This window comes from Priestia abyssalis (assembly GCF_002019595.1).
GTDB classification, from domain to species: Bacteria; Bacillota; Bacilli; order Bacillales; family Bacillaceae_H; genus Bacillus_BA; species Bacillus_BA abyssalis.
This window is the reverse complement of record NZ_KV917369.1, coordinates 158458-216128: the sequence shown is the minus strand read 5'-3', so window position 1 is coordinate 216128 and position 57671 is coordinate 158458. Positions and strand designations below refer to the sequence as shown.

The window sequence follows — 57671 nt, the reverse complement described above, 5'->3', positions numbered from 1 at the left end:
CTTTTAATAGCTGTACCGATCTGATAAGCAACGGCTTCTAACAAGGCCAATTCCCCATCTATAAAATGGGTTTTATTCGGGGAAGCTACATTCAATAAACCGAACTTCTCTTCCCCTGCCCGAAGCGGCACTGTGGCATGATAGGTGATGTCTCTCGTGTCTCCCCATTTTCCTGCAATGGCATCTTCCAAGCGTTTACACTCAATGATATTGGCCGCTCGATTCAATCGTCCGTCATTGTAGCGATCTAAACACCAGCAACTTCCTTGGCACATCGGTTTTTTTTCATTTATACATAACGCCTCAGGCAGCTGATAGTCTGCTGCCAGCTGATATTGCCCGCTTTCATCAATCAAGAAAATCCAGCCGGATTCGAGCCCCGTTACATGGAGAAGCTCTTTTAATACGTCATAAAGCATTGAGTATAAATCATTTGATGAATTCAATGTTTCCGAAATCGCCTTTAAGGTTCGCAACTCAGCCATTCTTTGTTCATCTTTCAGCATTTTCATCCCCCGGTCACAAATACTTTTATTCCGCATTAACACTCCCATTGATGGAAATTTCCTTTATTTTCATTATAGCAAACAGTCTTATTAAGTACTGTCGGATTATCGCCTCATACAGACTCCATCTAAAGCCGCAGAAACTTATTTTTTACTGAAAGGACCCGTCACTGAATCCTTAATTTTATTGGATTCTCATGACGGGCCCTTTGAAGAAGATGACTTAAAGGCATACTTTTCATACCTTTGAGTCATCCTCTAAAAATTTTAATCAAACATTTGTTTAAAAAGACGAGCCGCTCGTAATCACTTGCAATAAGGCTATCTAATTAAACATTTGTTTAGTAAATAAAAATGCCAGCTAACTTGTATCTTATCACGCTTTTGAAGCAGCTTCCGCCAGCTCATTCACTCGCTTCATTAAATCTTTTTCAATTGCTTCCAACTTATCAGCGCTTTGCTTTTGACTATTTGCTTTTACACCAAAGTAAAACTTTACTTTCGGCTCTGTTCCAGAAGGACGCAAGCAGAACCATGATCCATCTTCTAAAAAGTACTTTAACACATTGGATGTTGGTAAAAGAATCTCTACTTTTTCCTTTGTTTCCAAATTGATTCGTTCACTCGTTTTATAGTCTTCCTGTAACACAATCTTTTGGTTCCCGACTACGGCTGGAGGATTTTGACGGAAAGAAGATAAGATATATTGGATCTGCTCTGCTCCTTCTTTTCCTTTCAACGTTAAAGATTTCAATCCCTCACGGTAATAACCATACGTTTCAAAAATTTGGTGAAGAGCTTGATAAAGCGTCATCCCTTGTTTTTTATAGTAAGCGCATACCTCTACAGCCAATAAAACGGCTTGTACAGCATCTTTATCACGGGCAAAGTCACCGATTAAATAGCCGTAGCTTTCCTCATAGCCGAACTGGAATACATATTCACCGGTTTGTTCATACTCTTTAATTTTTTCACCGATAAATTTGAAGCCCGTCAACGTATCTATAGTCTTGACTCCAAACGAATCAGCAATGGCTCGGCCAATTTCTGATGTGACAATGGTTTTTAACATAACTCCGTTTGTCGGCAATGCCCCTTTTTCTTTTCGCTGTGACAATAAATAATGCAGCAGAATCGCTCCGGTTTGGTTTCCTGTAAGAAGTACATATTCCCCGCTTTCATCCTTTACCGCTACCCCTAAACGGTCCGCATCCGGATCTGTGGCGATTAAAATGTCAGCATCAATCTTCTTGCCTTCTTTAATCGCATATTCAAATGCCGTTGCTTCTTCAGGGTTAGGTGACTTCACAGTGGAAAAATCGGCGTCTGGAAGTTCTTGTTCTTTGACCACGACTACATTCTTATATCCTAAAGATTGCAATGCTTTTCGTACCGATTTATTCGCTGTGCCATGAAGCGGTGTAAATACAATTTTCAACTCATCGCCGATTTCTTGTGCAAGAGAAGGATTGACCGAGATGGTAAGAAGCTTTTCATTATATGCTTCATCAATTTCGCGGCCAATGATTTTAATCAACCCCTTTTTCTTTAAGGATTGTTCATCGTCCACATGAATCGTAAGCTCATTTTCAATTTTATTGACTTCTTTCACTAGTTCATCAGCGGGACCTGGAGGGAGCTGCCCTCCATCTGAACCATACACCTTGAATCCATTGTATTCAGGAGGATTGTGGCTCGCTGTAATGACAATACCTCCAACTGCATTCAAATGGCGCACAGCATAAGAAAGCTCGGGAGTGGGACGAAGCTCGTCAAATACATATGCTTGAACCCCTTGCGAAGCTAAAGCCTTCGCTGATTCCATCGCAAACTCCGGTGATTTATGTCTTGAATCGTAGGCAATGACGACGCCGCGTTTTTTCGCTTCTTCACCAAATGATTCGATGTAGTTCGCAAACCCTCTTGCAGCTTTACGAACCGTATATAAATTCATGCGATTCGTACCAACCCCGATTTCACCGCGCATACCTCCTGTACCGAATTCCAACTCTTTATAAAAACAGTCTTCCAACTGCTTTTCGTCATTTTTCATTTCTATCAATAAATTACGCATTTCTTGATCTAGATTTTCCTCTTGTTCCCAAAGTTCGTACTTTTTCATCCAACTCATACAAAAATCCCTCCGACAGAAGATAAGTTTAAAGAAGAGGGGGTAGCCCAAAAGGGAATTTCTCCCCTTTTGGGTCACCCCCTCACAAAACGTTATAACATGCTTTCTTCAAAACCATTTCTACAAAAAAACACATCTTCCTGCTTTTAATTATCTTTAATACTCATTCATAAGAATGATTTATCCTGCTTATAAGCAACAAATTGGAGATGGATAAAAGCATCCATCTCCAATTCTTTACGTAAACTTATATGCCAAACTGATTTTATCATAACACATCAAGCTCGTTAACTTACCTTTTCTGTCGTCTCTTCTTCCACCGTTACAACCGCGTCATGCAAGTGTTTTTCCAACTCTTTTTTATACATCATTTTTTGTTCAAAAGACCATTTTAAATCATTGGCCATATAATCCACCACTTCATCTTTCCACGCCTTCACCCAGTTAATATCAAAAAAGAGGGCCCCTGTTCGGCGAATGAAAAAATCGATAGGTTTAGTTACCATTTCTTCTTTCATCGCATAAGCGATCTGCAAAAATACGTATAACGGCAATCCGCTTTCTTTTGCTTCTGTCACATATGCTTTTGAATACTCATATACTCGCTCTATATTGGAACCATAGCGTTTTGTCAGCTTTAATGCTTCTTCTCTGGATAAGCCAAGATGTGTACCGATTTTTGCTTTTTCTTCGATAAACGCAGGAAGATTTTTAGCCCCTCCTATATGCCCTCCAGAAATCGGCATCGTTTTTGTTTGACAAGCCGAAAAACTCTTCCCTGACTCTTGTTTAAATTGTTTAGCGACGAGATCCAATACGATTTCCGCCATTTTACGGTAGCCTGTGAGTTTACCTCCCGCAATCGTAATCAGGCCGGATTCTGACGTCCAAATCTCATCTTTGCGCGAAATTTCGGAAGGGTCTTTTCCATCTTCATGAATAAGCGGACGCAACCCTGTCCAGCTGGATTCTATGTCTTTTACTCCAATATTTACAGATGGGAACATATAGTTGATAGCATCAATTACGTATTGGCGGTCCGCTGTTGTCATACGAGGGTGTGCAATGTCCTCTCTATAAACCGTATCTGTTGTGCCCACATATGTTTTTCCATCTCTTGGAATGGCAAATACCATTCTCCCATCTGCTGTATCAAAATATATTGCTTGTTTTAAAGGAAAACGTTTTTGATCAATAACAAGGTGGATTCCTTTTGTTAATTGCAGGGATTTACCTGTTTTGGAACCGTCTTTTTCACGAAGCGTATCGACCCAAGGTCCTGCTGCATTCACAATTTTTTTGGCATACACTTTATACGTTTTTTTGGAAATCTGATCAACAAGGACGGCTCCTATTACTTTACCGCTCTCATAAATGAATTCTTCCACTTTTGTATAATTCAACGCGTCAGCCCCGTGCTGTACGGCTTCCTTTATAACTTCAATGGTTAAACGGGCATCATCGGTTTTATATTCCACATAATAGCCGCCGCCTTTTAATCCGGCTGACTTTACAAGCGGTTCTCTTTTCAATGTTTCATTTGCACTTAACATAGATCTTCTTTCGCTTCTTTTTACACCTGCTAAATAGTCGTAGACCAATAAACCGATAGAGGTGGAAAACTTGCCGAATGTTCCCCCTTTATGCATGGGTAAAAGCATCCATTCAGGTGTTGTCACATGGGGGCCATTTTCATATACAATGGCGCGCTCCTTTCCAACTTCCGCTACCATTTTCACTTCAAATTGTTTTAAATAACGCAATCCTCCATGAACGAGCTTTGTCGAACGACTTGATGTTCCTGCCGCAAAATCCTGCATTTCCACTAACGCTGTTTTCATCCCCCTAGTTGTTGCATCCAGCGCAATCCCGCATCCTGTAATGCCTCCTCCGATAACAAGAAGATCATAAGTTTCTTTTTCCATTTGTTTTAAAATATTTGTACGTTTTTCACTCGAAAATGTCATAGCCATTATAAATCCCTCCATTGATCGTTCAATATTTAACGTCTGAAAGCTTGTGCAAACGCTTCCTTTAAACCAAACGAAAAAGAGACCACAAACATCCTTATATCTTTTAATCGATATAAGGGGTTTGTGGTCTCTCCGTTTCTCCAGCCAAATTATTAACTTGATTAAATTATAACATACATCAGTTGAAAATAGTAGAAAAAATTTAGAGAATGACTCAAAAGGTATGCTTTTCATACCTTTTGAGTCATTCTCCTGAAAGGACCCGTCATGAAAATCCAGTAAAATCAAGGATTCAGCGACGAGTCCTTTCAGTAAAAAATCATTGTTTCAGCTTGTTTAAAACTTATGGGACAGCCACTACTCACCCAAAAGATTCCTTTGTTTCATACTGCATGAACAGAAGATAATCTTCCCGAATCGAAATTTCTTTTATTTAAAGGTAATAGCCGCCTTAATGGCTTTTTTCCAACCATTATACAAATCTTCACGTTTTTCTTCTTCCATACTTGGATTAAAGGATGTATCAATATTCCATTGTGCAGCAATTTCTTGCCGGTCTTTCCAGTAGCCCACCGCTAGTCCTGCCAAATATGCCGCGCCTAAAGCCGTTGTTTCATTGATCACCGGACGTTCAACCGGCACATTTAACAGGTCGCTTTGGAATTGCATTAAAAAATTGTTCTTCACTGCCCCGCCGTCTACTCGAAGTTTTTTCAAGGTAATGCCAGAATCAGCTTCCATCGCTCCAACCACATCTCTAGCCTGGTAAGCAAGAGCTTCCAAAGTCGCTCGAATAAAGTGTTCTTTTGTTGTCCCACGAGTCAGACCGAAAACGGCTCCCCTTACATCACTGTCCCAATAAGGAGTTCCTAAACCGACAAACGCAGGAACAACATATACACCTTCCGTTGACTCCGCCTTTTCTGCATATCTCTCACTCTCTTTTGCATCTTTAACCATGCGCAACCCGTCGCGAAGCCATTGAATGGCAGAACCGGCAACGAAGATACTTCCTTCTAACGCATATTCCACTTTTCCGTCAATTCCCCAAGCAATGGTTGTTAGTAAGCCATGGTCAGATGAAACAGCCTTTTCTCCTGTATTCATGAGCATAAAGCAACCGGTTCCATAAGTATTTTTAGCCATTCCCTTTTCGTAGCAAGCTTGCCCGAATAATGCTGCTTGCTGATCCCCTGCTGCTCCTGCAATCGGAATAGACTCTCCGAAGAAGTGATAATCAATTGTATGAGCATACACTTCCGACGATGGCTTCACTTCAGGAAGCATGGCTTTAGGAATCTCTAAGATTTCCAGCAGTTCATCATCCCATGTTAATTCATTAATGTTAAACATTAATGTTCTTGATGCATTGGAGTAGTCCGTTACATGGACTTTTCCACCGGAAAGCTTCCAAATCAGCCACGTATCAATCGTCCCGAACAACAATTCTCCTTTTTCGGCTCTTTCTCTTGCCCCGTTTACATGATCTAAAATCCATTTTACTTTTGTTCCCGAAAAGTAAGCATCAATTAATAAACCCGTTTTTTGACGGAATACATCACTGTATCCTTTCACTTTTAACTCTTCACAAATACCAGCCGTTTGGCGGGATTGCCATACAATGGCGTTATATATTGGGCGCCCCGTCTCTTTCTCCCACACTACCGTTGTCTCACGTTGATTGGTAATGCCAATTCCGGCAATTTGTTTTGGAGAAACACCGGACTCCGATAAACATGACGCAATCACAGCTAAAATGGAACTCCAAATCTCATTTGGATTATGCTCGACCCATCCCGGCTTAGGAAAGTGTTGGGCGAATTCCTTTTGAGCGCTGTACACCACTTCACCTTTTTGATTAAAAAGAATGGCACGGGAGCTTGTTGTCCCTTGATCTAACGATAAAATATATTTTTCCATAATCAACCCTCCACTTGCATACGAATAAATAAGAAAATCCACAATCCTTTCCCAAAAATGGAAGAAATGATTGTGGATCTCCGGTTCTCCGTCACATGGTATTAACTTACTTGCTAGTTTACTAGAAGGTGAAACCGCTGTCAACTACAGCATGTTTACCTAATAGTTCTTCCATAAGTCTCTCTTTGAAGTTGTAACAGCCGTCGCTCCCGCCCTCAATGCTTCCGCTACATCTTGCTCGCTCCGGATTAAACCGCCTGCTAATACAGGAATGTCAGTTTTCTGATAAACCTCTTGAATAAGGGAAGGAATAATGCCCGGAAGGATTTCAATATAATCAGGCTTTATTTTTTGAAGTAAATGGTAACTTTTTTCCAGGGCCGTACTATCTAATAAGAACACGCGCTGAATCGCATATACACCCTTTTGTTTCGCCTTCATAATGACACTGGAGCGCGTTGAAATAATGCCTGCCGGCTTTAATTCCTGACATAAAAACTCAACCGCATACTCATCATGCTTTAAACCTTGAATCAAATCCACATGTAAAAGCAGCTCCTTGTTCACCCTTTTCACTGCATTCATGATTCCCTTTAGCTGACCAAGATGGCTATCTAAAAGAACACCGTATTTATAATCGCTTTCCAAAAATTTCTCAAGCTGCTTCATATCTCTCACCGCAGGCAAAATCTGCTGTCCATCAAAAGCCATCTCACTCACTCCATTTAAAAATTAATATACTGACAGTGTAATCAAAACGAGCATAATTATCCATGTCGTTTCATGAATTATATGGCTTAAACCCGACAAGTTCAATCTCCGCTACGTTAATTTATTTCATATTTTCTGTTATTTCACCTCGAATAAACTTAAAAAATTCTTGGCATAAACAAATAGACAGGGGCGCTTTTTGCCCCTGTCTATTTGTTTATGTCGATTTTTTATATTGAATGCTATATATATCATGACGGCGATCCTTCAATTGGCGAACCGTTCCTGATTGACGCTGCCTCCGTAAAATCTCTAAATCTACATCGCCGATGACGACCATCTCGATGTTATCATTGCACTCTCCCACGATCCCATCACGGGCAAATTCAAAATCGGAAGGAGCAAAAATGGCTGACTTTGCATACTGGATATCCATGTTTTCTACTTGAGGCAAGTTACCGACCGTTCCCGCAATCACTGTGTAAATTTGATTTTCTACGGCCCTTGCCTGCGCACAATAACGAACTCTCAAATAGCCTTGGCGATCTTCCGTACAAAACGGTGTAAAAATAATATTCGCCCCTCTTTCAGTGGCGATGCGGGCTAATTCCGGGAACTCGATATCATAGCAAATTTGAATGGCAATTTTTCCGCAGTCTGTATCAAAGACTTCTACTTTATCTCCGCGGCTGATCCCCCACCATTTCCTCTCATTTGGTGTAATATGCACTTTATATTGCTTCTCAATCGTTCCGTCACGGCGAAATAAATAAGCAATATTGTAGATGCCGTCTTCTTCTTCCACAAAGTGAGATCCGCCAATGATGTTCACATTGTATTTGACCGCAAGACTTGTAAACAATTCAATGTATTGTTCCGTAAATCCCGCCACTTTTTGTACAGCCTTGCTCGGAATCTTTTCATTTAGAAACGACATAAGCTGTGTGGTAAATATTTCTGGAAATACACAAAAATCTGATCCTGCATCATATGCAACATCTGTGTAATACTCCACTTGTGTAGCGAACTCTTCAAATGAATTAATTTGTTTCATCATATACTGGACAACGCAAATGCGAACAGGAAAAGCGGTTCTAAAGTGGCGTTTGGATGTGGGTACATAATCAACATTGTTCCACTCCATTAATGTTGCGTATTTATTAGAAGCTGCATCATCCGGCAAATACCCTCTATTGATTCGCATTAAAGTAAAGCCGTTCCGAAGCTGGAATGTTAAAACAGGATCGTAAATTTTATGCTTCATCACCTGCTGAACATATTGCCGCGGCGAGAATTCTTCGGCATATTTGTGATAATTGGGAATTCTTCCTCCAATGATGATGCTTTTTAAATTCATCTCGCGTGCCAACTCTTCTCGTGCTTCATATAGACGGCGGCCTATCTTCATACCTCTATAAGCAGGATGAACCATCACTTCTATACCATATAAATTGTAGCCATCAGGATTATGATTAGTGATATACCCTTCATCCGTAATGTCATCCCATGTATGCTGGTCATCATATTCATCGAAGTTGACAATTAAGCTGGAGCAAGAACCGATGATTTTCCCCTCATATTCCACACAAATTTGACCTTCTGAAAAAATAGCCAAATGGCTCTCAAGCTGCTCTTTCTCCCATGGAATCATTCCGGGAAAGCAAATTTTCTGTAATTCAATAATTTCATCTATGTCTGCATGTTTAATATTACGAAGAATTATTTTCTTTTCGAATTTCGATAAGTCAATCGTTGACACGTCTATAGCAACCCCTTTTAGTCTATCTTTTTTTCTTTTTCCCTAAACTCTTTACAGTTAAACCTAATTATGACAAGAGCGTACATTTTATTTTTGCTGCTTTTTCTCATATTAAGCAGCACTCGACCTTCATAATGGAAAGACCGCCTGCGAAATCCTGGTTGTATCCGATTTCGCAGACGGCCTTTTTCTATCTCTTCGTTCCAAAATATTCATTAGCTTTTTCAATGACAGCTGTTGGCAAGTAGCTAATATAAATGCGGTCAAGGTTTAAATCCACTACGCCTCCACCGATGTCTACCGCTCCTATTTTTGTATCTACATTGTATACTTTGTAAACCGCCCCTGGCTGCAACATCGTGGTAGTCACTTCATATTTGCCGGTTGCATTTTTCTTCAACAAGGTCATCGGTTTCTTTATCTCCACAAAACCAATTTGACCTTTTGACAACTCTTTCCCTTCAAAACAAACCCCTTTACATGCTGGAGGGTTTGCAACAGGCGGTGTCTTAGGTGCAAAATATTGTTCTACTTTTTGAATGATTTCTTTTGGTAAATAATCGACTTTAATGCGAGCCAGATTATGATCTATCACGCCTCCACCGATGTCTACCGCTCCTATTTTTGTATCGACATTGTATACCTTGTACACAGCTCCCGGCTGTAATGTCGTGCTGGTCACTTCATATTTTCCGCTTTCGTTTTTCTTCAAGAGTGTCATTGGCTTTTTAATCGTCACAAAACCGAGCTGCCCTTTCGATAATTCTCTTCCTTCAAAACAGATTCCTTTACAGACATGGGGGGCTGAAACACTTTTCGCTGCATAACCGTGTTTATTGGCAACCGTTTCAAAAGCCTGAGATTTAAATTGCCCGATGATGACTTTCGTTTGCAGTTCAACTTGACTGAATAACCATCTTACGTCCTCATCATACATTCGAACGCACCCTGAACTCACATATTTCCCAATGGAACTCGGGTTGCTGTTCCCATGAATGGCGTATGTTGTTCCATATGTACCTCGTGCATTTAAACCGAGCCATCTATCTCCAAGCGGATTGCGCGGATCTCCTCCTGGTATACCTCCTTTATAATAAGGACGGTTTTTAATTTTATTTACTATATTAAAAGTTCCTTCAGGAGTATAACTATCTTTTCTTCCTGTTGCTACACTAAATGTTTTGACTAGTTTTCCATTCTCAAAGAATGCCAATTTATTTGTTGACTTGTTGATAATAATCAACTGGTTCTTGCTTGCTGCAAATGCCGCCGGGGTTGTACAAAAAATCATCAAGACTGCTAAGATTAGACCAAACACTAGCTTTCTCACTTTTTATCCCCCTTTTTCTCTGTACATAGAGGAATTATAAAGGAGGATAATTGGTAATAAAAGGCTTTAGACTAAACAAGTCAAAAAATTACAAATATTATAATTACTTTCGACAGCTGCGTTCAAAAGATGCTCTTTCCAACTTGTACAACTGTTGAATATTTTACATTCTAAATATTGTCCTCTATAATTTTCCTAGAGAGTTTACAGATTGTGAGGGAGTTTAGGTGGAGTCTAACAAACGTCAAATTGAGTCATGGCTATTCTTTTCTTGGATTGTCTCCTTTATCGCTACAATGGGGAGTTTATTTTTTTCTGAAATTCTGCAGTACATACCTTGTGAATTATGCTGGTTTCAACGGATTTTCATGTACCCGCTTGTCATCATTCTTGGAATTTCTTACGCAAAAAAAGATTATGAAGTATATAAATACACTTTACCTTTATCAGTGATTGGAAGCATGATTTCCTTATACCACTATTCCATCCAAAAAATATCATTCATCGGAGACCGTTCCATCTCGTGTGGGGTCGTTCCTTGTACAGGAGAATATATCAATTGGTTAGGGTTCATAACCATTCCATTCTTAGCGTTTACAGCATTCATCCTCATCCTTGTTTGTCATGTCATGATCTTTAAAAACATTCGCAAAGGAGCGTAAAAGTTAATGAAGAAACTTATCATCTTTGCTGCCATTATCGTCGTGTTATTTGGAGCACTGGCTTTTGTAACAATCTATCAAAATAAAGAAGAAGCAGAGGGCAATCCATATAATAAAGAACAGCTTCGCCCCGAAACCATTAAACAGCTGGATGACCCTAATTATAAAAATCAAATTTTACCTGAGGAACTTAACAAAATAATTGAAGAAAAACAGGACGCGACCATTTACTTTTATAGTCCTACTTGCCCTCATTGCCGTGTAACATCTCCTGTTGTTGTGCCGTTGTCAAAAGACATGAACATCGACTTAAAAATGTTTAATTTATTAGAGTTTGAAGATGGATGGACACAGTATAATATTGAGTCCACTCCGACCATTGTCCGTTATAAAAACGGAAAAGAAGTCGATCGAATTGTAGGTTCACAAGAAGAAGACGTATTTAAAAAATGGTTTAATGAAACTAAATAAGAAAAGGGAATGCCCCAAAACGATAAATCGTTTTGGGGCATTCCCTCAATTGACTCGAGCGGAGAAAATCATGAAGCAAAATCTCATCCTCTCACCGAGTGCAGGTTTTCTTTAAGAACAAATTGAACTCGTTTACTTTTTAATTAACAGCAAAAGAATAACCAGCAAGATTACCATAATACATATTGATTTGACATTTTTCTTTTGAAAATTGATCAATCGTTAACGGAAATGAAAACCCGTATTTGTCTAAAGTTTCAACATTACGATTGAACAATGTGCGATGATGCTGCTGAATGTCACGGTAACGAACATTTTCAATGACGGTTATTAGTGCCTGCAAGCTGCTGATGACTTGCAAAGCTTCCTTCAGTAACCCGTTATAACTTGCATTCAACGCATTATCAGGATTTAACAATTGAAGCTTTTCTATTTTTATTAACTCTTGCGAGGAGAAGTACCGAGGAATAATCTCATATAAAATTTGATTTTTCAGGTCTTCTATGTATGTCTCTATTTCAGGAGTAGCTGCACGTTCAATCCTCAATGTGGACCCACCTTTTTTATTTGTTCACCAAAATTTCACGTATGTATAGCATAACATACACTGTAAATTAAATGGTAAGGTATTTGTTCCTTGACCTTCCAATATAAGGAACAACACTGTACCGCCATTCAATCTTTATAATATGCTTTTAAACAATGTAGATGGATAGGTGATAATAATGTTAATATCTAGAAAAGGCGACTGGTTTGAAGCGATTATAACTAGCGGACAAACCGGAAAAACTATTGAAACTTTTTTGAAAGATGAATGGAAGATGCCTAAAAAGCTTCTTCATCAATTTCGAATGAACAAACAGGTAAAACTTAATAATGAAGTAGTTGGCTGGAACCAGCTGCTCCATGCCAATGACCGGCTTCAAGCACAATTTTACTTTCCGGAAGAACAAACATTTCCTCCTTTTTACACGGAACTCGATTTATTATATGAAGATGAACATTTTCTGATCACTAATAAACCGGCTGGAATTGATACACATCCCAACGAGCAAGGGGATAAGAAAACCCTTTCCAATATGGTGGCATTTCACTTTTTAACAGAAGGATTACAGACGGCACCGAGGCATATCCATCGTTTAGACCGTGACACGTCAGGAGCCATTCTGTTTGCTAAACACCCTCTTGTTGCGGCCATTTTAGATAAAATGCTGGAAAAAAGAGAAATTAAACGAACCTATATTGCCCTTGTAAATGGAATCGTCAAACAAAACAAAGGTACCATTAATCAACCGATTGGACGTGACCGGCACCATGCCACCAGAAGACGTGTCTCTCCATCCGGCCAACATGCCGTCACACATTATCGTGTATTGCATCGAAACCACAAATTTCAGCAAACATTAGTGGAGCTATCCCTGGAAACAGGTCGCACACACCAAATTCGTGTACATATGAGCCATCTGGGTCATCCTCTTATTGGCGATACCCTTTATGGTGGACTGCCCGCTTCTATTGGACAGCAGGTTCTCCATGCAGTACGTTTACAGCTGCAACATCCATTTACACAAGAAAAAATCGAAGCATTAGCCCCGCTGCCTCCTGGTATCTTTAAACATTACGAATCGGTTATTTTAAAACAATATAATATCTAAACACCAACACAGAGGCGTAAAAGACACTGCTCTTTTATGCTTCTATGTTTTTATCCTCTTCTTATTTCATATACAAATATAACTTAACTTCACACTCCTTACTCTACATTCATCTCGAATCCACTTGTAAAATATAAGAATTTTCCGTAAATTCATTTTTACCCACCGAAAAATTATTATACTAAAAAATTATACAAAACTATTAACTTTTTAGGAGATAGTGTGTATAATACGTCTATAAAATACAATTGTTTTTCCATGGGGGACATCATGAAAAAGATCGGACTTTTACCTCGAATCATATTAGCCATCATCTTCGGTATTCTAATCGGCAGCATCGCTCCTGATTGGACTGTTCGTATATTAGCAACTTTTAATGGGATTTTTGGCAACTTCTTAGGGTTTGCCATTCCTTTAATCATTGTTGGATTTATCGCACCAGGTATTGGTGAAATTGGCAAAGGGGCCGGAAAGCTTCTTGGACTTACAACGCTTTTGGCTTACGCCTCAACGATCGCAGCAGGCTTGCTTGCTTTCTTTGCTGCACGCAGCCTTTATCCTATCCTTTTAAAAAGTGGTGCTTCAGAAGCCTTTGAAAATCCTGAAGAAGCACTTTTAGCACCATTTTTTAAACTAGAAATCCCTCCTATTATGGGAGTCATGACAGCTTTAGTATTAGCTTTCGCTCTAGGTCTTGGAATGGCTTCTTTAAAAGGGAACGCATTAAAAAATGTGATGACCGAGTTCCGCAGCATCGTGGAGATGATTATTTCACGTGTTATCATTCCACTATTACCGGTTCACATTTTAGGGATTTTTGCAAATATGACACAAGGCGGACAAGTTCAAACCATTATGGCCGTTTTTGCCAAAGTATTTGTCATGATCATTGTGCTTCATTTCGTCATGCTGACAATTCAATATACAGTTAACGGAACATTGGCACGTAAAAATCCATTGGCCCTGTTGAAAGGCATGATGCCCGCCTATTTCACAGCTCTAGGTACTCAATCATCCGCCTCTACTATTCCAGTTACACTGGAACATGCTAAAAAAGCGGGTGTTCGTGAAAAAGTAGCTGATTTTTCCATTCCTTTATTAGCAACCATCCATTTATCAGGAAGTATGATTACACTTATTTCTTGTTCTATGGCCGTTATGCTTCTAAACGGACAACAAGCGTCTTTCGCTGCGATGATGCCATTTATTTTAATGCTTGGCGTGACAATGGTTGCAGCTCCGGGTGTACCGGGCGGTGCTGTCATGGCTGCATTGGGACTTTTGGAAACAATGCTCGGATTTGATCAAACAATGCTTTCATTGATGATTGCTCTATACTTGGCTCAAGACAGCTTCGGTACCGCTTGCAACGTAACAGGAGATGGCGCCATTGCTGGTATCGTAGATAAACTGACAGCTAAGAAAAATATTCAACATGTACCAGCTTCCAAAGCCAGCTAATGAAGAAAGAGGATCCCAAAAAGGATCCTCTTTCTTTATTAGAAATCAAAGTTATCAGGGTCTGGCCCAACACGGCGATCTTCATTTAAAGCGTCAATTTTATTCATATCTTCTCGTGTTAATTCAAAGTCAAAGATATCGGCGTTTTCAATAATGCGATGCTCTTTTATTGACTTTGGAATAGTTACTACTTCATTTTGCAGATCCCATCGCAAAATGACTTGTGCTACAGACTTATTATACTTCTCTGCAATCTCTTTTAACGTTTCATTATTTAATAATTCACCTTGCATCAATGGTGACCAGGCTTCTAACTGAATATTGTTCTTTTGACAAAACTCGTGCAGTTCTTTTTGAGCCAGGCGAGGATGATATTCAACCTGATTCACCATCGGTTTAATCTCTGCATCTTTCATCAAATCTTCTAAATGATGAATTTGGAAATTACTTACCCCGATAGCGCGTACACGTCCATCTTTGTACAATTTTTCAAGTACCTTCCATGTTTCTTTATACTTGCCCTCTACAGGCCAGTGAATTAAATATAAATCTAAATAATCCAGCCCAAGCTTGGTCATACTTCTTTCAAATGCTTCTAATGCAGCATCTGCTCTTTGAGCGGCGTTCCATACTTTCGTTGTAATGAAAAGCTCTTCACGAGGAACACCGGATTCTTTAATCGCCTGCCCAACGCCTTCTTCATTTCGATAAATCGCAGCAGTATCAATACTACGATATCCATTTTTAATAGCGGCTTTTACAGAATCAATCACTTCCTGCCCTTCTTCTACTTTGTAAACACCTAAACCGAACCACGGCATTTTTACACCATTATGTAATGTAGTACAATCTTGCAAATTTTTAACCATCCTTATTTCCTCCCTATCATGATAAGTAAGTCACTTTATTTTCTCATAAATTTCTCTATAGGTGAAATCGTTTGCATTCCTGCTAAAAAATTACTTTTTTGGGTTAAATACACCTTTCCCCCTCTCTATCTAAAAAAGCAGCTCATTGGCTGCTTTTTTCTTTTACATCTGGCTCAATGTGAACAAAGGTTGATCGAACCTTATGCAAATCTTCCATCATCTCTTCAATTTGATCGGCAATGAAATGACTTTTTATTACACTCAAAGAAGGATCTACTTTTACCGTAACATCCAATAAAATGTGATTGCCTTGCATCCGTGCTTTTAAGTCCCTTACACTTTTGACACCGGGCACCGATTCGATGACTTGTTTATATTCCAATAACTTTTCTTCATCAAAACCATCCGTCAATAAATGAGAAGCTTCTTTAAAAATATCGATTGCCGTTTTCATAATGATAAGACCGACAAAAAAAGCAGCAAGAGGATCCAGCCATGGCAGGCCAAACTGCGCCCCGACAATTCCAACTATTGCCCCTATACTCACTAAAGCGTCAGACAAGTTATCTTTAGCGACCGCTTTTAAAGCTTGGCTATTCAGCTGCTTGGCCAACCGCTGATTATATAAATAAACAATGAGCATAATAATGGCAGCCGCTAAAGCAGCCCAAGCAGCCAGTAAGTCCGGGGTTTGCTCTTTTGCAGCAAAAATCGAGTGCACAGCTTCATATAAAACTTGCATCCCAATCAGCAGCATAATGAAAGAGGCCATTAAAGAAGCAACATTTTCTGCACGTGAATGTCCATAAGGATGATTTTCATCTCGAGGTTTTTTAGAGATTTTTAATCCGATTAAAACGGTGATAGATGCGATGATATCGGTAAAATTATTCAAGCCGTCTGCCCGCAAAGCTTCTGAGTTTGCAAAAGCCCCTGTCAACAATTTAAATAAAGACAAAACTATGTAAGCAGCAATGCTGATCCAAGCTCCTCTTTCCGCAAGTTCATACCCTTTCTCACTCATATTTTCCGTTCACCTTTCTTATTGGCTCTATAAGTAAAACTAGTGTATCAAACCTGCTTCGGGTGGGTCTACAGCAACATAGTTGAACGTTCGAACGTATATAGCAAGCATAAAAATATTTAGCCCTATGCAAAATGAGTTTCCCTTGTCAAACTCACTGAACATTCCCATTAATAAAGAATTTCAATTTCTCCCCATCCATTTATTGGACTTCTTCTCTCTATATTCAAGACACACATTGGTCCAAAGTTTAAGTTATTTGGATCAAAATACTCCGCAAACGAAAAGCTAAAAGCACTTTGAAGCCACCCATGGTTTGCTTTAAATCTGTCTTGCTCACGATATACCTTTATCATTTTTCCCCTCCTCTTTTCTTACTCTAATTATTGATATTTATTACAATCCCCCCTATAATAAATGTATTTTGTATAATAAGGGGGAATTCACTTGAAGATACGCGTCTCAGCTGTTCAATATCCATTAAAAACCATTCAAAATATAGATGAATTCAAACTTTATATTGAACACTACATTAAAACAGCGAAAGAGTTCAATTCGGAATATATCTTATTCCCCGAATTTTTAACAACACAGCTGCTTTCCATTGGGGATGAAGAAGGAAAAGCATTCCCGATTTCTTATTTGCCAAGATTCACGAACGACTATCAACAATTCTTTTCAAAAATGGCCGGGCAGTATCAAGTTTACATTATCGGCGGCACGCACATTACGGAGCGTGATGGGCATTTATACAATACCGCTCATCTTTTTCATCCGGATGGAAAAATGGATACACAAGATAAATTGCATATCACTCCTACAGAATTCTATGATTGGAACATTAAAGCGGGTGATAAATTCCAGATTTTCGAGGCAGGCAAACTGAAAATCGCCATTTTGACATGCTACGATATCGAATTTCCTGAACTATCAAGAATGGCAAGGGCTAAAGGAGCCGATATCATCTTTTGCCCTTCTTGCACCGACGACCGCCATGGCTTCCATCGTGTTCGCTACACAAGCCATGCAAGAGCCATCGAAAACCAAATCTATGTCGTGTTGACCGGAACAATCGGTTCATTGCCGACTGTCGATTTTATGAGAGCCAACTTTGGGCAAGCCGCCATTATTACACCAAACGATCTTGGATTTCCAATGGGCGGAATGTTAGATGAAGGAATGATTAATCAAGACATGATCATCACTGCCGACCTAGACTTCGAACTTTTACAAAAATCAAGGCAGAGCGGTTCTGTCTCCACATGGCAAGACAGACGCCTCAACTTTTACGAACGAGTATAATAAAGGAACCGAAAATACCATTTAAAAAAGTAGGCATCTTAATGGAGGTCGATTTCTCTTATTAAGATGCTTTTTTACATTCCAACAAAGTGTATACCTTTCTTCTTTTACCATGCCCATCAACTTCATTTCACTTTACCCCGCTTTTCAAAAACGATACACCTCGGCCATGAAACTTACGAATGCTTATGGTTTCAACAAACCCTGTTGACATTTTATCTTACGTCACTTGGAAGGTATCAGGTCTTCCGAAAGAACGCGTTATCAGCTCAGGTACTATTTTGGACACAGCTCGATTCCGTTACTTATTAAGCGACTATTTCAAAGTAGATTCTCGCAATGTCCATGCTTACATTATGGGTGAACTAGGAAGAAAGAAGATTCGCTCCTCTTTCTTCACTAAAACAATGAGGTGAACAACATGGGTTGGACTCAAGTATATGATTCAATGCAAAATATATGGTTTTCAGCGATAGTTGCTGTCATTCCGGTTCTATTTTCTTTTTAGGTTTAACTGTTTTTAAAATGAAAGCTTATGTGGCTGCTGGTTCTATTGTCATTATTTCCATGATTATTACCATTATGTTTTATAAAATGCCGGTTAATATGGTCATTGGTGCAGCGGGATATGGTGCCGTTTATGCCATCTGGCCCATACTGCTGATGTATTTCCATTTTTATCTCCTGCTTTAGGATGGATCGGAGTATTTTTAACAGGATCTGTTGTATCAAATAACGCTCTATTCGGAAGTTTGCAAACAACCACAGCAAGCCAAATCCAAGTATTGCCGATCATTCTGGTTGCAGCCAATACTGCCGGCGGTGTGATAGCTAAAATGCTCTCTCCTCAATCCATTGCTGTCGCTACAGGAGCAGTTGGTCTTGTCGGCAAAGAAGCGAATCTCTTCCGCTTCACGTTAAAATATAGTATTGGATTTTTAATCCTTGCAGGTGTCATTACAATCGTCCAGGCAATAGTATTTTAAAGAAGCTATCTCATAAGTCTCTAATGAAGCACCAAAACTGATTTTTAATGAAAGGCCCCGTCGTGAAAATCCAGTAAAACCAAGGATTTCGTGACGGGGCCTTTCATTAGAATGACCCAAAGGGCTGTATTTTGCCCTTTGGGTCATTCTTATAGTTCAATTTCCTCTGTTTGCTTTTGTTTACGGCGGCGCGGGAAGCGGAATCGCTTCACTTTACTGCCGAAATCATCAATGAATGTATAAACAACTGGTATTAATACTAGCGTAAAAATGGTTGAAAACAACAAACCAAAAATGATAACAACCGCCATAGGCGATTGAGCTTCAGCCCCTTCACCGATTCCCAATGCGAGTGGAATCATTCCCAATACCGTTGTTAAGGTCGTCATGAAGATAGGCCTCATACGACTTAATCCAGCGTCTACAATTGCCTCCATACGTTCCACACCTTTTTGGCGCTGCAGGTTAATATATTCGACCAGCACGATTGCGTTATTCACGACAATACCTGCCAGCATAATTAATCCAATAAACGCAGGGACACTTAATGGTTTTTGAGTCACGGCTAATCCGACCAGCACTCCTACTACAGTTGTTGGCAGTGAAAACATGACAACAAACGGATAAGCAAATGAATCAAATTGTACGGCCATCACCAAGTATACAAGGAAAACCGAAAGTACTAAGGCTAAAGCAAGACTCTGGAATGACTCAGCCATCTCCTCTCCTTGTCCGCCCATCGAAACGGTATATCCTTCCGGCATGGAAAGCTGATCGATTTTTCGCTGCAGCTCTTTATTGATCGAGCCAAGGTCACGATCGCGTATGTCACTTGTCACCGATACTTGACGCTGCTGGTTATCGCGATTAATTTCAGCCGGCCCCTGCACTTGTTTTAGTTCAGCAACCGCTGATAGTGGCACATCGATTCCATTATTCGAACGAATAACCATGTTTTCCAAATCACGAATTGTTTGACGGCGATCCTCCGGAAGCAATACCCGTACATCATATTCACTTCCTTCTTCACGATATCGAGTCGCAACTTGACCGTCAAACCCTAATTTAATTTCATTCATGACCTGTTGGTAAGAAAGTCCGTATTGGCTAAGGATGTCACGCTTAACTTCAATTTTAATCTCTGGACGTCCTTCTGCCACTGTACTATCAATATTATAGGTCCCTTTAACATCTTCAATAACCCACATGACTTGCTGAGCCAAGTCTTTTAATACATCAAGCTCGGGACCGCTGATTTTAATATCAACAGGCGAACCTGAACCTAGCCCCGGGTCCATTTCCCCTACTTTAAACTCTGCACCTGGAATATCTTGAACTTCTTTTTCCATTTTTTTAATGAAAGCAGACGTAGTCATATCCCTTTCTTCCGGCTTCACAAGCTGAATAATGTAGCCGGCTTGATTGGAAGCCGGTGATCCAAAACCGCTATTGCCTCCCCCGATGGTGACATAGTTGGTATCAATAATTTTTTTATACTTACTCAGACGCTTATCGACTTCCTCCACAATGGCCTGTGTTTCTTCAATTCTTGCTCCCTCACGTGTGACGATATCGATAGAAAGCTGTCCCTGGTCGGAAGGAGGAATAAAGGATGTCCCGATAAAAGGAACAAGCCCAAAGCTTGCTACAATCAATAACAAAGTACTTAACAATACCGTCTTCCGATGATTTAAAGCCCACTTTAAGAATTTACGGTATTTGTCTACTACCTTGCGGGTAAATGCGTGTAAACGGCCCGTTTTTTCTTCTTCAAGCTCTTGTTCAGCTGCGGTTTTGACCTGCCTTGTTAACATCTTTGACGAGAGCATCGGTACAAGGGTCAAAGCCGCGACTAATGAAGCCAATAATGAGAAACTGACCGTTAATGCGAGCGGCCTGAACAATTCTGCCGCCAGCCCTTCAACGAATACAATCGGTGCAAATACGACGACACTTGTCAATGTAGAAGCGATAACTGCCGGCGCCAATTCTTTCCCGCCTCGAATCGCCGCTTCTTTGAGCGGTACACCCTTTTGCCTTAAATCAAAAATGTGCTCAAGAATAACGATGGCACTGTCAACCATCATCCCGATTCCTAGGGCCAAGCCGCCCATCGATAAAATGTTCAGCGTTTCACCGGTAAAATACATAAGTGTAAATGTTGAGATAATCGCAATTGGAATCGTCATCCCAATAACAAGGGTAGCACGGATACTGCGTAAAAATAAGAGTAAGACAATAGTAGACAGCACCGCTCCCATAATCATGTTGTTAACAACGCTGCTGATCGATTGACGAATGAATGTTGATGTATCCATGATAATGGATAATTTTAATCCATCCTTTTTCAACTCTTCATTTGCCTTTTCAATCGCTTTATACATTTCGTCTGCGACCTTTACCGTGTTGCCGTCCGATTGCTTCAAAATGGAGAGAACAAGCGCCGGCTTTTGATCTACTTGTGAAAGGGTCAGCGTTTCTTTGTACGTATCATTGACTTTGGCTACATCATCTACAGAGATAGTACGTCCATCTTGCAATTGAATCGATGTATTTTTGATGTCATCTACCTCTGTAAATTCACCGTCAATACGAACTTGCAAGTCTTGTGTCCCTTTCTCAAGATTACCGGCAGAAGCCGCCTGGTTTTCAGCACGAAGAGCGTTGACGACTTGATCGGCAGAAAGTCCATAGCTATTTAAACTTGCCTGATCAATTTCTACGCGGATTTCACGTTGCTTCCCGCCTTGAGTCCCGACAGACGCAACCCCATCGACGCGCTCAAAAGCCGGTTCAATTCGATCTTCCACTACTTTTTGCAGTTTTTCCGGTGCGGCACCTGCAAAACCGATCCACATAACAGGGGTTTGCTGCGGATCGATTCGCAGTACCGATGGGCGATCAGCGTCTTCAGGAAGCATTCCTGCTACTTGGTCGATACGTTCGCGAATATCATTTAACGCATTATCGATATTCGTTCCCCAATCAAATTGCATCACCACGAGCGATGAACTCGGTGATGATACAGATTGAATACTATCGACGCCCTGTATCGATCCGACCACCGATTCAATCGGCTCACTAATCAGCTTTTCAACTTCTTGGGGAGAGGCACCTTGATAAGTCGTCGTAATAACGGCAACCGGCACCTCAATTTTCGGGTATAAATCAATTGCCAAGTTTTTTAATGAAACGATTCCCAGAACGATCAGCCCAAGGACAATCATGATTACACCGACCGGTCGTTTGACCGATGTATCAACGATTTTCACGTTACTTCTCCTCCTTCATGATTCGCGTTTGATCACCGTCTTTGAGGAGGCTTTGTCCTTTTACAACAACCTTTTCACCTTTTGAAATACTTCCGTTAATGGCCGTAAAATCGGTTTCCGCACGGATGATTTCCACTTCTTTTTGAACAGCTTTACCTTTTTTAATGACAAAAATATAAGCTTTATCGTCTTTTTCTACAACCGCTTCCGTTGGAACAAGGAAGCTGTCCGCCACCAATACTTCTTTTAGATTCAATTGTGCGACCATACCCGGTCGGATTTTACGATCCTCGTTCGGTAGTTCGATTTCTACTTTAAATAAACCCGATTGTTCTGAGGTTGGTGAAATGTAAGTCACATTACCACTCACATTTTTCTTCAATGCAGGAATTTCTACTTCCGCTGTTTCTCCCTCTTCCAACGTAAACATCTGCTCTGGCGTTACAAGTGCTTCTAAATGAACGACATCTGCAGAAACCAAACGTGCAAACGGAGACTGGCTGGATACAAATTCACCCGGTTCTGCCATTACATCTAGTACTTCACCTGCGACAGGTGCTTTAATAATCATGTCATCGATTTTCTTTTGAGCTTGTTCAACACCAATTTGAGCTTCCTGCACAGCTATGCTCGCCTCTTTTACTCCTACTGCAGCTATATTCTCATTTACTTTTGCATCTGCCACACTTTTCTTTGCTCTGTCAACCCCAACCTCTGCCTGATCAACTCCAACGTTCGCCTGTTCTATTCCAAGCTTTGCATTGTTAACTCCGGACTTCGCTTGAGTCACTCCAACTTTTGCTTGCTCAACATTTCCTTGCAAAACGGTCAAATTATCTTCTCGATTTGCCTGCTTTTCTGAAAGTTGGGCTTGTTGATAAGCTGTGCTTGCCTGTATTTCAGCAGTTTTAGCTTGATCCAATTGTTGTTGAGAAATTAATCCTTCTTTAAATAACCCTTCCATACGCTGAAGATTTCTTTTTGCATCATCCCACTGATTCTTTGCGTTTTGAAGATTGTATGAAGCCCCTTCTATTCCATCAAGTCGTCCGTTTTTCGCTTGATTCAAGCTTGCCTCTGCTTGGCGCAATTTACTTTCTGCCTGACGTACCCCATCTTGAGCGTCGGGAACCCCGGCTGCTGCCTGTTTCAGTGCAACCCTTGCCTGGTTTAATGATGCTTCCGCCTGGCGTACCCCATCTTGCGCTTGACTGGTTGCTCCTTTAGCTTGATTATATGTTTCTTGCGCACGCTTCTCCCCATTTTGTGCACGGCTTAAAGCGGTCTTTGCCTGTTTTAGGCTCAATTCGTAATCGCTCGTATCCAATTTGGCCAATACTTGCCCCTTTTTGACCGTATCCCCTTTCTTAACGGAGACGGATACTAACTCTCCTGCGTTTGTTGGCATTAATTCTACATCTTTTCCAGGTTTAATCGTCCCTGTAATGAGGGTACTGTCATTTAGGGAGCCGCCTGTAATGTCCGTTACAGCGACAGGAATTTCCGAAATGGTCTTTGCTGCTTCCTCTGTTTTATTACAGCCAGCCGTTATAAGCATTGCTCCAAGTATAACGGCTGCGACTTTTGTTGATTGACGTTTCACTTTCTTTTTCACCCTATAACGTCCTTTCATGCTTAATGAACTAAAATATGAATGTCCGGTCAGTCATGTTAATAAAGAAACAAGTCTTTCACTCGTTTCTTTATTGGATATAACCTTTTCCTAAAGCTTCAATAGATTGTTGAACCAAAAAGTAATTCGTTTTAGCTATCGCTACATTCAGGTTTAATTCGTCTAATTGCAGCTTCGCTTGTTCGTAATCATATTTAGCTATAACCCCTAGCTCATACTTTTTCTCAAGATTAGAAATATCTTTTTGAGCGTCTTCTAATTTTCTAGCCGCTTCTTCATAATTAAATTTTGATGTCTTGATGTTGTGATTCAACGAATCGATTTTCTTTGTTAGTTGTTCATACAGCTGGATAATTTGCTCTTCCGCTATTTTGACATTGTAATCTTCAGCTTGCTCATCGTATTTATCTGAGTCATCATCTTCATAAACTTCATCACGATTATATTTTGCCAACTCTAGCTTTTCATTTGCTTCCATCATTTTAAAAGTACCTTGAATAAGTGTTTCGTAATCCTTAACATTTATGTCCGTGTTATCTGTACTTTCATCTACAATCCCGTCTTCAATTGCATCCGTTTTCTCTTCTTCAGCAACTGTATTGGTGCTTTCGGCCTTCGCACCCTCTTCACTTACATCTGTCTTCTTCTCCACTCTTTCAATTGCATTGGCAATGGCCGCTGCAAGTACGGTTTCAGCATCTTCAATTGTTGTCTCGACACGCGTCAAAGCTAAATCCGGATTGTAATTGACATCAATATCAAATGTCAACGCAGCCAAATTGTAATAGTAATCTTTTTCTTTCTGTTCTAACTGCTTTTCTAAGTTAGTTTGGGCTCTCTTTGCCTGATCAATATCATCTTTTGAACCCATACCGTATTCGAAAAGACGTTCTGCTTTTTTTACGTTATCAGCAGCAGACTGAATTGATTTTTTCATAAAATTAATCTGGTCTTGCGAGCTTAATAGATTCATATACGCAGAGGTTAATTGCAAAGTCATACCTTCCTTCGCTCCCTCTGTTTGCAGCTGCAATGTCACTTGTCCTGATTTCAATGCCTCAATTGCTTTTTCAATTTCTTTCATGGCATCCTCGTATGACTCAATCGCATCATAGACACCAGCTCTTTCCCCACCTTGCAGTTTATCACGCATTTCTCTTAACTCATCTAAAGTTTCCTCTAAATCTTTGATATCCTTTTGTGTATCTCTCTTATCATCTTCTGTATCAAGTAGTTGATTTTTAGAGGATTCTAATTGATATTCCAATAAAATAAGACTTTTATCATTTTCCAACCCGCGCTTTAACACATCTTCCAGCGTTAAAACCTTTAAATCTTTATTCTGTGTTTCGTCTTTTTGCTGTTCAACTTCCGCTTCTTTTTCTATTGTGCTGGTTGAACTAGTTTCCGTTTCAAGCGCTTGCGCAGTTCCGACAAATGGCGTACTTGCAATCGCTGCAGCGCAAAAGAGTGTCATGACTTTTTTCACTGTCCAATTTTCCTCCTATTCGAGAAATAAATTCCATAAAAGTAAATATAACCATAGAAACATAGTAACATGAAATATTCATTTTGATTAACTATAAACCTTTAATTTTGTATTAATTTTTTGTGTCTTTTCGAACGGCGTATGAAATACGCCGTTCGAAAAGACACATGAGATAAACGATCGAATGGAATTTTACAAACAAAAATCTTATTTTATAAAACTATCTTTACATGGTAACAACCTCATATATATGAAAGATAGTTGCTCAAAAGACCTTTAAACAAATGTTTGTTTAGTAAAAATGAAAGAGGAGGCAAGCGCCTCCTCTTTCATCTTTACAATGCACATTCTTCAATTTCAAAACCGAGATCTTCAATAATTCCCCAATCAGCGGTCGGTTCCTGCCCTTGCGTTGTTAAATAGTCACCGACAAAAATGGAGTTGGCCGCAAATAAGCCTAGAGGCTGCAAGGAACGTAAATTCAATTCACGTCCGCCGGAAATGCGAATTTCCTTTGTCGGATTCACAAAACGCATCATCGCCAAAATTTTCAAGCATTTAAGAGGTGTCAATGCCTCCTGTCCTTCTAAAGGGGTGCCCTTAATGGAAACAAGAAAATTGCATGGAATGGAATCCGCGTTTAAACGATTAAGTTCAAAAGCGATATCTATCGCCTGTTCATCCGTTTCGCCCATTCCAAAAATGGCACCTGAACATGGTGAAATGCCTGCACCTTTCGCCTTCTCGACTGTCTCTACACGGTCATCATACGTATGGGTCGAACAGATATTTTCATAATTTTCAACATGGGTATTGAGGTTATGATTATAGCGGTGAACGCCGGCCTCGGCTAAACGTGTTGCCTGATCTTCATTTAAAAAACCTAGACAACAGCAAACTTTCAAATCGGTGTTTTCGCGAATCTCCTTTACCGCCCCAATCACATGCTCAACCTCTTTATCGGTAGGACGTCGTCCGGAAGCAACAATACAGTAAGTTCCCGCTTTGCGGCGTTTCGCTTCATATGCCCCTTCCACAATTTTTTCTTGCGTCAGCCATGCATAACGATCAATCGGCGCTTCTGATACGATTGATTGAGAACAGTAACCGCAATCCTCAGGACACAAACCCGATTTTGTATTGATAATCATGTTAAGCTTGACCTTTTTTCCGTAATAATGATGACGAATGATAAAAGCCGCATTCATCAATTCTAGAATATTTTCATCTTTCGCCTGTAAAATCGCTAACGCATTCTCACGGCTGATTGGATTCCCCTCAATGACTCCTTGAGCAATTTCTTTCCATGTTTTTTTCATTTGGATTAATTCCATTGTTCCATCCCTCGTTTTCTTATAATAGAATGAATAAAAGATGCATTTATATATTGATCGAAAGCCTGGAGCACCGCCTCCCTTGAAGGTTTTTCACCAAGATACGGTAAAGCTCCCCAAACTCTTACATTCCCATATGTTTCAATCATGTTTATATTCTCTTTGACTCTCTCGTTTTGCGAAGATTGATAACCTGAAAGAATTACCCCTGCTACTTGTAAGTCGTGCTGGCGTGCATACTCGATCGTTAAAACCGTATGATTTACCGTTCCTAAAGTTGGTCTCGCTACAATTAAAAGCGGCATCTGCATTGCTTGGGCTACATGAATGACCATACAGTCGGAAGCATATGGAACGGCCAGGCCGCCTGCTCCTTCTACAAGCATAAACTCATGTTGCCTCGCTAATGAAGTGAAATGGGTAAGGAGATCAGCCATTGCCACCTCTCTTCCGGCTCGTTGTAAAGCCAATGCAGGTGCCAGCGGTTCAGATACGGCATATGGGCAAATATCCGAAGCGTCGTCCAAAACGCCTGACAACACTTTTAGGCGCCATGCATCTCCATCCATATCATTTGCATGATGGCCGCTTTGGACAGGCTTATATACTCCGGCATCCACGCCTTTTTCTCTCAAAAAGCCAGCCAAGCCGCCTGTCACGAGCGTTTTTCCTACTTCCGTATCTGTGGCTGTGACAAATAACCCGTTCATTCTTCATTACCTTCCGTGATATCATATATGGCTTGACGTAAAATAGACAGCATCTCATCGAGTTCTTCAATAGTAGAAGCAAGCGGAGGCATAAATACAACCACATTTCCGAGGGGACGCAGCAGCATGCCGAGCTCTCTTGTCCGGCGGCAAACAAGAACCCCTACCCTCTCTTTCCACTCGAATGGCTCTTTCGTTTCCTTATCCTTGACCAGTTCGATGCCTGCCATAAATCCTTTTTGGCGAACATCTCCTACATGTTTCAACTCATAAAACTCTTTTAAACGTTTTTCGAGATAAATAGATTTACGTGCTACTTCGTCCACAAGCGATGTTTTTTCAAATAACTCCAGATTGGCTAAGGCGGCCGCACATCCGAGTGGATTCCCCGTGTAACTATGTCCGTGGAAAAACGTTTTTTGTTCTTCGTATTCTCCTAAAAACGCATTGTAGACCTCATCTGTCGTTACGGTAATGGCAACTGGGAGATACCCCCCTGTAATCCCTTTTCCGGCCGTCAAAATATCCGGCGTAACATCCTCATGCTCACAGGCAAACATTTTTCCGGTCCGCCCAAATCCCGTCGCTACTTCATCCGCAATCATAAGGACATCGTATTTGGTGCACAGATCCCTTACTCCCCTCAAATAACCTTCAGGCATAACGATAATTCCGCTCGCTCCTTGTACAATCGGCTCTACAATTAAAGCGGCTATTTCATGTCCCCGTGTATTCAATGTCTTCTCTAACTCTTCCAAATGCTTTTGGACAATTGTGTCGCGATCTTCGCCGTAAGGAGATCGATAAATAAATGGATAGGAGATTTTAATAGAAGGAAACAAAAGCGACCGATACGTTTCATGGAATAAATCAATGGCTCCAACCGATACCGCTCCGATTGTATCTCCATGATAGGCTTCCTTCATTGTTATAAAGTGCTGCTTTTCGGGCTTTCCTTTATGCTGCCAATATTGATAGGCCATTTTAATGGCGATTTCTACGGATGTAGCCCCTGCATCCGAATAAAACACCTTCTTTAACCCTTTTGGCATAAGCTTCACTAATTTTTCGGCTAATAACACAGATGGAACATTTGCCATCCCTAGAAGGGTAGAATGAGCCACAAGATTCAGCTGGTCACGAATGGCTTCGTTAATCTCTTCTACACAATGGCCATGTACATTCAGCCAAATCGATGAAACTCCATCCCAGTAGCTCTTTCCCTGCATATCAAATAGCTTTCGCCCTTTTCCATGTGTAATAATGACAGGGTTATCTTCTATGTATTGTTTCATTTGCGTAAATGGATGCCAAACATATTCTTTGTTTTTGGCCGCCATCTCTTCATATGTGAATTGTGTATATGGTTTTGTCGCCGTCATTTATCCTTCTCCCTCCATATTTGTTAACTAACTATAAATAAAAGTTAACAAATAGAAAGAGCGGTGTCAATTTAATTCCACAAAATTCCTGACATTCTTCTTTCTATACACAAAAACTCTAGTTTATTTTATCGTTTGATTTTGTGTTCCTTCTATACATAAGTTAGAGCATAGTTAGAAAACTATAGAAAAGGAGGCAGCAGCATGGCAAAAAGAAGACAGAAATTACTCGTACCGGAAGCACAAGAAGGAATGGAACAATTAAAAGGAAATGTGATGAAACGAGATGGCTACAGCGTCGTGGATGATAAGCCCAATGAGGTCAAATATGAGGTGGCAAAAGAATTGAACATCCCGTTGCAGCATGGGAGAAATGGGCATTTAACCTCGGAACAAGCCGGTAAAATCGGCGGACAAATCGGTGGTCGCATGGTTAAAGAGCTAATTAAGATGGCCCAACAATCTTTAAAAAAGCAGTAGGAACGATGGTTATATGTACTCTATTTTTTATGATTACCCTCTTTATCATTCCTTTGACAATTTCCGAGACATTTCCCGAGAAATATGTCGATTACGTTCTCTATATGTAAAAAACGTGTTTAGCCCGTAAATAATAAACAGGCCGCAAAAAGCTATTTTTCCTGAAAGAACCCGTCACTGAATCCTTGGTTTTACTGGATTTTTATAACGGGTCCGTTCAGGAGGATGTGCCAAAAGGATACAAAGTAACCCTTTTGGCACATCCTCTTTCTTGTAAAATCCATATCGTTACTTAATAAATCCTGCTATAAAATTAACTACTGTTTTAAAGAAAGCATGCTTATCCTGTTTCTCTTTTAAATCAACTTGCACCAAAACAGGATCATGGTCACTCGCACATCCATGCTCTTCTGTAAAATCGGAGTTAATATGGACTATATCCGCTTCCGTTCTTCCAACTAAATTATTTGATACTAAAATGTGGTCGAGTACTTGGGCATTTCCTTGATAATTATAGGTGTATTGTTCACTAGCAGGAAGCTGTTCAATCATATTTGTTAAACTCTTCCCTTTTAACACTTCAAGCGGCCCGGAGAATTGGAAGTCGTTTAAATCCCCCAACAACACAACATTTGCCTCTTTGTCTTTTCGTATTATCTCTTCAACAAAACCATTCACCACTTTAGCAATCTCTTTACGTTGCTTTTCACTCTCTAGTACAGGAGGCTGATTGGAACCAAAGAGGGTATCATCTCCTCCTTTTGAGTTAAAATGATTGGCAATTACCGTGATTTTTTGCCCCTTGAATTTGAACTCCGCGGCCAGCGGTTTACGAGAGTTTTCAAAAACAGGATTAGCCGGGTCGATTCGACCAGGATTATGGGACAATCCACGCTTCCCTATTTCAACTGGAGTAACGGCATCTCCCTTTGGCTTATCATCAACAAGCTGCACGCGTTTTGGATTATAAATGTAGCCAACACGAATGTTTCCTCCAGGCTGACCTCCATCTTGATTGTTTTCAGGAGCAATATCTGTAAAGGCATATTCAGGCCCTCCCGCCGCTTTAATGGCTTCAATTAATACCATGTAGCTTTCACTTGCATCTGTTATTCCATCATTTTTTGCCCCATTATTATCTTGCATTTCCACTAAGCCGACAATATCAGGGGTTTTTAATTTTTCAACAACGGCTTTCGCTAACTTTTCTGTTTTTTCTGCTCCAACTGATTTTGAAAAGTTTTCGACATTATATGACGCAATTGTTAATTGTTTTTTATCGAAATCGATTGCTGTCGCTTCTTGTGCAGCCTTACCTTCAATCACTTCAGGAAGAGCTTCTGTATTGAACAACTTATAATTCCCATAGCTGTAGTGTATAACCCCTTTGATGACATTATTGAATGAGTCCCCCACTTTTACTTGAGGCTCATCTTTTACAATGATGTCATCGATGATAACTCTCTCCGGGTTCGCATCATCTTCTTCAAGCAAAATCCCGCCGGCTGTTGTATACGTCGCATCAAGAGGCTGATTACCCGGAACAACTTTAATTTCCCCGTTTTTATCTGTAGGACCTACTACTTTTGCATTGGCTACTTGAACGTACATTCCCTCAATGCTTTCAAAAAAGTCAATGCCGTCTTCTTTTGGATCAAATTCATTGAAACCATCGTTATCAATAATCGTCGTCGGCAAAATATACTCACCTTCTCCGAGCACGATTGGAGAAGGGAGAGAATTGTCAGATGAAATTTTCTTTACTGTTGCATCTATCAATTCTGTGATAGTTAGTTCTCCGTCATAACCATGTTCTTTGACTTCCCCATCTACTGAAACTTTATCGCCGACTTGAACACCTGCATTTGATTTATATATATAAATACCTTCCGAAGTCTTCACCTCTTGGTCAGGCTGGTCGTCTTGAATATAAAAGCCTCTTGCCTCAACAGCTGTTACGATTCCTTGAATGTTTGTCACTTCCCGACCTGCGAATGGAGATGTATGAGACGCACCTTGAATATCACGGATGCGAAGAGTAGGTCCCGGAATTTCCCCATCACCCGGTGTATCCGTATCTCCCCCGTCTCCTGGCTGTTCAGAAGTTTGTCCAAAAGAGTTAATCGGTGTTGGCTCTTTTACTTCAAAGTCTGCTTTATTATTGTTTGTATCAATACTTGAATCTTTTCTTTGAGCACTCGTTGTATTACTTAATGAATCAGTAGGTGTATCTCCTTCAAACTCATTTGCTGAACCATACCCTACAAAATCTACAACATCCGTATCATTTTTACCTGTTACAGCCTCTTCATTACGAACAAGAGCCACCTTTCCGCTTGAACTGCTCATAGCAATTTTTCCTTCTGTATCAGGCGCAGGTAGCGGTTCGGCAGCAGCATTATCACCAGCTGCTTGCTGTACTAAATAATATGATTTCGGCTGAATTATGCCTTTCAGTTCTGTTTTATTCGTACTAAAAAGACCCTTTGAAGAAGCATACTGTACTGACCATCCATCCAACGAAACTGCTTGATCAGCAGGGTTATATAGTTCAATAAAGTCATTTTTTAATGTGGCCCCGCTGTTTCCCCCGCCACCGTATACTTCACTGATAACAATATGATCTGCCGTATTAGTTTCCGCTTTTACTGTCGAGGAAATAACAAGAGACGATAGGCTCCCGGTTAACAAAACAGAAGCAAATGATACACTCAATACTTTTTTCATTTTCATAAGCTTTTTGATTTCCACTCTCAAACTTCCTCTCTCTTTGTTTTAATATTAGTGAATGACATTTTACATTTCCAATATAGCAACGAGATATCAATCCTATATTTTATTCATGTTAAAATATTATTAATTTACAAAAACAAGAAGTTACCCATATAATTCCATTTATTCTTGCCATTTATGGGGGTACTTTATCAAAATAAATGAACATAAAAAAGGCCCTGCTTTCGCAGAGCCTTTCTCTTTATTTCGCCACCGTCATATTTGCTTCTTCCATTTTATCTTCTAGAGGAGGGTGGAACTCGTTTTCCATTTTTGATACGACAACAGTTGCTACACCGTTTCCGATTAAGTTCGTAATCGCACGGGCTTCTGACATGAAGCGGTCTACCCCAAGAATTAAAGCCATACCCTCAACCGGGATACTCGGGAACACGGCAAGTGTAGCTGCTAATGTAACGAAACCGGAACCTGTAACCCCTGCTGCACCTTTGGAAGTCAGCATTAAAACTCCAAGAAGTGTTAATTGTTCCATAAGAGAAAGATCTACACCATATGCCTGTGCTATGAATAAAGCGGCCATAGATAAGTAAATGGAAGTCCCGTCCAAATTAAAGGAGTACCCAGTCGGAAGAACAAGACCTACAACAGACTTAGAACATCCATATTTCTCTAATTTTGTCATCATCTTCGGCAAAGCTGCTTCAGATGAAGAAGTACCGATAACCAAGAAAATCTCTTCTTTAATGTAGCGGATAAAACTAAAGATACTGAAGCCATATATTTTACAGATAGCTCCGAGTACAAGAATAATAAAGAGCGCCATCGTTGTGTACACAGAACCCATTAACTTACCAAGATAGATCAAAGAACCGAATCCAAATTTACCAATTGTAAAAGACATGGCACCGAAAGCTGCGATTGGAGAAACTTTCATAATCATGTTTACCATACCAAACAAAACTTCCGTGATTTTCTCGAAGAAGTCAATAACCGGTTTCCCGCTCTTACCCATCCCTGCTAACGCCAAACCGAATAAAACAGCGATGAAAAGTACAGGCAGCAGTTCACCATTTGCAAATGCTCCAATAAAGCTTTCAGGAATGATCGACATAATGAAATCCATCATGCCATGAGAAGTCTCTTCCGCAGCAGTAGTATATTGGGAAATATCACCTTTTGATGCGTTTGATGCATCAAATCCTTTTCCTGCGTGAAACACGTTTGCTACCAGGATACCAATCGCTAATGCAATAGTAGATACAATTTCGAAATATAATAATGCCTTTCCGCCAATCTTACCAACCTTTTTAAGGTCACCCATTCCAGCGATGCCAATAACAATCGTTAGGAACACGATTGGCGCGATAATCATTTTGACCATTTTAATAAAAATATCAGCTAGTACCTTTAACTCAGCACCATATGCCGGGAACATTGCCCCAAAAATAATACCTAGAATAATAGCTGTTATAACCTGTGTTGTTAAACTTTTAAAATTAAATTTCATCTGTTTCCCTCCCTCTTTTTTTGTTAACGCTTACAATATCTTGTTAATTAAATATTAGCGAATTATTAAGAAAATTTAAATTTATGGTGATAATGGTCTTTTTGTTCATTTTGGTCTTTAAATTTTAGAGGCCCTTGAAAAAGGGCCTCTAAAATTTAAAGACCCTTTTTTGCTATCACAACTAAAACGTAATAGCAAAAAAGGGTGTCTACTCGACTCTCTTGAATTGTTTGATCATCTCTATAAGCTCTTCTGTCGCTTCTTCTTCAAACTGTTCGTAAATCGGTTGAAGTTTTTGGCGCCATTTCTCTTTCTCATCTTCCGTTAAATAATATACTTTAATATTAGATTCTTTCTGGATATGTGTTAATTGCTGTTCATTCATTGATTTCGATTGTTCCAAAATCCAAGTTGTCGTCTCTTTCATCGCCTCTTCAATAATGCGTTGAACATCCGGAGGCAAACGTTTCCAAAATCCTTCACTCATCAAGACTGTATAACCCAAGTACCCATGATTGCTGATGGTCATATAGCGCTGAAGTTGATAAAAACGCTTTGAATAAATATTTGAAATCGTGTTTTCTTGGCCGTCAAATTCATGTTTCTGTAAAGATGCATAAACCTGATTGAACGGAACTACCCGGGGTTGTGCCCCTAATAATTGAAACTGCTCTTCAATCACTTTGCTTGGCATAATTCGGAAACTTTGCCCCTTAAAATCATCAGGTTCAAGCAAAGGACTTTTATTGCTTGTCATTTGTTTAAAACCATTGCTCCATAAAGCAAGTCCTTTTAAGTCCTCTTCCTCAAGCATCGTTAACAGCTTTTGGCCAACATCTCCCATGAACACTTGCTCCACTTCATCATAGCTTTCAAAAATGAAAGGCAAATCGAACATTTGCCATTCCGGCATGATTTCGTTCATTTTTGAAAAAGACGGAGCAATCATTTGCACATCATTTCTTTTTAAAGCAGAGATTTCTTCATCATCAGAATAGAGCGCCCCATTAGGAAATACCTCTACTTGAACGCGGCCATTGGATTTTTGAGTCACAATTTCAGCAAATTTTTGAGCCGCCAGTCCTTTCGGGGTATTTTCTGCAACCACATGGCTGAAGTTAATAACAATTTGTTCATTTAATCCCTCTTGCTCATCATCATAATGAACTTCTTTTTCAAATGCATCGTAACCAAATAAAAAGAAAAATAATAGAAGCAAACTGACAAATACACTTGTGCCTATAAATGCCTTCATGAGTTTTCACATCTCTATGGGAATTTTTTAGTTTGATAATATTCTAACACGGCCTTTTCCTCCATGGTAAAATAAAGTAACGTTTTATTCAAAAAGGCTTTTCGTACCAAAGGCTGGAGGCACATTTCTTATGTCAATACGATCCAAAATTACAGGATTAATCTTTTTTATTGTCGGCTTTTCTCTTTTTCTGGCAGGACTTGTCGTGATGAGAGACTTTGTTCATTCAAAAGAAGCGGACCTTCGTCAGCGCTCGCTTATTACTGCCCGCACGGTAGCAGAGATGCCGGAAATATCTAAAAAGATAACGGACACCAAACATATAAAGATAGATATAAACAAACTCGTAGAGCCGATTAGGATTATTCATAGTGCCGATTACATTGTCGTCCTCGATATGAACGGAGTGAGATTGTCACATCCTGTCTCCTCTATGATTGGCAAAATCTCTCGCGGAGAAGATGAAGGCCCTGCCTTCGCCGAACATACTTTTACAACAAAAGCGAAAGGAGAAAAAGGTACAGTCGTCCGCTCTTTCGTTCCCATTGTAAACGATCAGCATGAACAAGTCGGAGTCGTGATTGCAGGGTATATCCTTCCCACTTTTTTAGAAGTACTATTGAGTTTGAAAAGAGAGATTTTCCTCACAGCCGGCTTATCGTTGTTATTTGGGGGCTGGGGGGCGTGGTTATTAGCTTCCCATATAAAAAAACAAATGTTTGAACTGGAACCCCAAGAAATCGCCCGTCTGTTAGTTGAAAGAACCGAAACCTTCAATGCTATGCATGAGGGGGTTATTGCCATTGATACAACAGAGAACATTACGATTTTCAATAATAAAGCGAAAGCTATGATGGGCATCACCGGCGACGTGATTGGCCGCAGTATTCACGAAGTGATTCCGGACACAAAGCTTCCGGAAATTTTACAACTCGATCAACCTGTCTACAACAAAGAACTTCAAGTTCGGAATTTAAACATACTAAGCAATCGCATCCCTATTAAAGTCAATTACAAGACAGTGGGAGCAGTTGCCATTTTTCAGGATCAAACGGAAGTTAAAAAGCTGGCAGAAGAACTAACAGGAGTGAAAGCTTTTGTAAGCGCTTTGAGAGTCCAAAATCATGAACATATGAATAAACTTCATACAATCGCCGGCTTGATTCAACTCGGAAAAAGGGAAAAAGCTTTAGAATATGTATTTAATATTTCTGAAGAACAAGAAGAATTAACCCGTTTTCTTAACAAAAGCATAAGAGACGACAGCATTTCAGGATTACTTTTAAGCAAAGTCAGTCGGGGAAAAGAACTTGGGATTACACTCACGATTGATCGGCACAGCCGCCTGGACTCATTCCCTCCCCCTCTGGATCATCATGATTTTGTCATTATAATCGGAAACTTGATTGAAAATGCCTTTGATTCCTTCAACACCATCATTCATCGTGAAAAGGAGATTTATTTAAGCATTGAGCAAGATGAAAGTATTATTTCCATTCTTGTGGAAGATAACGGATGCGGAATGAGCGAAGAACAGCTGGATCATATTTTTAAAGAAGGTTTTTCCACAAAAGCAAAAGAAAATCGAGGAATCGGTTTACACTTGGTCAAACAAATAGTCGAAAAAGGAAAGGGAAAAATACAAGTGGACACCCAACTGGAAAAAGGAACCACTTTTACAATTACATTCTTTATGTAATGCCTGAATCGAAAAAGTGAAGACGACTTTTTAATTTTGAGTAAGGGGGAATATTTGTATGACTAAACAACAATGGAGTGTTCTTCTCATTGAAGATGATCCAATGGTACAAGAAGTAAACCGTCAATTCATTGAACAAGTAGATGGTTTTAAAGTAATTGGACATGCTTCAAATGGATTAGAAGGAATCGAATTTGTCAGAGCCCATGAGCCTGATTTAGTCATCCTGGATATGTATATGCCTAATCAGGACGGCCTTACTACATTACAGCAAATTCGCTCTGAAGGATTCAGTACGGATATTATTGCTGTCACAGCCGCAAGTGATATGGAAACGGTTAGACGAGTGCTGCAGCATGGAGCCATTGACTATATTATGAAGCCATTCAAGTTTGAAAGAATTAAACAAGCCCTTGAAAACTACCTTTCTTTTCGGATAAAACTCAATGAAAAGCCAAGCATGACTCAAAAGGAATTAGATGAGATTTTGTTTCAAAAAAGCGAAGAAAAACTCACATCTCTTCCGAAAGGACTGCATGCTTTAACGTTAGAAAACATTAAAAAATATCTCTCCCAACAACCCTCTCCCGTTTCAGCAGAAGAAGTCGCAGAAGGAGTCGGAATCGCAAGAGTAACAGCAAGACGCTATTTAGAATTTTTGGGTCAAGGCGGACTTGTTAATCTCCAAATCGAGTACGGCGGAGTTGGAAGACCTGTTAACCGATATATATGGATTAAAAGCTAGCCGAATTAATGATTTCACCAGTTGGTTTATCCATGGTAAGTAAGATTGCTCCAATCAAGCTTGCCTCTCTTTTAATGGGAGTATGGCTGGCAAGTTCAGCTGTTGCCAACATGGTAGCTGGTCAATTAGCGGCATATACGCAATCTTTAGGTTACTTGGAAATCTTCAGCGTAATCGGTTTTACAACCATTGGTTTAGGTATCATTTTACTCGTGCTTACTAAGCCGGTTACTAAATTGATGGAATAAAAAAGATGGAAGCTTTTTTGCTTCCATCTTTTTTATTCTTATCCTGCCAAGATACCTTCTTTTAGCATTTAATTTTTGGTATACAAATTTCCCTTATTGCTCGTTTGCATATATTGCTCAAATGATGTCTACCCTATTAAAGAAAGCTTTGACTAAAGTCTATTTGATTTAGCTTTTATAAATCAACACATACAGAAAGGAGCAAATCCATTGAAACTCATTGCAGTATGCAGACAATGCAGCGGTGCCGGAAGAATGAATACAGCCATTCCTTTTTATAAACGAACATGCTCATTTTGTAACGGAACAGGAAAGTCTGTCCAAACGCTCGCAGAATATCGCGGTACCCTTTAACTGAAAGCTTGTTCAACTATGTCTTCTTATTTATTTGGCGGACGGAAGCCAGCCGCTTTTGCTTCTTCTTCTGTACAAAATAGCATTTCCGGCTTCGTCACCTTATATTGAGGGCTTTGTGGCGTGTGATAAATCTTTTCGCCTTTACTATTAATGTTTCCTTTAATAACTGGGCTATCACATCCTCGCTTTACCGTTTCCCCCTGGTTTGTTTGTGTTTCTTCAAACCCTTTGTCCGTTGCGTAGTTTTCAATAGACCATATATTCAGCTCCTGTTCCTGCGCCTTTTTTTGAATTTCTCTAAAACGGTCCACATATTTTGTATTGGGCTCAAATACGTAAGCCACACGGGCATATCCCTTTTCCAGGAGACGTTCATTCAACATTATTTCATCTACCCATACATAAGCAAGTAAACGCCGGTATTTATCTCGTTCCCCTGCATCTAGTTCCAATTCAACTTTTTTCCCTTCAGGCAGCTGCTCTTTTACAAAATTACTTGCTTCCACCGCATATGGCTGAACCGGTTTTGATGGATGCACCGATTCGGGCGTATCAACTAACAGCAAACGAACTGTTTCTGACTTCCCGTTTACATTTACCTTGAGCGTGTCCCCATCCACCACTTTCTCCACCACAGCAGGGATACGACCGGATTCTTGCTGACATGCAGATAACATTAGGATGATCATAACGGTAACTCCCATCATGACCACGTTCTTCAAACTTTTATGTTTCATTGGTTTTCTTCTTCCCTTCATAATTAAACAGGAAAAAGGCCTGGCTTCTGCCACACCCTTTTCCTTTATTCCTTATTCTCTGATAATCAAATCTCTGTTAAATGAAGTTTCACTTGATTAAAAAGTACTTCTCAATTCAACAGACGGATACTTCTCTTGGAACATACGCAGCACAAAGTCATTTTCAAATAAAAGGACTGGATTTTCATAGCGGTCTTCCACAAGCATGACACGAGAATCTGTCATCTTATCCTGGAAATCTTCCTTCTTGATCCATTTGGCTGCCTCATGGCGCATCCGCTGAAACTCAATATCGACTCCATACTCATTCTTCATGCGATACTCGAATACCTGAAATTGCAATTCCCCTACCGCACCAAGGATATAATCACCAAAATAAGGAGTACGGTACAACTGGACGGCTCCCTCTTGAACAAGCTGCGTAATTCCTTTTTCGAAGTGCTTCCCTTTCAAGGCATGCTTAGCCCTTACTTTTGCGAAAAGCTCAGGCGGGAACGTCGGTAAAGCATTAAATTGAAAGTTCGTTGCCCCTTCTCCTAAAATTGTATCACCGATTTGATACGTTCCTGAGTCATATAATCCGATAATATCACCTGCATAAGCTTCTTCTACCGTTTCACGGCTCGATGCTAAAAACTGATGGGATTGCGATAACTTAATTTTACGCCCCGTTCGTGGAAGCTGAACATTCATTCCTCTTTCAAATTTCCCCGAGCATACTCGGACGAATGCGATACGATCACGATGGGCCGGATTCATATTAGCTTGAATTTTGAAGATAAAGCCTGAGAAGTTTGGGTCAGCCGGGTTAATTTCACCATTGGATGATTCACGCGGCTGCGGCGGCAGTGTTAATTCCAAGAACTCATCGAAGAAAGATTGAACTCCGAAATTGGCGATGGCACTTCCGAAAAAGACCGGTGTTAACTTTCCTTGTTTTACCTTTTCCATCGAAAAATCATTTCCCGCTTCATCGAGTAAAGCGAGTTCATCAGCTAGTGTCGGAAGGAATCCGGCATCCACATACTCCGTTACCTCTTCGGTCACATTTGTACCGTCAAAATGGACAAAATGAGATTCTTCGTTTCCTCGATAAACCTCAATTTTCTTTTGAAAACGGTCATATGTTCCTTGAAATCTTTTCCCCATCCCTATTGGCCACGTAACAGCATAAGATTCAATTCCAAGCACCTCTTCAATCTCTTCCAATAGCTCAAGGGGATCTTTTCCTTCACGGTCTAACTTATTGATGAACGTTAAAATCGGTATACCACGCATGCTGCATACTTTAAATAATTTAATGGTTTGTTCTTCTATTCCCTTTGTTCCGTCTATGACCATGACCGCGCTGTCGACAGCGGTTAAGGTACGATACGTATCTTCACTGAAGTCTTGGTGACCCGGTGTATCCACAATATTGATGTGATGATCTCTATAAGAAAACTGCATCACGCTCGATGTAACCGAAATTCCACGCTGCTTTTCGATTTCCATCCAGTCAGATGTAGCATACTTCCCTGTCTTTCTACCCTTTACCGTACCGGCAGAGCGAATCATGCCCCCTAATAACAATAATTTCTCTGTTAAAGTCGTTTTCCCGGCATCCGGGTGGGAGATAATGGCAAAGGTGCGCCTTGATTCGACTTGCTCTTGTTGATCTTTCTTTTCTTCTTGACTCATCTTGATAATCCTCTCTCTCACATCTATCCATATTAATAGGGTTTTTCTTCTTACATACCACTCTTTATTTTAAAATAAATCTTCTATCTTTCCATCAAATTTTCCACTTCTATTTTTGACCATTCAAAAAATAACGAAAGAAATGCATCTTCCACTATAGCATATATTACCGCGTTCACCAAATGGCCGTTGTTTGTTCTCCTCTGTTATCTTTTAAGGTACAATAAGTTTGAGTCACACCCCCCATGAAAGAGGTAAAGTAAGTATGATTGAATATACAGGCGAGAGGGTCATCCCTCACCTCATGAAGCCGACAAACGGCTTATTGCTTGAACATATTGCAAGATATCAATTCGCTATTTTATATACGAAAGGAAGAGTGCTTGATATAGCATGTGGAAGCGGCTTTGGAAGCCAGCTTGTAGCTAAAGCAGCTAAAAAGAAAATTGACGAAATAATAGGTGTTGATATCGATCCCGCTATTATTCAATATGCTCAAGGAACACATTATCATCCAAAAGTAACTTTTTGCGAAGGAAATGCAGCCGATCCTTCTCTTCCGGAAAAATTAGGAACATTCGATTGCATTATGAGCTTTGAAACATTGGAACATATAAAAGAAGAAGAACAATTTTTAACAAATCTTTATAAAATGTTAAAACCAGGGGGTACACTTGTGATTTCTACCCCATTTGGATTAGGGCGCGGGAAACCATCAAGTGAACCTTTTCATGTTCACCAACTTACCTTGGATGAATTCCAAGATTTATTTCACGATTACTCAGAAGCAGAATTTTTCTATCAGCGCGGTGTTCTCGTTGAAACGAAAAGAGAAGGAATGCACTATCCTCTAGGTATTGCTGTTTGTATTAAGTAAGCTTTCCTTGTTCATTTCATTCCGCTCAACGTCTGCTTCTCCTTGTTCAACCGAAAATGAACAAAGACAGAAGGTGACAACAAAAGTGGCGGTTATCATCATATGCCCCAAATGTAATGGAACAGGAAAAATTAAAAAGAAACGCCTTTTCATTTCCATCACTACGATATGCAAAACATGTAACGGATCCGGCAAAAGAATCTTTTTAAAAAAATAATAGTAAACAGCCCCCTTTTTCTGTAAATAAGTAAAAGTCAGCCCGATAGGCTGACTTTTACTTATTTACTCGTATAGCTTCCGTTCATTCCAAATACTTTTTGTTCTTTTTTATTTTTTGCTGCAGAAAATCTCGGGAAGCCAATTAAAATGGAAATTATGCCAAAAATGGCAATTAAAACCGGATAGAAGGAATAAGGCCACACACTGATTGGTGAAATCTCTGCCAACTTAGCGGCCGTTAAAATTTGAGCTCCGTACGGAATCAATCCCTGTACACTGCATGAGAAAATATCTAATAAACTGGCTGATTTACGTTTGTCAATTTCATATTGATCGGCAATGTCTTTGGCAAGAGGGCCCGTAAAAATAATGGAAATCGTATTATTAGCCGTTGAAAAATTCGTTAAACTAACAAGACCTGCAATTCCGAATTCCGCGCCCTTTTTGGATTTTATGCTTCGTGTCATCAAGTTTAATAAATAGTCGATACCGCCATTATATTTAATAATCTCAACCATTCCGCCAATTAACAGCGCAAGAATAACAAGCTCCGCCATACCAAGAATGCCTTCTGTGACAGTTTGTAAAAAGCTTGCTAATTGATAACTTCCATCCATTAAACCGATAACACCGGCTAAAATCGTTCCCCCTGTTAAAACACCGAGCACATTAAGTCCCAGCAATGCTGTTATTAATACACCTACATACGGCAAAATCTTTATCCAGTTAAAACTTTCTGCCGCTACAGTTGAATGATTACCCGCTGTAATGATGACTAAAATAACAGCCGTTAAAAGAGCAGCCGGCAGAACGATAAAGAAATTTGTTTTAAACTTATCCTTCATTTCCGTCTGCTGTGTCCGAACAGCCGCAATCGTTGTATCGGAAATAAAAGATAGATTGTCTCCAAACATCGCTCCTCCTATTACTGCAGCCATAGATAAAGCCAATGGAATATCCGTTTCTCCGCTAATCCCGACACCAATCGGCGCCAATGCGGCAATCGTTCCCATGGATGTACCCATAGATAGAGAGATAAAAGCGCCAATCACAAATAAACCTACTACTAGAAAGCTTGGAGGAAGAACAGATAAAGCTAAATTAACTGTCGATTCCACAGCTCCCATTCCTTTTGCTGAAGCTGAAAAAGCTCCCGCCAAAATAAAGATAAAGGTCATGATAATGATATCAGGATGACCTGCTCCTGTTGCAAATCGTTCAATCTTTGCGGTTAGCGTCTCTTTTCGATTCATGATTAACGCCGCCATAGCCGCAATTACAATGGCTACTAAAACAGGCATTTTGTAAAAATCACCCGTAACCACACCGGAACCAACAAATAATGCCAAAAATATTCCTAACGGCAATAAAGCCAATGGATTTCCTTTTCCTTTACTCAATAATCGCACCTCACTCCTATATTGATTCATGAAAAAGACCCCTTCTCACAAGCAAGAAGAGGTCTTATATATTGAATATAAGAAACACTCTTCTCATCTCTCAAGCATCCCGCTTGCTGGATTTGGCACAGCACTCTCTTAAAGTCCGCTGCCGAGACATCATCGGGCCAGTCCCTCCGTCTCTCTTGATAAGAAGATTATATTGTAGTCTTTTTCAAATCACCTTAACTACTTTAAGGGGTGCAGATAAAAAAGTCAAACATTATTTTAAGAAAGTTAAATATCACCAAATCAAAAGAAATGGAGTGAAGTTTGAATCATCTTATTGATGTGTAAATTAAAGGAATAACGAGAATTTTATATCACATATTGACACGCTAAAAGGAGATGAAGCGGTTGGAAAGCAACTATCTATATCCACTATTCTCAAATGATGACCCGGACCACTCTCTGCAAGTTCAACCTGTCGAAAAAGAGTTCTTCCATCAGCCTACCCTCACGCTCGCCAAAGCTCTGCTCGGATGCCTCTTAATAAAAGAGACAAAAGAAGGCATTACATCCGGTTTTATAGTTGAAACAGAAGCTTATATCGGTCCAAGCGACCGAGCCGCTCACAGCTACGGAAACCGAAGAACTAAAAGAACAGAAGTTATGTTCGGAGAAGCCGGCTATGCGTATACATACACTATGCATACTCATTGTTTAGTAAATGTAGTGAGCGGCGAGCAGGAAAAACCGGAAGCAGTCCTGATTAGGGCAGTGGAACCATTTAGCGGCCAATCCCTTATGGAGCAGCGAAGAAATGGGATAAACGAGAAAAGAAACTGGACAAACGGACCCGGCAAATTGACGAAAGCAATGGGAATTACGATGGAAGACTATGGCCAGCCCCTCTTCATCCCTCCTCTATTTTTAGCGAAGGGATATCAACCAGAGAGAATTTCTTCAGGAAAAAGAATTGGGATTGATAATTCCGGAGAAGCCAAAGATTATCCATGGAGATTTTGGATTACCGGAAATCGATTTGTGTCTAAATGAAAAGCCCAGCCTTATTGGCTGAGCTTTTATTTAGAAAGTCTTTTAATCATGGGCAGGCAATTCTTCCTTTAATTTGCGATTTCTTAGTTGGACCAATTTGGCGATATTAACAATAATCGTTTTTGTTACGGCATATAAAGGAACACCTAAAATCATGCCCAGCACCCCGGCCAGATTGCCTGCCACCAATAAAATGATAATAATCGTGAGCGGATGAATATCCAATCTTTTACCTATTACAAGGGGCGAGATAAAGTTTCCGTCTATTTGCTGAACAATCGTGATGACGACAATAACAAGCAACGCTTTCGTCGGCGAATCCAGCAACGCAATAATAACGGCCGGAGTCCCGCCAATAAAAGGACCAAGATACGGAATAATGTTGGTAATTGCCACGATAATGGCCAATGTAAGGCCATAAGGCAATCCAATAATTAAATATCCAATGAAGGTGAAAATCCCTACAAATAAGGCAACAAGAAATTGTCCTTGAATATAGGCAGCGAGAGTCTCACTTGTTTCCTCAATGATATGTAAACCGTCTTTTCGATAAGAAACCGGCAAAAAACGAACGGCTGCTTTCGGAAACTTATAGCCATCTTTAAACATGTAAAATAAGATGAACGGCACTGTAACAACCGTTAGTGTAATATTAGCGATTACACCAAATACCATCGTCATACTCTTTGTTACATTATCCGGCAAAGAGGCTGCATAACTCGTTAACGTGTCTTCAACCTTTTCGAGAGAAATAAACTCCTGCCCCAACACCCATTTAAACCATTTGGATTGAGACAGCCCTTCAAAGAAAGTACGGGTTTTTGAGATATACGAAGGAAGATTTCGGACTAAATCGGTAATTTGTTCTGATAAAACCGGTGCCACTACGCCGATTCCGATACTCATTAATCCAATAAAGACCACGTATAAAATCAGGATTGCTAAATTCCGCGGCACTTTGTACTTAATTAAAAATTTAACAATCGGGTTAAATAAAAAATAGAGAAACCCTGCAATTAAAATTGGAAAAAAAAGCGTGGAAACAAACACCACGATCGGTTCAAATAAAAAAGAAATTTTCGTACTGAAATAAATAATAAGCACAATTAACAAAATTTGAAGAGTCCAAAAATGCACTTTTGACTTTAACACATATTCACTTCCCTTGACTCAATGTCCTCATTTCTAAAATAAAGCCCTTTTTCTTCACTTGCAAGAATAATCTCTGTTTTTATATCCTTTACAGCATTTGGGCACAATTTAAAATGAGCCATCAAATTTTTTATTTGTTTTTCACTTTAATATACTCATGGTACAGTAAAACGAATGTGATTTCATCTTATTAGGAGGTGTTACCTTACTTGCTATATTCGATAGCACGGTAAGGAAGTATAGTTGGAAATTATTAACCTCATATTAGTCGCTATTTTAATCGCACTTACAGGATTTTTCGTCGCTTCTGAATTTGCCATTGTGAAGATTCGAAGCACACGCATCGATCAACTCATTACGGAAGGAAACAAAAATGCCCTTGCCGCTAAAAAAGTCATCTCAAACCTTGACGAATATCTTTCTGCCAGTCAATTAGGGATTACCGTCACTGCATTGGGATTGGGCTGGTTAGGAGAACCGACCGTAGAAAGGATTTTACATCCAATTTTTGAAACATTCAACTTGGCAACATCGCTCATCAATATTCTTTCATTTATCATCGCTTTCTTATTTATTACCTTTTTACATGTAGTAGTCGGAGAGCTTGCTCCTAAAACATGGGCCATTCAAAAAGCAGAAACAGTGACCCTTCTGTTCTCTGGTCCATTAATTTTATTTTATAAAGTGATGTATCCGTTCATTTGGGCATTAAACGGATCAGCTCGTTTAGTGACTGGTTTCTTTGGATTAAAACCTGCATCGGAACATGAATTGGCACATAGTGAAGAAGAATTGCGCATCATTCTATCCGAAAGTTATGAAAGCGGGGAAATCAACCAATCCGAGTTTAAATATGTAAATAATATCTTTGAATTCGATGACCGAATCGCAAAAGAAATTATGGTACCGAGAACAGAGATTGTAAGTGTTTCAAAAGATGCTGCAATCGAAAGTTTTTTAAATATTGCAGGGATTGAAAAATATACCCGTTATCCAGTCGTATTGGACAGTGATAAAGACCAAATTATCGGGCTGATTAACATTAAAGAAATTCTGACCGATTTTGTTCACGGTAAAGATATCCAGTCACTACCTGTTGAACATTATGTTAAACCTATCATTCAAGTGATTGAATCCATTCCTATTCATGATTTGTTGCTAAAGATGCAAAAAGACCGCATACATATGGCTGTTTTAATGGATGAATACGGCGGAACCGCAGGCCTCGTCACTGTTGAAGACATTTTAGAGGAAATCGTCGGCGACATCCGCGATGAATTTGATGCTGATGAACTGCCATATACTCAACGAATTAATGAGAACCATTATATGTTGGATTCGAAAATTCTAATCGATGAAGTCAATGATTTACTCGGAACTAATATTGAAGAAGAAGATATGGATACCATCGGCGGTTGGGTACTAACACAACAGTTTGAAGTTAAAAAAGGTGATTCCATTACGTTTGGAGACTACACATTTAAAGTAGTCGATATGGAAGGTCACCATATTAAGCGTATCGAAGTGTTTAAAACACCCCTTCAATCCCTGACAGGAGAATCTTAAAAAACGATATGAATGATTTTTGACTTATTTGAATGCCAAAATGCTATAAAAATCAACACCCTTGTTCAACAGGACCAAAAATAAAGTCAACCACTTCGTACGGTTGACTTTATCTTTCCGTCATTATTTTATTTTAACCTTCTTCTGTATTCTTTTCATCCATTTCGTCATTTTTCTGACCATCATTGACACCATTATCTTGGTCTACTCCATCACCGCAGCCTGCTAAGCCACCCAAGATTAAAGAAAATGCCATGCCGGCCATCATCAGCTTTTTTTCAATTATATTCCATTCTTAACATCTCCTTTTTAAAATCTTGCTTTGTACATTAAGTACCTTGTTCAGCAGATGTTTAAACCTTTACCTCAAATAAAAAACACCTGGTTCACATAACCAGATGCTTTTTATTTGATTTCGTCTTCATCACCTTGCACATACTCAAAAAAGAAGTCTAAAACTTCATTTAAAAAACGATTCCGTTCTTCAAACGGCATAATTTCTAGTAACTTTACGATATCTTTATCTAAAGTGATGGAAGCAGGTGTATAATCAGCGCCTTCCTTTTTAAGGATAAATGGAATTACATTATTTTTCTCTTTCATGTTACACCGTCCTTTATCCCGCATTAACAGGCAGTAAGCCCCCCGTATAATCGAAGAAATGTAAGTGGGGTCTACTGCCCGTAAAAGCCAGATACAATTGATTATCATTGGGAGATGAAAGACATCGCCAATGGTGAAATTTCCCTATATATATGCTTTAATATTTTAATCTTTCGCGTCAGGACTTGCAACATAAAAAAAAGATCAAGACAATGTAAACAAATTCACCTAAAAAGAAGCTGATTATTTATTCCGCATCCTCACTTTATGTCCCCATATTGATTCGCTATATAATCAAAAAAAACCAGCCTTCCCGGCTGGTTTCTTTATACATACGCTTTATTCTCTTCATCTTTCTTAAAGAAACTTCTCATCGCGTGGAACACATCGGCTTTTTGTTTGAGGATATAATGATGGAACTTCTCATCGTTGATGTTCTTATATGCAGACATTAGAGTGGAGTGGCGGTTGTACTGATTTACTTCTCCATACCCAAACATGTTAGACACTTTCATCAAGTCATTGACAAGTTTGACACATCGGGCGTTATCTGAAGTTAAATTATCTCCGTCCGAAAAATGAAATGGATAGATATTATAGCGGGCCGGATCATATTTTTGCTCAATGAGCTCCAGCGCTTTTCGATAAGCGGATGAACAAATGGTACCTCCGCTTTCTCCTTTTGAGAAGAAATCTTCTTCTGATACGACTTTGGCCTCTGTATGATGGGCAATGAATTCAATATCGACTGTCTCATATTTAGTACGTAAAAAACGCGTCATCCAGAAGAAAAAGCTGCGAGCCATATACTTTTCCCAAATCCCCATTGATCCGCTTGTATCCATCATGGCAAGAACAACGGCTTTGGATTCAGGTTTTAACACTTCATTCCATGTTTTAAACTTTAAATCTTCCGGAAAAATGGGATGAAAACTAGGCTTACCGCTCATTGCATTGCGTTTGTAAGCCGACATCATTGTTCTTTTTTTGTCAATATTCCCCATTAACCCGGTTCGGCGAATATCATTGAACTCGATATGCTGCACAACATTTTGATCGCTTTCTTTCCTTTTTAACCGAGGCAGTTCCAATTGTGCAAACAAAGCCTCTTCCAATTCCATTAAAGATACTTCCGCTTCATAATAGTCCTCGCCGGCCTGGTCTCCTGCTCCTTGGCCTTTACCGGCCCCTTGCTGACCCTTCCCTCCAGATCCGTCTCTTGCTACAACATCTCCTACTTTGCTGTCTCCATCGCCTTGACCAACATGCTTATTTTTGTCATAGTTATAGCGAATGCGATATTCATCCAAAGAACGAATTGGAATCTTGACTACATCTTTTCCATTTGACATGATGATATTTTCTTCTGTAATAAGATCAGGAAGATTATTTTTAATTGCCTCTTGAATTTTCTCTTGATGCCTCTTCTGATCATCATGGCCTTTTCGATGGAGGGACCAATCTTCTTTTGAAATCGCAAAATTTTTATTATCTTCTTTTCCCATCCTTTTCCCCCTCCTTACTTCTTTTCCCCTAATCGACAGATACATTTTTTGCTTCTCGAATGAAGAAAACTGTCGCTAAGGCTGACTCATTCAATCTCCATCACGGAGCTCTCAATCGCTCTACCTTTAAAAACTATTCTTTATCGAAAAAAACAGTCACCATCCATAAATCAATCGCATAGATTATGATGAATGCTTTAGTGAAACAACGTCCCCTTTAGAAAGGTTGGTTACTCTTATACTATGCATAAATCCAAGATAATTGACAAATAATTAAGATAATTGTGTGACTCCCCATAAAAAAATAGACAAGTTTTGTACTTGTCCAGTGCATCTCTTATATACAAGATTGGCTGCTTCCTTAATCCTGCTTAGGATCTGGTTCCATTCCCTTTTGTTTCACCTGCTTGTTTGTATCCATGTTTTCCATTGTCTTGCCGTGCTCTTTCATTTCTTCTAAATTCTGTGCCATAGAACTATTCTTCGGTTTTTGTTCTTCTTTCATCCTTATCACCTCTAGTTGTACAATTCCCGCCATTTTCTATTTTCAAACATATACCAAAGAAAGTGATTTTCTTAGATATTACGTAATCCGGGACAGACACCGAAGCGCTTGAAAAGACCTTTTTAAACAAATGGATCAAAATGGTAATCAACACTATTCTTTAACATCGCCTTTGGGAAAGAGAAGAAACACTGCCAAAGCGGCAGCGTTCCTCTTATCGGTTCAATAAACTTCCTACATAACGAAGCAATTCATTGGCGGAAACAGAGTTATATCCATGCTCATCAATTAGTCGAGCTACAACTTCGTTCACTTTCTTCAATTGCTGTTCATCCGGTGTTTTCGTAGATGTTGTGATTTTCACCACATCCTTAAGGTCGGCAAACAGTTTCTTTTGAATCGCTTCACGTAAACGCTCATGAGAATTATAATCAAACCTTTTTCCTTTGCGTGCATAAGCCGAAATACGAATTAAGATTTCTTCACGGAACGCTTTCTTCGCATTTTCAGAAATGCCGATTTGTTCTTCAATAGAACGCATAAGCTTTTCGTCTGGATTCATTTCTTCTCCTGTTAAAGGATCACGAAGTTTATTTTTATTGCAATATGCTTCAACATTGTCTAAATAGTTATCCATCAATGTCTTAGCCGATTCTTCATATGAATAAACAAATGCTTTTTGAACTTCTTTTTTCGCAATTTCATCATATTCTTTTCTGGCTAAGGAGATGTAATTTAAATAACGCTCACGATCTTCATTCGGGATGGACGGATGTTGGTCTAAGCCTTCTTTTAAGGAGCGCAGCACATCGAGTGCATTAATGGATTTCACTTCCTTGCGAATAATGGTTGAGGAAATACGATTAATGACATAACGTGGATCGATTCCGCTCATTCCCTCATCTGCATGCTCCTTCTTTAATTCCTCTACGTCTGCATCATTATATCCTTCAACTGCCTGACCGTCATACAATCTCATTTTCTTCACTAAATCGATATCGCCTTTTTTCGCTTCTTTTAAGCGCGTTAAAATGCTAAACATCGCTGCTACACGAAGTGTATGTGGAGCAATGTGTACATCTGATACGTCACTTTCTCTAATCATTTTTTCGTAAATTCGCTCTTCTTCGCTTACTTTTAAGTTATAGGGAATTGGCATGACAATAATCCGAGAATGGAGAGCTTCATTTTTCTTGTTTGAAATAAATGAACGATACTCCGTTTCATTCGTATGAGCCACAATCAGCTCATCTGCACTAATTAAAGCAAAACGACCAGCTTTAAAGTTTCCTTCCTGAGTAAGAGATAGTAAATGCCATAAGAATTTTTCATCACACTTAAGCATTTCCTGGAACTCCATCATTCCGCGGTTTGCCTTATTTAACTCACCATCGAACCGGTAAGCTCGCGGGTCTGATTCAGAACCGAATTCGGCAATCGTGGAGAAGTCGATACTTCCCGTTAAGTCTGCAATATCCTGTGACTTAGGATCAGACGGACTGAATGTTCCAATGCCAGTACGTTTGTTTTCGGATAAGAAGATTCTTTCCACTAACACATCTTCAATACGTCCGCCATATTCTTCTTCAAGGCGCATCATATTAAGCGGTGATAGATATCCCTCTACACGAATTCCATACTCATCATAAAAGTCATCGCGAAGATGATGAGGAATCAGGTGCAGTGGATCTTCATGCATTGGGCACCCTTTGATAGCATAAATAGCACCGTTGTCTGTATGAGAGTATTTCTCCAGCCCTCGTTTTAACATCGTCACCAACGTCGATTTACCTCCGCTTACAGGACCCATTAACAATAAAATCCGCTTCCGAACATCCAAGCGCTTCGCTGCTGGATGGAAATACTCCTCCACAAGCCGTTCCAGCGCTTCCTCCAAACCAAATAATTGACCACTGAAAAATTGATATTTCCTTTTTCCATTCACTTCTTCATAACCAGCATCTTTGATCATATTGTAAACTCTTGAATGGGCTGATTGTGCAACTATAGGTTTTTCTTTTAAAATCTCTAAATACTCTGCGAAGGTGCCTTCCCACTTGAGCCTTTGTTCTTCTTCACGATACATTCCAATCTTTTTTAATATATCCATTAAAGGACCTCCCCTACCATTGATGCTAGTGACCAAGATTAATACAATCTATGCAAGGATGTCCTTGAACATGCTTTTTTTTCACTTCGCAAATCTAAAAACTATGAACCTCCCCGTACCATAGACATCCCGATGCCATTTATATCCGCAAGAACATTGGTCGTATCGTGAACGGACTTTGTTAAATTTTTTCCATACTTTTCTTTCAAACAGACAGGCTCATAGGCTATAATAAATTTATAGTATCGTACAGAAATGAAAGTGAAGTAAAGGAGGAAGACAGCGGTGAGAACCATTTTAGTATTAGGCGTCATGGCAACATTCATATCCGCCATTTTTACAGCTGGATATAATGATAAGCCTGGTGTAAAACGTAAATAATTTTCTTTTTTATACAATGAAAGCCTTCTCATCACTTATAGATGGGAAGGCTTCTTTACTTCAAACTCGTTCATTTAGTTCTACGATAGGCCAGGGAAATTTTGTTGTCTTAAAGCCTCGTAAATAAGGATTGCAGCAGTGTTAGACAAATTTAATGACCTTACCTTATCGTTCATTGGGACACGAAGGCAGCGTTCCATGTTAGCTTGGATAACCTCTTTTGGAAGTCCCGTTGTTTCACGTCCAAATACAAAGAAATGATCTTGGGCTGCATTACTGTAATCAAATGTACTATGCGCTTTTTGACCAAACTTTGTAAGAAAATAAAATTGACCTTCATTGTACTTTTCAAATACTTCTTCTAATGAATCATGATAAACAACTTTTACGTGTTCCCAATAATCCAGTCCTGCCCGTTTTAACATTTTATCGTCGGTTGAAAATCCTAATGGACGGATTAAATGTAAAGTTGTACCGGTCGCAGCGCAAGTTCTGGCAATATTGCCAGTATTGGCTGGAATCTCTGGTTGATATAAAACAACATGTAGTCCCACAAATTTCACCTCTAACAAAAAATCTAATTTTCATTATACCACTATCCATTCAAAACAAAAGTCCCTAATCTAACCGAGAATATGGAAAAATTCGTACTGAATATTCGGTGTATATGCCGTGGAATCTTCATAAGCCCAATATCTCATTCGGCTATTGTACGTATGGGCATTAACAAGGGGCATCCCGTTCGCATCTTTAGCGACGACCACTGTCGTGTGATTCCATTTTCCGTCTCCTTCAAAGTCGTAGCAAATTACATCGCCCAGCATCAGTTCATGCGGCTGAGTTACTTGCTTCGCTTTTAAACCTGCCTTGGAGTTTTTTAAGTAAGCACGAAAGGCATTGGCAACCGACCAGCTATAACTCCACGAATTGTTTTGCATCCACCACCCATTCCCCTTATTCGGATAGCCGCGCATCGGTGCCCCTCCCTCGTGAACACACTGAGAAATAAAGTTTGTACAATCGTTTTCAAACTTTTTATACTTCGGATTGTAACTATTCCACCACGTTTCTGCATAGCGCACAACGGCTAACCGATTATAAGGATGCGCCCTCATTTCGGCAGGTTCCTTTTCAAGATCATTTTTTTCCACATATTCGGCAATTGGTTCTTCCTCTAACAAATCAATTAATCGATCCGTGATAAGTGTATTTTTGTAAAAAACAGCCATTCTTGTTTCCATCTCTTCTTCTATATAGAAGAATTTTCCTTGCTTAATCAAAGATTGAAAATGCACATCATATAATATGTTCGTTTTCGTATCGCCTGTTTCTACAGAGCGAATTTGTCCTTTTGCTGTGCACTTTACGAGCTCAGCTCCTCTTTTTTGAAAGGCATTTGTTTTTTGCTCTATTTTGGGAGAGAGAAAGGAAGAAAAATCCCTTGCAACACGTCCATTCACTAAACCTTCCGCTCTTGCTGCAATTAATGCATGCAAAACATGTTTTTTGGATAACAAAGGTTTCACCACTTTCATACGTTTTATTATAACGCTATGATGAACCCCTCTCTTTTTAATACAACATTCACGGACTTTCTACCTTGAGCATCTGTAATCCTTTTTCAATTTCAGCTCGTACCTCTTCATCTTGTTCTCTATCGTATGCTATTTCCAAATCCTCTACAGCACTCTTTTCTCCGATCTTCCCGAGTGCCCACGCAGCTGTTCCCCTGATAACCGGACGTACATCTTCCTTCAATAACCTTACTAAATCTAAAACAGCCGTTGAATCCTTATAATGGGCTAATGCAATAATGGCGTTGCGTTGAATTGGTTTTTTTCCTCGCCATGAGCCAGAAACATGTCCGAACTTTTCTTTAAACTCTCTATTGCTCATATGAAGCAGCGGCTTTAATAAAGGCTTGGCCAGTTCTGGATCTGGTTCCATTTCCGCGTGAAAATGAAAATCCTTTCCCTTATTTTCTGGACATACAGTCTGGCAGGTATCGCAGCCATATAATCTGTTTCCTAATTTAACTCGAAACTCTTCCGCCAAAAATCCCTTTGTCTGAGTTAAAAATGCAATACAGCGCTGCGAATTTAATTGTCCTGGTCCTACGAGCGCTCCTGTTGGACAAACATCAATACACTTATTGCAAGTTCGGCAGCGATCTTCTATCGGCGTATCGGGAGGAAAAGGCAGGTTAGTAACCATCTCTCCTAAATATACATAAGAACCAAATTCGGGGGTAATAATAGCACAATTCTTACCGCTCCATCCTATTCCCGCTCTCTCCGCAACCGCCCGATCCGAAAGCTCTCCCGTATCTACCATGGACTTCACTGTTGCCTCCGGAACTTTTTCTAAAATGAATTGCTCTAATTTTTCAAGACGATCACGTAATACCGCATGATAATCCCGTCCCCAGGAAGCGCGGCAAAAGATGCCTCTTCGCTCCTGCTTAGTGCTTTTAGGAGGATTTTGCATTTTCGATGGATATGCAAGTGCAATCGCAATAATTGATCTAGCTTTTGGAAGTAATAACTCTGGGTTCGTTCGCTTTTCAATATCAGGCTCCTCAAAACCTGATTGATAGCCTAACTCTTGCTGAGCAATCAAACGTCCCTTGAGTTCTTCAAAAGTGGAAGCACTGGCAAAGCCAATTTTATCGATGCCGATCGTTTTACTGTAAGCAATAATTTCTTCTTTTAGCTGTATCATATTCAACAACTTATTTCCTCCTCTCTTCTATAATTGCTTATTTCAAAAAATCGTTTCACTCTCAATTGAAAACAAACCTGATTGTATTCTGTAACTTATTAAAATGCCAAAAGGCTATTTGATTTCTTTTCAGTCCAACAATTATTATAATAAAGGATAATCCGTGGATAAGGGAGCGTCAGTAAATGGAAGTTTCTATACACTCAAACATTAAAGCAAAAATCCCGAATTTTAAGATTGGCATTATTCATTATAAACATATTTCTGTAGGAGCATCTCCTCAGATGTTAAAAGGTCGGCTTCGGTTGTTTCAAGAGTCCCTATTTTTTGATTTAGAAACAAAATCCCCTTCAGAAATTGAAGGGGTATCGGAATGGAGAAAAATATTTAAAGAACTGGGAACAGATCCGAGTAAGTATCGCCCTTCAGCAGAAGCATTATTTCGTCGCATTCAAAAACAGACATACCTTCCTTCTATCAACTCAGCTGTTGACCTCAATAACTTTTTCTCTTTGCAATATGAAGTCCCCATCGGTATTTATGATTGCCAATTTTTACAAGGTGATATTAAGATTGCAATTGGCAAAGAGAATGATTATTACAAAGCGTTAAATGAAAGAAACATTTCTTTAAAGAATAAAATAATCTCATCGGATCAAGATGGACCATTTGGCAGTCCATATGTAGATTCACAAAGGGCTCCTGCTACGGAACAGACGAAAGAAGCCATTCAAATCGTTTACCTGCGTCCCTCACTTCCAATCGAGCAAGCAGAGAAATTGACCAAATCCCTAAAGGATATGTTTTTGCAGCTTCATGGAGGAGAAGCAACATTTTTTGTTAACGCCTAGTTAAGAATAACGGTCTTTTTCATTTAGCCTTTTTATCTTACTTTTTAAGGATTTTTCCCTTCACAATGATAATGAGGGGAAAATCCTTAGTTATAAACATTTCCCAACCAAAATAAAAAACGCAATGCCCCGTTTTTATTTAAACGAAACACTGCGTTGTAACCGTTATGTATGGAGCGGGTGATGGGAATCGAACCCACGACATCAGCTTGGAAGGCTGAGGTTTTACCATTAAACTACACCCGCAAATTTTATCAGATTTTGTCGAACATGAAACAAAAAAGAAAACAGGTATTTCTCCTGTAAAAAAGCCTGATACCGGTGGTCGGGGTCGAACCGACACTCCAGAAGGAACACGATTTTGAGTCGTGCGCGTCTGCCAATTCCGCCACACCGGCATAATATATAAGGCAATCTAAAAAGCACATGGTGCCGAGGACCGGAATCGAACCGGTACGGTAGTCACCTACCGCAGGATTTTAAGTCCTGTGCGTCTGCCAGTTCCGCCACCCCGGCGATATAGTAAATGGAGGCGGCAACCGGATTTGAACCGGTGAATAAAGGTTTTGCAGACCTTGGCCTTACCACTTGGCTATGCCGCCTTAATCATATACTGGAGCGGAAGACGGGATTCGAACCCGCGACCCCCACCTTGGCAAGGTGGTGTTCTACCACTGAACTACTTCCGCAAATGGCTGGGCTAGCTGGATTCGAACCAACGCATGACGGAGTCAAAGTCCGTTGCCTTACCGCTTGGCTATAGCCCAATCATTTGAATATAATTATAAGTTAAATATGGGGCGATTGATGGGAATCGAACCCACGAGTGCCAGAGCCACAATCTGGTGCGTTAACCACTTCGCCACAACCGCCATATTCTTTTGGCAGGGGCAGTAGGAATCGAACCCACACCGGAGGTTTTGGAGACCTCTGTTCTACCGTTAAACTATGCCCCTATTGCAAATGGTGGAGGGGGACGGATTCGAACCGCCGAACCCTGAGGGAGCGGATTTACAGTCCGCCGCGTTTAGCCACTTCGCTACCCCTCCACATTCTTAAATTTTCTAACATGGTGCCGGCGAGAGGACTTGAACCCCCAACCTACTGATTACAAGTCAGTTGCTCTACCAATTGAGCTACACCGGCATCAATAAAATGGTGGCTCGGGACGGAATCGAACCGCCGACACAAGGATTTTCAGTCCTTTGCTCTACCAACTGAGCTACCGAGCCATGTTATTTTAAACTTCTTTCAAAATCTTACACTTTCTTTGCTCGTCGTACCTTTCGGTCTTCCTCGCAACTACATCGTTGAAGATTCATGGATGTTTACGTTGCTCTACCAACTGAGCTACCGAGCCATATTACAGCTTGCGATAAACGTCGAAATTCTTCGTCAGCTTCACTCGCTCACATCCTCACGTATGCAAATACGCTACGGTGTTCGCTCGATTGCTTCCTCGAACTTCTCGTTTCTCTCAACCCTCTATGCTTTAAAATCGCATTACCTTTAAAAATGGCGGTCCCGACGGGACTCGAACCCGCGATCTCCTGCGTGACAGGCAGGCATGTTAACCACTACACCACGGGACCACCTTATAATAATTGGTTGCGGGGACAGGATTTGAACCTGCGACCTTCGGGTTATGAGCCCGACGAGCTACCAGACTGCTCCACCCCGCGATAATAATAAATGGTGGAGGATGACGGGATCGAACCGCCGACCCCCTGCTTGTAAGGCAGGTGCTCTCCCAGCTGAGCTAATCCTCCGTATTACAGGCTTAAAACCTGTAAATGATGACCCGTACGGGATTCGAACCCGTGTTACCGCCGTGAAAGGGCGGTGTCTTAACCGCTTGACCAACGGGCCAATTGAATAAATGTATTAATTAAATGGCGGAGAGCAAGGGATTTGAACCCTTGAGGCAGCGTTAACCGCCTACACGATTTCCAATCGTGCTCCTTCGGCCACTCGGACAGCTCTCCAAATGGCTCCACAGGTAGGACTCGAACCTACGACCGATCGGTTAACAGCCGATTGCTCTACCACTGAGCTACTGTGGAATCATATAAGCCTGGCGACGTCCTACTCTCACAGGGGGAAACCCCCAACTACCATCGGCGCTGAAGAGCTTAACTTCCGTGTTCGGCATGGGAACGGGTGTGGCCTCTTCGCCATCATCACCAGACATATTATATTATACATTATTCAAAAGGAATTTCAACCTTTTTTTAAAAGTTATTCCTTCAAAACTAGATAACAAGTTGCTGAGTATTGCTGTGCTTTTCTTTAGGTTAAGTCCTCGATCGATTAGTATCAGTCAACTCCACATGTCGCCACGCTTCCATCTCTGACCTATCAACCTGATCATCTTTCAGGGATCTTACTAGCTTGACGCTATGGGAAATCTCATCTTGAGGGGGGCTTCATGCTTAGATGCTTTCAGCACTTATCCCGTCCGCACATAGCTACCCAGCGATGCCTTTGGCAAGACAACTGGTACACCAGCGGTGCGTCCATCCCGGTCCTCTCGTACTAAGGACAGCTCCTCTCAAATTTCCTGCGCCCGCGACGGATAGGGACCGAACTGTCTCACGACGTTCTGAACCCAGCTCGCGTACCGCTTTAATGGGCGAACAGCCCAACCCTTGGGACCGACTACAGCCCCAGGATGCGATGAGCCGACATCGAGGTGCCAAAC

Annotated in this window: 47 protein-coding genes, 17 tRNA genes, 1 rRNA gene, 3 pseudogenes and 1 riboswitch (1 of these 69 running past the window's edge); of the genes and pseudogenes, 17 read left to right on the top strand and 51 right to left on the bottom strand. The window is 40.1% G+C overall.

The window, feature by feature from the left end; translation table 11 throughout:
- From BK575_RS01105 to BK575_RS01075, 7 genes are all read right to left on the bottom strand, one after another.
- A protein-coding gene (locus BK575_RS01105) for a GAF domain-containing sensor histidine kinase (RefSeq protein WP_328589542.1) crosses the window boundary here: on the bottom strand, window positions 1–506 show its 5' portion. 616 nt of this gene lie to the left of the window's left edge; only the first 506 of its 1122 coding nucleotides appear in the window; the start codon lies at window positions 504–506; the stop codon falls past the left edge of the window.
- Window positions 507–882: 376 nt separating this feature from the next.
- On the bottom strand, window positions 883–2637 hold the full coding sequence (locus BK575_RS01100) for a phospho-sugar mutase (RefSeq protein ID WP_078408516.1): 1755 nt from the start codon (window positions 2635–2637) through the stop codon (window positions 883–885).
- A gap of 287 nt (window positions 2638–2924) precedes the next feature.
- Window positions 2925–4610 carry a glycerol-3-phosphate dehydrogenase/oxidase gene (locus BK575_RS01095; RefSeq protein ID WP_078408515.1) on the bottom strand — a complete coding sequence of 562 codons (1686 nt, stop codon included), beginning with the start codon at window positions 4608–4610 and terminating at the stop codon, window positions 2925–2927.
- 429 nt (window positions 4611–5039) lie between these two features.
- Window positions 5040–6530: a glycerol kinase GlpK gene (glpK, locus tag BK575_RS01090; protein WP_078408514.1), complete on the bottom strand. Its 1491-nt coding sequence runs from the start codon at window positions 6528–6530 to the stop codon at window positions 5040–5042.
- A gap of 159 nt (window positions 6531–6689) precedes the next feature.
- Window positions 6690–7241 carry a glycerol-3-phosphate responsive antiterminator gene (locus tag BK575_RS01085; protein ID WP_078408513.1) on the bottom strand — a complete coding sequence of 184 codons (552 nt, stop codon included), beginning with the start codon at window positions 7239–7241 and terminating at the stop codon, window positions 6690–6692.
- A gap of 217 nt (window positions 7242–7458) precedes the next feature.
- A complete protein-coding gene (locus tag BK575_RS01080) occupies window positions 7459–9000 on the bottom strand; it encodes a bifunctional GNAT family N-acetyltransferase/carbon-nitrogen hydrolase family protein (RefSeq protein WP_078408512.1) in 1542 nt (513 codons plus the stop codon).
- A 190-nt stretch (window positions 9001–9190) separates the two neighbouring features.
- Complete coding sequence (locus tag BK575_RS01075) at window positions 9191–10330, bottom strand: L,D-transpeptidase (protein ID WP_078408511.1); 1140 nt, start codon at window positions 10328–10330, stop codon at window positions 9191–9193.
- A gap of 227 nt (window positions 10331–10557) precedes the next feature.
- On the opposite strand from BK575_RS01075, the gene BK575_RS01070 reads away from it, so the two are divergent.
- Window positions 10558–10992 (top strand): disulfide oxidoreductase, encoded by a 435-nt coding sequence (locus BK575_RS01070; protein WP_078408510.1) that lies wholly within the window; start codon window positions 10558–10560, stop codon window positions 10990–10992.
- A gap of 6 nt (window positions 10993–10998) precedes the next feature.
- A complete protein-coding gene (locus BK575_RS01065) occupies window positions 10999–11463 on the top strand; it encodes a thioredoxin family protein (RefSeq protein WP_078408509.1) in 465 nt (154 codons plus the stop codon).
- Window positions 11464–11602: 139 nt separating this feature from the next.
- On the opposite strand, the gene BK575_RS01060 is transcribed toward BK575_RS01065, so the two are convergent.
- Window positions 11603–12010, bottom strand: a complete 408-nt coding sequence (locus BK575_RS01060; RefSeq protein WP_078408508.1) for a DUF5365 family protein — start codon at window positions 12008–12010, stop codon at window positions 11603–11605.
- Window positions 12011–12188: 178 nt separating this feature from the next.
- On the opposite strand from BK575_RS01060, the gene BK575_RS01055 reads away from it, so the two are divergent.
- Both BK575_RS01055 and BK575_RS01050 read left to right on the top strand, forming a co-directional pair.
- Window positions 12189–13118 (top strand): RluA family pseudouridine synthase, encoded by a 930-nt coding sequence (locus BK575_RS01055; protein WP_078408507.1) that lies wholly within the window; start codon window positions 12189–12191, stop codon window positions 13116–13118.
- A 270-nt stretch (window positions 13119–13388) separates the two neighbouring features.
- Window positions 13389–14579: a dicarboxylate/amino acid:cation symporter gene (locus BK575_RS01050; protein WP_078408506.1), complete on the top strand. Its 1191-nt coding sequence runs from the start codon at window positions 13389–13391 to the stop codon at window positions 14577–14579.
- A 38-nt stretch (window positions 14580–14617) separates the two neighbouring features.
- Here BK575_RS01050 and BK575_RS01045 read toward each other — a convergent pair whose 3' ends face one another.
- From BK575_RS01045 to BK575_RS01035, 3 genes are all read right to left on the bottom strand, one after another.
- Complete coding sequence (locus BK575_RS01045) at window positions 14618–15448, bottom strand: aldo/keto reductase (protein ID WP_078408505.1); 831 nt, start codon at window positions 15446–15448, stop codon at window positions 14618–14620.
- A gap of 142 nt (window positions 15449–15590) precedes the next feature.
- Window positions 15591–16472: a cation diffusion facilitator family transporter gene (locus BK575_RS01040; RefSeq protein WP_078408504.1), complete on the bottom strand. Its 882-nt coding sequence runs from the start codon at window positions 16470–16472 to the stop codon at window positions 15591–15593.
- A gap of 170 nt (window positions 16473–16642) precedes the next feature.
- Window positions 16643–16828: a cupin domain-containing protein gene (locus tag BK575_RS01035; RefSeq protein ID WP_078408503.1), complete on the bottom strand. Its 186-nt coding sequence runs from the start codon at window positions 16826–16828 to the stop codon at window positions 16643–16645.
- Between the two features lie 91 nt (window positions 16829–16919).
- Between BK575_RS01035 and BK575_RS01030 the strand changes: the two genes are divergently transcribed.
- The 4 genes and pseudogenes from BK575_RS01030 to BK575_RS01020 all read left to right on the top strand — a co-directional run.
- Window positions 16920–17774, top strand: a complete 855-nt coding sequence (locus tag BK575_RS01030; protein WP_078408502.1) for a carbon-nitrogen hydrolase family protein — start codon at window positions 16920–16922, stop codon at window positions 17772–17774.
- 182 nt (window positions 17775–17956) lie between these two features.
- A pseudogene (locus BK575_RS01025) lies at window positions 17957–18145 on the top strand (lactate/malate family dehydrogenase); the annotation flags it as partial.
- An 88-nt stretch (window positions 18146–18233) separates the two neighbouring features.
- On the top strand, window positions 18234–18467 hold the full coding sequence (locus BK575_RS27895; RefSeq protein WP_139367950.1) for an L-lactate permease: 234 nt from the start codon (window positions 18234–18236) through the stop codon (window positions 18465–18467).
- Window positions 18422–18760, top strand: a pseudogene (locus BK575_RS01020) (L-lactate permease); the annotation flags it as partial. The gene BK575_RS27895 and the pseudogene BK575_RS01020, both read left to right, overlap by 46 nt.
- A gap of 149 nt (window positions 18761–18909) precedes the next feature.
- On the opposite strand, the gene BK575_RS01015 reads toward BK575_RS01020, so the two are convergent.
- The 6 genes from BK575_RS01015 to bioA all read right to left on the bottom strand — a co-directional run bounded on the left by BK575_RS01015 (window position 18910) and on the right by bioA (window position 28580).
- A complete protein-coding gene (locus BK575_RS01015; RefSeq protein ID WP_078408500.1) occupies window positions 18910–22032 on the bottom strand; it encodes an efflux RND transporter permease subunit in 3123 nt (1040 codons plus the stop codon).
- Between the two features lies 1 nt (window position 22033).
- Window positions 22034–23647 (bottom strand): efflux RND transporter periplasmic adaptor subunit, encoded by a 1614-nt coding sequence (locus BK575_RS01010; protein ID WP_169907470.1) that lies wholly within the window; start codon window positions 23645–23647, stop codon window positions 22034–22036.
- 88 nt (window positions 23648–23735) lie between these two features.
- Window positions 23736–25154, bottom strand: coding sequence for a TolC family protein (locus BK575_RS01005; RefSeq protein ID WP_078408498.1), 1419 nt, complete (start codon window positions 25152–25154; stop codon window positions 23736–23738).
- A gap of 335 nt (window positions 25155–25489) precedes the next feature.
- A complete protein-coding gene (gene bioB, locus BK575_RS01000; RefSeq protein ID WP_078408497.1) occupies window positions 25490–26488 on the bottom strand; it encodes a biotin synthase BioB in 999 nt (332 codons plus the stop codon).
- Window positions 26479–27198: a dethiobiotin synthase gene (gene bioD / locus BK575_RS00995; RefSeq protein WP_078408496.1), complete on the bottom strand. Its 720-nt coding sequence runs from the start codon at window positions 27196–27198 to the stop codon at window positions 26479–26481. The genes bioB and bioD overlap by 10 nt, the downstream gene beginning before the upstream one ends.
- On the bottom strand, window positions 27195–28580 hold the full coding sequence (bioA, locus tag BK575_RS00990; protein WP_078408495.1) for an adenosylmethionine--8-amino-7-oxononanoate transaminase: 1386 nt from the start codon (window positions 28578–28580) through the stop codon (window positions 27195–27197). The genes bioD and bioA overlap by 4 nt, the downstream gene beginning before the upstream one ends.
- A gap of 204 nt (window positions 28581–28784) precedes the next feature.
- Here bioA and BK575_RS00985 point away from each other — a divergent pair, with 204 nt between their 5' ends.
- The gene (locus BK575_RS00985) at window positions 28785–29060 is read left to right on the top strand and encodes an alpha/beta-type small acid-soluble spore protein (RefSeq protein WP_078408494.1); all 276 of its coding nucleotides are present in this window, start codon (window positions 28785–28787) and stop codon (window positions 29058–29060) included.
- A gap of 288 nt (window positions 29061–29348) precedes the next feature.
- Here BK575_RS00985 and BK575_RS00980 read toward each other — a convergent pair whose 3' ends face one another.
- The 3 genes from BK575_RS00980 to BK575_RS00970 form a co-directional block, all read right to left on the bottom strand.
- Window positions 29349–31811 carry a lamin tail domain-containing protein gene (locus BK575_RS00980; protein WP_078408493.1) on the bottom strand — a complete coding sequence of 821 codons (2463 nt, stop codon included), beginning with the start codon at window positions 31809–31811 and terminating at the stop codon, window positions 29349–29351.
- 223 nt (window positions 31812–32034) lie between these two features.
- A complete protein-coding gene (locus BK575_RS00975) occupies window positions 32035–33300 on the bottom strand; it encodes a dicarboxylate/amino acid:cation symporter (RefSeq protein ID WP_078408492.1) in 1266 nt (421 codons plus the stop codon).
- A 208-nt stretch (window positions 33301–33508) separates the two neighbouring features.
- On the bottom strand, window positions 33509–34555 hold the full coding sequence (locus tag BK575_RS00970; RefSeq protein ID WP_078408491.1) for a DctP family TRAP transporter solute-binding subunit: 1047 nt from the start codon (window positions 34553–34555) through the stop codon (window positions 33509–33511).
- Window positions 34556–34685: 130 nt separating this feature from the next.
- Here BK575_RS00970 and BK575_RS00965 point away from each other — a divergent pair, with 130 nt between their 5' ends.
- The 4 genes and pseudogenes from BK575_RS00965 to BK575_RS28250 all read left to right on the top strand — a co-directional run bounded on the left by BK575_RS00965 (window position 34686) and on the right by BK575_RS28250 (window position 37601).
- The gene (locus tag BK575_RS00965) at window positions 34686–36254 is read left to right on the top strand and encodes an ATP-binding protein (RefSeq protein ID WP_078408490.1); all 1569 of its coding nucleotides are present in this window, start codon (window positions 34686–34688) and stop codon (window positions 36252–36254) included.
- 58 nt (window positions 36255–36312) lie between these two features.
- Window positions 36313–36999, top strand: coding sequence for a response regulator (locus tag BK575_RS00960; protein ID WP_078408489.1), 687 nt, complete (start codon window positions 36313–36315; stop codon window positions 36997–36999).
- Window positions 36996–37247: pseudogene (locus tag BK575_RS00955) on the top strand (peptide MFS transporter); the annotation flags it as partial. The gene BK575_RS00960 and the pseudogene BK575_RS00955, both read left to right, overlap by 4 nt.
- A 210-nt stretch (window positions 37248–37457) precedes the next feature.
- Window positions 37458–37601 (top strand): hypothetical protein, encoded by a 144-nt coding sequence (locus BK575_RS28250; protein WP_169907468.1) that lies wholly within the window; start codon window positions 37458–37460, stop codon window positions 37599–37601.
- A gap of 26 nt (window positions 37602–37627) precedes the next feature.
- On the opposite strand, the gene BK575_RS00950 is transcribed toward BK575_RS28250, so the two are convergent.
- Both BK575_RS00950 and BK575_RS00945 read right to left on the bottom strand, forming a co-directional pair.
- A complete protein-coding gene (locus BK575_RS00950; RefSeq protein WP_078414594.1) occupies window positions 37628–38341 on the bottom strand; it encodes a thermonuclease family protein in 714 nt (237 codons plus the stop codon).
- 117 nt (window positions 38342–38458) lie between these two features.
- The gene (locus BK575_RS00945) at window positions 38459–40042 is read right to left on the bottom strand and encodes a peptide chain release factor 3 (RefSeq protein WP_078408487.1); all 1584 of its coding nucleotides are present in this window, start codon (window positions 40040–40042) and stop codon (window positions 38459–38461) included.
- 265 nt (window positions 40043–40307) lie between these two features.
- Between BK575_RS00945 and BK575_RS00940 the strand changes: the two genes are divergently transcribed.
- On the top strand, window positions 40308–40919 hold the full coding sequence (locus BK575_RS00940; protein WP_078408486.1) for a class I SAM-dependent methyltransferase: 612 nt from the start codon (window positions 40308–40310) through the stop codon (window positions 40917–40919).
- A 278-nt stretch (window positions 40920–41197) separates the two neighbouring features.
- Here BK575_RS00940 and BK575_RS00930 read toward each other — a convergent pair whose 3' ends face one another.
- Window positions 41198–42568, bottom strand: a complete 1371-nt coding sequence (locus BK575_RS00930; RefSeq protein ID WP_407984294.1) for a Na+/H+ antiporter NhaC family protein — start codon at window positions 42566–42568, stop codon at window positions 41198–41200.
- A 60-nt stretch (window positions 42569–42628) separates the two neighbouring features.
- Window positions 42629–42733: riboswitch (SAM riboswitch) on the bottom strand.
- 255 nt (window positions 42734–42988) lie between these two features.
- On the opposite strand from BK575_RS00930, the gene BK575_RS00925 reads away from it, so the two are divergent.
- Complete coding sequence (locus BK575_RS00925) at window positions 42989–43576, top strand: DNA-3-methyladenine glycosylase (protein ID WP_235867450.1); 588 nt, start codon at window positions 42989–42991, stop codon at window positions 43574–43576.
- A 42-nt stretch (window positions 43577–43618) separates the two neighbouring features.
- On the opposite strand, the gene BK575_RS00920 is transcribed toward BK575_RS00925, so the two are convergent.
- The gene (locus BK575_RS00920) at window positions 43619–44728 is read right to left on the bottom strand and encodes an AI-2E family transporter (protein WP_078408483.1); all 1110 of its coding nucleotides are present in this window, start codon (window positions 44726–44728) and stop codon (window positions 43619–43621) included.
- 243 nt (window positions 44729–44971) lie between these two features.
- On the opposite strand from BK575_RS00920, the gene BK575_RS00915 reads away from it, so the two are divergent.
- The gene (locus BK575_RS00915; protein ID WP_078408482.1) at window positions 44972–46294 is read left to right on the top strand and encodes a hemolysin family protein; all 1323 of its coding nucleotides are present in this window, start codon (window positions 44972–44974) and stop codon (window positions 46292–46294) included.
- 133 nt (window positions 46295–46427) lie between these two features.
- Here BK575_RS00915 and BK575_RS29250 read toward each other — a convergent pair whose 3' ends face one another.
- The 9 genes from BK575_RS29250 to queG all read right to left on the bottom strand — a co-directional run bounded on the left by BK575_RS29250 (window position 46428) and on the right by queG (window position 54119).
- Window positions 46428–46550 (bottom strand): hypothetical protein, encoded by a 123-nt coding sequence (locus tag BK575_RS29250; RefSeq protein ID WP_268877695.1) that lies wholly within the window; start codon window positions 46548–46550, stop codon window positions 46428–46430.
- 149 nt (window positions 46551–46699) lie between these two features.
- The gene (locus BK575_RS00910) at window positions 46700–46897 is read right to left on the bottom strand and encodes a hypothetical protein (RefSeq protein ID WP_078414592.1); all 198 of its coding nucleotides are present in this window, start codon (window positions 46895–46897) and stop codon (window positions 46700–46702) included.
- A gap of 326 nt (window positions 46898–47223) precedes the next feature.
- Entirely contained in the window at window positions 47224–48402 is a 1179-nt protein-coding gene (gene yhbH, locus BK575_RS00905; protein ID WP_078408481.1) for a sporulation protein YhbH, read from the bottom strand.
- Between the two features lie 361 nt (window positions 48403–48763).
- On the bottom strand, window positions 48764–48907 hold the full coding sequence (locus BK575_RS28245) for a hypothetical protein (RefSeq protein ID WP_169907466.1): 144 nt from the start codon (window positions 48905–48907) through the stop codon (window positions 48764–48766).
- A 214-nt stretch (window positions 48908–49121) separates the two neighbouring features.
- Window positions 49122–51017, bottom strand: coding sequence for a PrkA family serine protein kinase (locus tag BK575_RS00900; RefSeq protein WP_078408480.1), 1896 nt, complete (start codon window positions 51015–51017; stop codon window positions 49122–49124).
- Between the two features lie 101 nt (window positions 51018–51118).
- On the bottom strand, window positions 51119–51415 hold the full coding sequence (locus BK575_RS28240; protein ID WP_078408479.1) for a hypothetical protein: 297 nt from the start codon (window positions 51413–51415) through the stop codon (window positions 51119–51121).
- 63 nt (window positions 51416–51478) lie between these two features.
- Window positions 51479–51952, bottom strand: coding sequence for a tRNA (uridine(34)/cytosine(34)/5-carboxymethylaminomethyluridine(34)-2'-O)-methyltransferase TrmL (gene trmL, locus BK575_RS00890; protein ID WP_078408478.1), 474 nt, complete (start codon window positions 51950–51952; stop codon window positions 51479–51481).
- A gap of 69 nt (window positions 51953–52021) precedes the next feature.
- On the bottom strand, window positions 52022–52915 hold the full coding sequence (locus tag BK575_RS00885; RefSeq protein WP_078414591.1) for an amidase domain-containing protein: 894 nt from the start codon (window positions 52913–52915) through the stop codon (window positions 52022–52024).
- A 67-nt stretch (window positions 52916–52982) separates the two neighbouring features.
- Window positions 52983–54119 (bottom strand): tRNA epoxyqueuosine(34) reductase QueG, encoded by a 1137-nt coding sequence (gene queG / locus BK575_RS00880; protein WP_407984364.1) that lies wholly within the window; start codon window positions 54117–54119, stop codon window positions 52983–52985.
- A 185-nt stretch (window positions 54120–54304) separates the two neighbouring features.
- Between queG and BK575_RS00875 the strand changes: the two genes are divergently transcribed.
- Window positions 54305–54970, top strand: a complete 666-nt coding sequence (locus BK575_RS00875; RefSeq protein WP_078408477.1) for a B3/B4 domain-containing protein — start codon at window positions 54305–54307, stop codon at window positions 54968–54970.
- Window positions 54971–55142: 172 nt separating this feature from the next.
- On the opposite strand, the gene BK575_RS00870 is transcribed toward BK575_RS00875, so the two are convergent.
- The 18 genes from BK575_RS00870 to rrf form a co-directional block, all read right to left on the bottom strand.
- Window positions 55143–55216 (bottom strand) — tRNA-Gly (locus tag BK575_RS00870).
- A 70-nt stretch (window positions 55217–55286) separates the two neighbouring features.
- Window positions 55287–55368, bottom strand: a tRNA-Leu gene (locus BK575_RS00865).
- A gap of 29 nt (window positions 55369–55397) precedes the next feature.
- Window positions 55398–55486: transfer RNA gene (locus tag BK575_RS00860), tRNA-Leu, on the bottom strand.
- 11 nt (window positions 55487–55497) lie between these two features.
- Window positions 55498–55572 (bottom strand) — tRNA-Cys (locus BK575_RS00855).
- A 12-nt stretch (window positions 55573–55584) separates the two neighbouring features.
- Window positions 55585–55659: transfer RNA gene (locus BK575_RS00850), tRNA-Gly, on the bottom strand.
- A gap of 3 nt (window positions 55660–55662) precedes the next feature.
- Window positions 55663–55737, bottom strand: a tRNA-Gln gene (locus BK575_RS00845).
- Window positions 55738–55766: 29 nt separating this feature from the next.
- Window positions 55767–55842, bottom strand: a tRNA-His gene (locus BK575_RS00840).
- 10 nt (window positions 55843–55852) lie between these two features.
- Window positions 55853–55926 (bottom strand) — tRNA-Trp (locus BK575_RS00835).
- A gap of 8 nt (window positions 55927–55934) precedes the next feature.
- A tRNA-Tyr gene (locus tag BK575_RS00830) sits at window positions 55935–56019 on the bottom strand.
- A 21-nt stretch (window positions 56020–56040) separates the two neighbouring features.
- Window positions 56041–56116, bottom strand: a tRNA-Thr gene (locus BK575_RS00825).
- Window positions 56117–56126: 10 nt separating this feature from the next.
- Window positions 56127–56202 (bottom strand) — tRNA-Phe (locus BK575_RS00820).
- A gap of 284 nt (window positions 56203–56486) precedes the next feature.
- A tRNA-Asp gene (locus tag BK575_RS00815) sits at window positions 56487–56562 on the bottom strand.
- 13 nt (window positions 56563–56575) lie between these two features.
- A tRNA-Met gene (locus tag BK575_RS00810) sits at window positions 56576–56652 on the bottom strand.
- A gap of 11 nt (window positions 56653–56663) precedes the next feature.
- Window positions 56664–56739, bottom strand: a tRNA-Val gene (locus BK575_RS00805).
- Between the two features lie 28 nt (window positions 56740–56767).
- Window positions 56768–56839 (bottom strand) — tRNA-Glu (locus BK575_RS00800).
- Window positions 56840–56863: 24 nt separating this feature from the next.
- Window positions 56864–56955 (bottom strand) — tRNA-Ser (locus BK575_RS00795).
- A gap of 3 nt (window positions 56956–56958) precedes the next feature.
- Window positions 56959–57033, bottom strand: a tRNA-Asn gene (locus BK575_RS00790).
- Between the two features lie 9 nt (window positions 57034–57042).
- Window positions 57043–57158: ribosomal RNA gene (gene rrf / locus BK575_RS00785) — 5S ribosomal RNA — on the bottom strand.
- Between the last annotated feature and the right edge of the window lie 513 nt (window positions 57159–57671).

What these genes read in the sequence shown, in the direction of transcription:
- BK575_RS01100 (WP_078408516.1), bottom strand. Translation starts at nt 2,637, where the DNA reads ATGAGTTGGATGAAAAAGTACGAACTTTGGGAACAAGAGGAAAATCTA.
- BK575_RS01095 (WP_078408515.1), bottom strand. Translation starts at nt 4,610, where the DNA reads ATGGCTATGACATTTTCGAGTGAAAAACGTACAAATATTTTAAAACAA.
- glpK (WP_078408514.1), bottom strand. Translation starts at nt 6,530, where the DNA reads ATGGAAAAATATATTTTATCGTTAGATCAAGGGACAACAAGCTCCCGT.
- BK575_RS01085 (WP_078408513.1), bottom strand. Translation starts at nt 7,241, where the DNA reads ATGGCTTTTGATGGACAGCAGATTTTGCCTGCGGTGAGAGATATGAAG.
- BK575_RS01065 (WP_078408509.1), top strand. Translation starts at nt 10,999, where the DNA reads ATGAAGAAACTTATCATCTTTGCTGCCATTATCGTCGTGTTATTTGGA.
- BK575_RS01055 (WP_078408507.1), top strand. Translation starts at nt 12,189, where the DNA reads ATGTTAATATCTAGAAAAGGCGACTGGTTTGAAGCGATTATAACTAGC.
- BK575_RS01050 (WP_078408506.1), top strand. Translation starts at nt 13,389, where the DNA reads ATGAAAAAGATCGGACTTTTACCTCGAATCATATTAGCCATCATCTTC.
- BK575_RS01045 (WP_078408505.1), bottom strand. Translation starts at nt 15,448, where the DNA reads ATGGTTAAAAATTTGCAAGATTGTACTACATTACATAATGGTGTAAAA.
- BK575_RS01040 (WP_078408504.1), bottom strand. Translation starts at nt 16,472, where the DNA reads ATGAGTGAGAAAGGGTATGAACTTGCGGAAAGAGGAGCTTGGATCAGC.
- BK575_RS01035 (WP_078408503.1), bottom strand. Translation starts at nt 16,828, where the DNA reads ATGATAAAGGTATATCGTGAGCAAGACAGATTTAAAGCAAACCATGGG.
- BK575_RS27895 (WP_139367950.1), top strand. Translation starts at nt 18,234, where the DNA reads ATGGTTTTCAGCGATAGTTGCTGTCATTCCGGTTCTATTTTCTTTTTA.
- bioB (WP_078408497.1), bottom strand. Translation starts at nt 26,488, where the DNA reads ATGGAATTAATCCAAATGAAAAAAACATGGAAAGAAATTGCTCAAGGA.
- bioD (WP_078408496.1), bottom strand. Translation starts at nt 27,198, where the DNA reads ATGAACGGGTTATTTGTCACAGCCACAGATACGGAAGTAGGAAAAACG.
- bioA (WP_078408495.1), bottom strand. Translation starts at nt 28,580, where the DNA reads ATGACGGCGACAAAACCATATACACAATTCACATATGAAGAGATGGCG.
- BK575_RS00985 (WP_078408494.1), top strand. Translation starts at nt 28,785, where the DNA reads ATGGCAAAAAGAAGACAGAAATTACTCGTACCGGAAGCACAAGAAGGA.
- BK575_RS00975 (WP_078408492.1), bottom strand. Translation starts at nt 33,300, where the DNA reads ATGAAATTTAATTTTAAAAGTTTAACAACACAGGTTATAACAGCTATT.
- BK575_RS00970 (WP_078408491.1), bottom strand. Translation starts at nt 34,555, where the DNA reads ATGAAGGCATTTATAGGCACAAGTGTATTTGTCAGTTTGCTTCTATTA.
- BK575_RS00965 (WP_078408490.1), top strand. Translation starts at nt 34,686, where the DNA reads ATGTCAATACGATCCAAAATTACAGGATTAATCTTTTTTATTGTCGGC.
- BK575_RS00960 (WP_078408489.1), top strand. Translation starts at nt 36,313, where the DNA reads ATGACTAAACAACAATGGAGTGTTCTTCTCATTGAAGATGATCCAATG.
- BK575_RS00950 (WP_078414594.1), bottom strand. Translation starts at nt 38,341, where the DNA reads ATGAAACATAAAAGTTTGAAGAACGTGGTCATGATGGGAGTTACCGTT.
- BK575_RS00945 (WP_078408487.1), bottom strand. Translation starts at nt 40,042, where the DNA reads ATGAGTCAAGAAGAAAAGAAAGATCAACAAGAGCAAGTCGAATCAAGG.
- BK575_RS00940 (WP_078408486.1), top strand. Translation starts at nt 40,308, where the DNA reads ATGATTGAATATACAGGCGAGAGGGTCATCCCTCACCTCATGAAGCCG.
- BK575_RS00930 (WP_407984294.1), bottom strand. Translation starts at nt 42,568, where the DNA reads ATGAATCAATATAGGAGTGAGGTGCGATTATTGAGTAAAGGAAAAGGA.
- BK575_RS29250 (WP_268877695.1), bottom strand. Translation starts at nt 46,550, where the DNA reads ATGGCATTTTCTTTAATCTTGGGTGGCTTAGCAGGCTGCGGTGATGGA.
- BK575_RS00910 (WP_078414592.1), bottom strand. Translation starts at nt 46,897, where the DNA reads ATGAAAGAGAAAAATAATGTAATTCCATTTATCCTTAAAAAGGAAGGC.
- yhbH (WP_078408481.1), bottom strand. Translation starts at nt 48,402, where the DNA reads ATGGGAAAAGAAGATAATAAAAATTTTGCGATTTCAAAAGAAGATTGG.
- BK575_RS28245 (WP_169907466.1), bottom strand. Translation starts at nt 48,907, where the DNA reads ATGAAAGAAGAACAAAAACCGAAGAATAGTTCTATGGCACAGAATTTA.
- BK575_RS00900 (WP_078408480.1), bottom strand. Translation starts at nt 51,017, where the DNA reads ATGGATATATTAAAAAAGATTGGAATGTATCGTGAAGAAGAACAAAGG.
- queG (WP_407984364.1), bottom strand. Translation starts at nt 54,119, where the DNA reads ATGATACAGCTAAAAGAAGAAATTATTGCTTACAGTAAAACGATCGGC.
- BK575_RS00875 (WP_078408477.1), top strand. Translation starts at nt 54,305, where the DNA reads ATGGAAGTTTCTATACACTCAAACATTAAAGCAAAAATCCCGAATTTT.